This window comes from Bradyrhizobium australafricanum, assembly GCF_020329495.1.
In the GTDB taxonomy this organism is placed as follows: domain Bacteria; phylum Pseudomonadota; class Alphaproteobacteria; order Rhizobiales; family Xanthobacteraceae; genus Bradyrhizobium; species Bradyrhizobium australafricanum.
This window is the reverse complement of record NZ_JAGKJL010000018.1, coordinates 55,175-110,635: the sequence shown is the minus strand read 5'-3', so window position 1 is coordinate 110,635 and position 55,461 is coordinate 55,175. Positions and strand designations below refer to the sequence as shown.

Sequence of the window (55,461 nt, the reverse complement as noted above, 5' to 3'; positions counted from 1 at the left end):
TTCAGCGCGCCGCGCAGGTCGCCATTGCAGCTCGCCACGATCTGATCGATGGCCGCATCGCTAGGGTCGGAAATCATGGTACTCCTCCGATTACTTCCCGTTGAACTCGTCATGCGGACGCCGGTTCCTGTGGATACTGTGTACAAACCAGGAAGCGTTCCAGTGGCGTCCCGGTTTCGATGAAGCCTCGCGTCTGATGGCGAAATTGCCACCGCCAATCTATGAAATGACTAATGACGCAGGTATGAACCCGCTATCCACAGGCTGGGCGCATTGTGGACAACTCCGCGCCGGGCGCGAGCCGGATAATCGACAATTGGGTTTGCGAACAAGAGCATGCCCTGGCAGGGGGCACATCCGCGCGGAACCTGATTTCGGCTTCGTCGTAATTGTCAGGTGCCCAATCAGGTGCCTAAGACCTTTCGGATCCCCTCGATGTTGACCGCAATCATTGCGCTGGCGGCCGCAGGGCTGGCCTTGGCGCTGGTGACGCAAATCGGCGCCCGGCTGATCCAGCGCGCCTTCCCGCCTCAGGGGCGAATGATCGGTGTGGCCGGGGCGCGGCTGCATGTGGTCGAACTCGGCCCGCGCGACGCGGTCGGGCCGCCGGTCGTGATGCTGCATGGTGCAAGCTCCAATCTCCGCGCGATGCAGCCGCTCGGCGATTGTGTTGCCAAAGCGCGCCGGGTGATCCTGATCGACCGGCCGGGTCACGGCTGGAGCACCCGCGAGCGCGTCGCGGATTCGACGCCCGCGATCCAGGCCCGGATGATCGTGGAGGCGCTGACCAGGCTCGGCGTCGAGCGGGCGATCGTGGTGGCGCATTCCTGGGCCGGCGCGCTCGCCCTGCGCATTGCGCTGGATCATCCGGACCGCGTCGCCGGCCTCGTGCTGCTCGCGCCCGTCGCCCATCCGTGGCGCGGCGGCGCCGGACGCTACAATGATGCGATCTCGACGCCTTTGATCGGGCCATTGCTAGCGCACACGATCACGCTGCCGCTCGGTTTCCTCGTCGCCAATTCGGCTGCGCGCGGCGTGTTCGCGCCGCAGCCGGTGCCGGCTGATTTCGTCCGCGACAGCCAGTCGTTGCTCCTGCTGCGGCCGCGCGAGTTCATCGCCAATGCGCACGACCTCGTCACGCTGAAGGCGGCCGTTGTCGAACAGGCCCCGCGCTATGCCGAGATCAGGGCGCCGCTGTCGATCATTTCGGGCGACGTCGACAAGACGGTCTCGACCGGCATCCACTCGCGGCCGCTCGCCGTATCGGCGCCGAACGCGAAGCTGATCGTGCTGCCGGGCACAGGCCACATGGTGCAATACGTCGCGCCCGATCTCGTGGCGTCCGAGATCGAGACGATGGCCGGACTGATGGTGCCGGACGTGGTGACGGCGCAATAGCTGCCGCGCCTTTGCGCCGCGCGAATGTGATCCGGCAAGGCTTGCGCCGCCGCGTGGCGCCGAACATCATGCAGCCCACGCGGTTTCGGATTGCAGCAAAGGACACCTCTCATGCGGATCGACAACATTGCCGACCTCATCGCTGAAACCCTTGCCCAGGCCGGCGTCAAGCGCATCTACGGTGTCGTCGGCGACAGCCTCAACGGCCTGACCGAGGCGTTGCGCAAGCGCGGCACGATCGATTGGCTGCATGTGCGTCACGAGGAGGTGGCCGCGTTCGCCGCCGCCGCCGAATCCCAGATCACGGGCGCGCTCGCGGTGTGCGCGGGCTCCTGCGGCCCGGGCAATCTGCACCTCATCAACGGCCTGTTCGACGCGCATCGCAGCCGTACGCCGGTGCTGGCGATCGCGGCCCAGATCCCCTCCGCTGAAATCGGCGGCGGATATTTCCAGGAGACGCATCCGCAGGACCTGTTTCGCGAATGCAGCCATTATTGCGAACTGGTGTCGGATCCGGCGCAACTGCCCTACATGCTGGAGAACGCGATCCGCGCCGCGGTCGGCAAGCGCGGTGTCGCCGTATTGGTGCTGCCGGGCGACGTCGCGATGCGGACGGCGCCGAAACGCGACATCGCACCGAATGCCGGCCTGCTGCCGCCGGCGCCGGTGGTGCGTCCGGCCGATAACGAGTTGAACGCGCTGGCGGCGCTGCTCAACGGCGCGCGGCGCGTCACGCTGTTCTGCGGCCGCGGCTGCGCCGGCGCGCATGACGGCTTGATCAAGCTTGCCGAGACGCTGAAGAGCCCGATCGTGCACGCGCTCGGCGGCAAGGAATATGTCGAATACGACAACCCCTACGACGTCGGCATGACCGGCTTCATCGGCTTTTCCTCCGGCTATGCCGCCATGCACGGCTGCGACGTGCTGCTGATGCTGGGCACCGATTTTCCCTACAAGCAGTTCTTCCCGACCGGCATCAACATCGCGCAGGTCGATATCGCCCCGAAAATCTCGGCCGCCGCTGCAAGCTCGATCTCGGCATCGTCGGCGACGTCGGCGAGACCATCGCCGCGCTGCTGCCGAAGCTCCATGTGAAGACCGACCGCAAGCATCTCGATGCCAGCCTCGCGCATTACAAGGACGCCATCTCGCCCGCGGCAAGCCCGGCCAGAAGCCGATCCATCCGCAATATCTGGCGCGCCTGTTGAGCGAGCAGGCGAGCGAGGATGCGGTGTTCACCGCCGACGTCGGCACGCCGACGATCTGGGCCGCGCGTTATCTGAAAATGAATGGCCGCCGCCGTCTGGTCGGCTCCTGGGTCCATGGCTCGATGGCCAATGCGATGGCGCATGCGATCGGGGCGCAGGCGGCGCAGCCGGGACGGCAGGTGGTGTCGATGTCCGGCGACGGCGGCTTCGCCATGCTGATGGGCGATTTGATCACGCTGACCCAGGCCAAGCTGCCGGTGAAGGTCGTGATCTTCAACAACAGCGTGCTCGGCTTCGTCGCGCTGGAGATGAAGGCCGCCGGCTTCATCGAGACCGGGGTCGATCTGAAGAATCCCGATTTCGCGGCGATGGCCCGCGCCATGGGCATTCACGGGGTCAGGGTGGAGGATCCCGGCGAGCTCGAGGGCGCGATCCGCGACGTGCTCGCGCATGACGGCCCGGCGGTGCTCGACGTCGTGACCGCGACGCAGGAACTGTCGATGCCGCCGACCATTACGCTGGAGCAGGTGAAGGGATTCAGCCTCTGGGTGCTGCGCGCGGTGATGAGCGGCCGCGGCGACGAGGTGGTCGATCTCGCCAAGACCAATCTCCTGCCGCGCTGATCGCGGCGGCCGGGCATGATGCGGAAAAGTGCGTGGCGATTTTCCCTCGCGACAAACGCGGGACGCGTCTGCGCCGAGATCATGTTCAAATCAGAGAGTCAGAAGGGGATGGCGTTTCGAAGAAAGGCCATCCCCGTTCTAACGTCCGCCCCGGCATTGGCGCCGGGCGGACGGCGACCGATACCGCCGATTACTTCTGCTTGCCGTCCTTGTCGAACGAGGAGACGTAGGCCCAGAGGTTGTTGGCCTCGTTCTCGTTCTTGATGCCGGCGAATGCCATCTTGGTGCCGGGGATCTTGGCCTTCGGATCCTTGATGTATTCGAGGAAGGTTTCCTTGTTCCAGGTGATGCCGGAATTCTTGTTGGCATCGGAATAATTGTAGTCCGGCGCGGAGCCGGAATGGCGGCCGTCGAGGCCGTTGAGCTCGGGGCCGACCTTGTTCTTGGCGCCTTCGCCGATTGCGTGGCAGGCGAGGCATTTATTGAACGAGGTCTTGCCGGCGGCGGCATCCTGCGCCAGCGCGGAGGATGCGGAAGCCAGCGATGTGACGACCGCCAGCGCGCTCAAGGTCTTTAGGTTCATGGGGTTCTCTTCGTTTCGTCCCGGGAGGTAGTGATCGTTTGTGGCATGTCCGGCTTGAACAGGACAAGCCACGAAACTTTGACAGGTTTCGAGGCCGCCCGCTTGTCCGAGAGAGAACTCGCCATTGCGGGGTGGGGCAATCCGACCTTCGGCCGGTCCACTGAAACAGGTGCAGACGTGATTGATTTGTCGTAACAAATCGGCGAAGGGCAAAAGTCCACCCGAGGGAACAATGATGTCCATCATGATGCCGGCGGCCGACCAGGCCGTCCTCGCTCGCCGCGCCGAAATCGTGGCCGCCTTGCGCGCAATCGTCCCGGGCGAGGGCGTGATCGACGGTGCCGCCGAGATGCTGGCCTATGAATCCGACGGCCTGACCGCCTATCGGCAGCCACCGATGGTCGTGGTGCTGCCCGATACCACCGAGCAGGTGTCGAAGGTGCTCAAATATTGCCAGGGCCAAGGCATCAAGGTGGTGCCGCGCGGCTCCGGCACCTCGCTGTCCGGCGGCGCGCTGCCGCTTGCCGACGGCGTGCTGCTCGGGCTCGGCAAGTTCAAGCGGATTCGCGAGATCGACTTCGAGAACCGCGTCGTGGTCACCGAGCCCGGCGTCACCAACCTCGCGATCAGCCAGGCGGTCGCCCATGCCGGCTTCTACTACGCGCCCGATCCGTCGTCGCAGATCGCCTGCTCGATCGGCGGCAATGTCGCGGAAAATTCCGGCGGCGTGCACTGCCTGAAATACGGCATGACCACCAACAACGTGCTCGGCTGCGAGATCGTGCTGATGAGTGGCGAGATCCTGCGCATCGGCGGCAAGTCGGCCGAGAATGCCGGCTATGATTTGATGGGAATTATCACCGGCTCGGAAGGGCTGCTCGGCGTCATCACGGAGATCACGGTGCGCATCCTGCAGAAGCCGGAGACGGCGCGCGCGCTGATGGTCGGCTTCGCCGAGGTCGAGGCGGCCGGCGAATGCGTCGCCCGGATCATCGGCGCCGGCATCATCCCGGGCGGCATGGAGATGATGGACAAGCCCGCGATCCACGCCGCGGAGGCGTTCGTTCACGCCGGTTATCCGCTGGACGTCGAGGCGCTGTTGATCATCGAGCTCGACGGCCCCCAGGTCGAGGTCGACGAGCTGATCAAGCGGGTCGAGGCGATCGCGCAAGGCTGCGGCTCGACCTCCTGCCAGATCTCGACCTCGGAGGCCGAGCGCAATCTGTTCTGGGCCGGCCGCAAGGCGGCGTTCCCCGCGGTCGGGCGCATCTCGCCGGACTACCTCTGCATGGACGGCACCATCCCGCGCGGTGCCTTGCCGAAGGCCCTGGCGCGGATCCGCGACCTCTCGGAGAAATACGGCCTCGGCGTCGCCAATGTGTTCCACGCCGGCGACGGCAATCTGCACCCCTTGATCCTCTACGATGCCAACAAGCCGGGCGAGATCGAGAAGGCGGAGGCGTTCGGCGCCGACATCCTGCGCTGCTGCGTCGAGCTCGGCGGCGTGCTCACCGGCGAGCACGGCGTCGGCATCGAGAAGCGCGACCTGATGCCGGACATGTTCACCGAGATCGACCTCAACCAGCAGCAGCGGCTGAAATGCGCTTTCGATGCCGGGGGCCTGCTCAACCCCGGCAAGGTGTTTCCGACCCTGCACCGCTGCGCCGAGCTCGGCCGCGTGCATGTCCACGCCGGCAAGCTGGCGTTCCCGGATATCCCGCGGTTCTAGAGCATGATCCGGAAAAGTGCGAAGCGGTTTTCCGAAAAGATCATGGTCAAACAAAGAGCTAAAGCGCGATGACGATTCAACCCAATCTCATCGCGCTTCAGTACCGTCTGAGTAGCCCCGACGCCGCGCCGCTATCGCCATAGGCGGCGCAGGCCCCTTCCGGGTCTCTGATCAACGCCGCCCGGACTCGCTTGAAGGTCTTGCCGGCCGCTTCGGACACCTCGGGGCGGAATTTGCGCGGATCGTAGTCATTGCCGTCGTGAGCCTTGATCGCCGCGTCGAACGCATTGATCATGGCCATCGCGGCGTCGGGGCTGCCGAGAAGTCTGGCGCCCGTTTGAACGCCGCCGGCACCGTTGGCCTCATATCCGGTGCATCGTTGTTCGAGCACCGCGGCTGCGGTAGCGAGCTGGTCGAGGAACGTCGCCTCGGCGTCGGTGAGCATGGCGGCGCGCGCCTGTCCCGGCGCGATCATCGCGAGCAGCGCGATGGCTGTCGGTTTGATGTGCATCGTGATGGTTCTCCCGGCGGAGCCGCGATCGAATCAATGGTTGCCGAATGACGATAACAAGCCCTGCTTCCACGGCATCAGGAACCACGTCAGCTATTGGCCCCGAGGCCAACATGCGTGAGCGTGCGCCCAGAGCCACCAACGCGCGAGGGCCGGTCGGTACAATTCGACGGATTGCCCTAGCCATTCGATAACCTTAACCGATGCTTGCCGCGGTGGCCGCCGCCGCGCGTCGCTGCAATTACAGCGCCGACCCATTTACACGGCCTTAGACTGTTGCTCGGTATTTTCCGCAGATGCACGTCTTCGGGAGCACATCGATGCCCAGCCTGGCCGATCAGCTGGCGCTTTCGCGCAATCGGCCCGCGGGTTTCGACTACATGCGGATCGCGCTGGCGGCGTCGATCATTGGCCTGCACAGCACGAACGTGACGCTCGGGCTCGGCCGCGCGCTGGAAATCCAGAGCACGCTGCGCATCGGCGTCGCGATGATCCTCGCGCTGTTCTTTGCCCTGAGCGGCTTCCTGGTGACCGCAAGCCTGCTCCGGTGCAAGAGTCTGATTTCCTTCCTCGGCCTGCGCGTGCTGCGGATCGGACCGGCGCTCGCGGTCGAAACCACGCTATCGGCAATCATCATCGGCTCGGTCTTCACCGAGCTGCCGTTGGCGCAATATGTCGCCGATCCGAAATTCCACGCCTATTTTCTCAATATCGTCGGCGACATCCATTACGAGCTGCCGGGCGTATTCCTGCACAATCCGCTGCCGGATCTGGTGAACGCCCAGCTCTGGACCGTGCCGTACGAGCTGTGGTGCTACGTCATCCTGGCGCTGCTCGCCGTGCTCACGATCTGCTTCAACCGGGTGGCGTTCCTGGGGTTCATGGTGATCACCCAGATCGGGCTCATCGCCTACGACATCTACCGCTGGGACGAGGTACCGATCCAGCTTCACCCGCACCTTCTGGTGTTCTGCTTCCTTGCCGGCGTCGGCTTCTACCTCTGGCGCGACAAGGTGCCGTTCAACCGCACGGTGTGCCTGCTGGCGCTGGTGCTGTGCGCCGCCGGCATGGCGACCGGGCGCGGCGACGCGCTGGCTCCCGTGCCGGCCGCCTATGTCGCCTGCTATCTCGGCCTGATGAACCCGCGGCGGAGCTGGATCGTCTCGTCGGGCGATTACTCCTACGGGCTTTATCTCTACGGCTTCGTCATCCAGCAATGCGTCGCCACGTTCGGCCCGCCGGTCCAGCACTGGTATCTGAACCTCCTGATCAGCCTGCCGCTCGCCTTCGGCGTCGCCGTCGCGTCCTGGCATCTCGTCGAGAAACGCGCGCTTCGGCTCCGAACCCAGGTCGAGAGCCTCGAGGCGGCGGTGCTGTCGCGGATCTCGATCGTCGGCTTCTGGCGCAGGCCGCCCGAGCGGGCCGGCTTGCGCGCAACGCTCGGCAACAGCGGCGCGTCGATCTGACCCGCGCCGGCGGGAAGAACGAGCTTCGGTTCTGATCGAATCAGAACCGAAGCTCTCGCTTCTTGTCTTGACGCGTTTTCTTCACGCGAACCGGGTCCACTTCGCTCGAAAACGCTCTACCATCCTCCCCGCCGCGCTTTTCTTCACAGCAGCGCGTATTGCGACCGCTCGCGCTTGGCGAGCAGCGGCAGCGCTTGCTCCGCGATGTAGGTCTTGAACGCCGCGCTGTCCTGGTGTGCCTTGAACGCGGCTTCGTCCTGGAACAATTCGTAGAACAGGAATTGCGCCGGATTGTCCTTGCCGCGGCCGATCAGGAACAGCTTGGTGCCGGGGTCCTTCTGCGCCTCGGGCAGGAAGCCGTCGAGGATTTCCGCGACCTTGTCGGCCTGTCCCTCCTTGGCTTCCCATTGCGCCACAACCAGAAGGCCTGACGTGTTGATCGCGTCGCTGATGGTTCTCGTGCTCATCGCATAGTGCTTCATTGGCATTCCTCCGTTGCTGTGCTCCGATCGAGCTTGCGATCCGCCCCAGGGCGAGACGCCGGCGATCGCCATGATCGCGAACGAGCCGATGGCCGATCGTCGGGTGAGGATCATCGTCGTGGTCGAAACTTCCGAACGTTTCATGTTCGCCTCCAGATGATTCGCGCCAACCGTCCTGCCGGCCGAACCGCAACGCGAGAGATAGTGGATCGTTCGGCGAACCGAGTTCGGCGATGATCGAAATGTCGATGTCGTGAAAACAGTTCGGCAATGATCGAAGTGTTGCAGCAGAGACCGCACGACGGGATTTTCCCGATATCGGCGCTTGCCACGCTGCGACGCATGGAAGCATCGCGCTAACGGCGGCTTAAGTCGCCAGTCGTACAGTTCCGGCATGGTCAAGGTCACAGACATCGGAGGCCTCGAAGGGCGTATGTGCGGTCATCTGGCGGCCAGCCTCTGCGCATTCTTTGCCGGACCCGGCTGCGATGGTGCCGGCCAGAAAGGCGGCTTCATCGCGCGCACCTGCCCGAGCGACTGGGTGGCCGCCGAGCAGGCGCTGCTCGCCGTCGGCGTGATGCATGTCGAGCCGGTCGGAGCCGACGACGCCGTGACAAGGGCCGTGTTTTCGATGAATGCGACGGAGATGCCGGATTTCCTCGCTGCTTCGATTGGCGACGGCGACCCGCGTATCGCGCAAATCGTGCAGTCCTTTGTCGCCATCGCCTGCGGCGGCTACAGCCGGGACGTCCTGTCGGACCAGCGCGACTGGTTCGAACCTCCTCCCGGATACGCGACGGCGATGAAGTGGCTCGCACGCCACGGATACGCCGAACGGGAGCAGCACGCGTTCCGCTGGACCGACAGGATCGGGCCGGCGATGCGCGCCAGCCAGATATGGAACGATCAAGACCGATCCGTCGAGGCAAGCGAACGCATCGAGCGCGATGCCGAGTGTGAGCTGATCTGGTCGACCATGCCGGACACGCTCAAGCAGGGGGTCAAATCAGGCCGGGTCAGCTTCTTCGATTTGGTCAAGGCGCTGGCGCTCGGATGGAGGGACGGCCGGTGGCGCGCCCACAGAGGTGACGAGCCCTTCGAACTCTCGGGCCAAACTCTCCTGGCGCGGCGAATTTTTGAGCTGGCGGGACGTTCCGAGTAGGGCAGCCTGACCGCGGTTTCCATGCCTGCCGGATGGCGCCAAGCCCTGGCCGCCGGGCCGTTCCGTCGGGATTACGAGGTCGGCTTGCCGCATTCAGACGTTCGTTCGGTGCGCATTTGATTTCGGCGCGAAATTTCGTTACCGCCTAGCGTGTGGATACGCTCAAGGTCAGAGACGCAAAAGACGTCGAGGAAGTGGTGCGCGCGGCGGTCGCCAGCGAGCAGCCGCTTGAGGTCATTGGACATGGATCGAAGCGCGCCATCGGCCATCCGATGGCGACCAATGCGCTGCTCGACGTCTCGGCGCTGAATGCGGTCACCTCCTATGAGCCGAACGAACTGATCATCACCGTGCAGGCCGGCGCGCCGCTCGCCGACGTGCAATCCCTGATCGACGCCAAGAACCAGCAATTCGCCTTCGAGCCGATGGACACGTCCGTGCTGCTCGGCACCGCGGGCGCCGGCACGATCGGCGGCATGATCGGCGCCGGACTGGCCGGTCCCCGCCGCATCAAGGCCGGTGGTATCAGGGATCATCTGCTCGGGGCGCACGCGGTGTCCGGGTTTGGCGACAGCTTCAAGACCGGCGGGCGGGTGGTGAAGAACGTCACCGGCTACGATCTCTGCAAGCTGCTGACCGGTTCCTGGGGCACGCTCGCGGTCATGACCGAGGTCACGCTCAAGGTTATGCCGAAGCCGGAAGCCGAGCGGACGCTGCTGCTGCGCGGGCTCGACGACGTCACCGCCAACAAGGCGATGACGGCGGCGCTGGGTTCGCCCTTCGACGTCTCCGGCGCCGCGCATCTTCCGGGTTCGGCATTGCGGACCGGGGGCGGCGCGCTCGCCGGCCTCGCAGCCTCAGGCCAGCCGGTCACGCTGGTGCGGCTGGAGGGGATTTCGGCGTCGGCGGCACATCGGGCGGCCTCGCTCAGCCAGACGCTCTCGTCCTATGGCACGGTCGACAGCCTCGTCGACGATGCGTCGGCCGCAATCTGGAGCGCGCTGCGCGACGTGGTGCCGTTCGCGGCGAACGGCGCGCTCGCAGCCTGGCCGGTGTGGCGTATCGTTTGCCCGCCGGCCTCTGGCGGCGCGCTGGGCCAGGCGTTGTCGCGCGCCACCGGCGGCGACGTGATCTACGACTGGGGCGGGGGGCTGATCTGGGCCGCGCTGCCGCCGGGCGCCGACGCCCAGGCCGCGCTGGTCCGCGGCCAGGTCGAGGCGATCGGCGGACACGCCACCCTGATCCGCGCCGCCGAGGATGTACGACGGGCGGTCGATGTGTTCCAGCCGCAGGCGGCCGGGCTTGCCGCGCTCGGTGAACGGGTCCGGGCGAGCTTCGATCCGAGGTCCGTCCTCAACCGCGGCCGGATGATGCGAGGCGGGGCTGCATGAAGACCGAGTTTTCCCTGGCGCAGCTCGCCGATCCCGACATCAAGGAAGCCGACAAGATCCTGCGCGCCTGCGTGCATTGCGGCTTCTGCACCGCGACCTGCCCGACCTATGTGCTGCTCGGCGACGAGCTCGATAGCCCGCGCGGCCGCATCTACCTGATCAAGGAGATGCTGGAGAAGGACAAGCCGCCGACGGCCGACGTGGTCAAGCATATCGACCGCTGCCTGTCGTGCCTCGCCTGCATGACGACCTGTCCGTCGGGCGTGAACTATATGCACCTCGTCGACCAGGCCCGGGTCCGGATCGAGCGGGATTACCAGAGACCGCTGACCGAGCGGCTGCTGCGGTGGGTACTCGCCCTCGTGCTGCCGCGGCCGGGCCTGTTCCGGATCAGCATGATCCTGGCCGGGCTCGCTCGTCCGTTCGCCGCATTGTTGCCGACGCCATCGGTCGGTGCGTCGAGCCCGGGTCTGCTGCGGCGGATCAAGGCGATGCTGGCGCTTGCGCCGCGCGGCCTGCCGCAACCGGGGCCGGCTGCGGGAACCGTGTTTGCGCCGATCGGCCGGCGGCGCGGCCGGGTCGCGCTGCTGCAGGGCTGCGCCCAGCAGGTGCTGGCGCCACGCATCAATCAGGCCGCGATCAATGTCCTGACCAGGCACGGCGTCGAGGTGGTGCTGGTCAAGGACGAGCAATGCTGCGGCGCGTTGACCCATCACATGGGACAGGACGGCGACGCGCTGGCGCGCGCGCGGGCCAACATCACAGTGTGGCAAAGGGAAGCGGACCAGAACGGGCTCGACGCCATCCTGGTGACGACCTCGGGCTGTGGGACAGTTGTCAAAGACTACGGCTACCTGCTGCGCGAGGACAAAACATTCGCGGAGCCGGCCAAGCGAATCTCGGCGCTGGCAAAGGATATCACCGAGTATCTCGCTGGCCTCGAGCTCGCGCCTTCAACACAGAAAGGCGACGTCACCGTCGCCTATCACTCCGCTTGTTCGTTGCAGCATGGACAGAAAATCACTCAACTTCCGAAAGAATTGCTTTCCAAGAATGGATTCGTGGTGAAAGATGTGCCCGAGAGCCATTTGTGTTGCGGTTCGGCGGGGACCTACAACATTCTCCAGCCCGACATTGCGAGCAGATTGCGCGATCGCAAGGTCGCCAATATTGCGCTTGTCAAACCGGACATGATCGCTGCGGGCAATATTGGCTGCATGGTTCAGATTGCCGGCGGTACGTCAGTTCCTGTGGTGCACACGATTGAGCTTCTCGATTGGGCGACAGGAGGTCCCCGGCCAGGATTGAATTGATCGACTGCCACTCGAGCATGATCCGGACCTCAGCCTTGCCCTGACGCAACGTGAAGGACCGGCGCTTCCTTGCCACAGACGCGAAGCGATCGCGCGGCCATCATGCCCGACAAGCGAAGTGGAGGGTGCCTCTCTTCGAGGTGCAGCCAACGTCCGGCAAGCGATCACTTCAATGCGCCCGGTGGACTCAGATAGCGGCAACAGGAGGACCACGATGGCGAAGTCGAAGAAGGCGAAGAAAAGCAAGAAGGCCAAAAAGGCCAAGAAGGTGGTAGCGGCGAAGAAGAGGTCCGCGAAGAAGTCGGCCAAGAAGGCTGCGAAGAAATCCGCCAGGAAGGCTGCAAAGAAATCGGCGAAGAAGTCGGCCAAGAAAGCTGCAAAGAAAACGGCAAAGAAAGCCGCCAAGAAGGCTGCGCCGAAGAAGGCTGCGAAGAAAGCCGCTGCCAAGAAGAGCGCGCCGAAGAAGGCCGCTGCTCCGAAGAAGGCTGCCGCGCCGAAGCCGGCCGCTCCGGTCGCAGCACCCCCGGCGCCCGAGCCGCAGCCGGCGCCGAGCTGGGCCACACCGAGCCACGAACCGGCGCCGGGCTGGATTGCGGGGTCGGCCGACGGCGGCGAGCACCACTAAGCCGCTGCCACATTGCCGAGGTTCAACTGATCGAAGCCGCAGCGCGCAACGCTGCGGCTTCTTCCGTAGGTGCGACGACAATCCGTGCTTTTACGGGCACGGCGATTCGCACCGAACGCTCTCGCGCCGAGCCGACTGTTGCCGTTTCCCTGTCCGAATGACCCGTTCAACCGGTGCGGGAGCAGCAGTCTTGTGGTGCAAATGCAACACCCGCAAGTCAACATGCGGCAAGATGGCTAGAACGCCTAAAAAGGCGGCACATGCATGTCTTTTTGGCTTCACGGTACCGTGCACGGGCCTCAGATTGATCCACGCGATTTAGTTGCAGTCCGTTAGCGCGCGCCCTGGGGGCCACCGGAGCTGGGCTGTCTGGAAAAGTTAGATGGGGATCGTCATGAAGAAACTGGCTTTGTTAGCAACGGCGCTAGCAATGATTTCGAGCTCGGCAATGGCAGCTGACATGGCGGTGAAGGCCGTCAAGGCGCCGCCGCCGGCTCCGTTCGACCCGTGGGACATCGCCTTTGGCGCTGGCATCATGAGCGACTACATCTTCCGCGGCGTCACCCAGTCCAACCACAATCCGTCGGTCACTGCCTATTTCGAGCCGCGCTACAACGTCAGCAAGGATCTGCAGCTCTACGTCGGTACGTCGACCGAAAGCATCTCCTTCGCTAACCGCGCCGCGGCTGAAGTCGACGTCTACGGCGGTATCCGCCCGACCTTCGGCGCCTTCGCCTTCGACATCGGTGTCTGGGGTTACCTGTATCCGGGCGGGACCTGCTACTACGGCGGCGGTGCCGTGGCCGACTTCGCAGGCAATCCGCTGAGCGCCGATTGCCAGGCCAACACCCTCACCAACCTCGCCGTCATGAAGAAGGACGTGTCGTTCTTCGAAGTCTATGGCAAGGCGACCTGGACCATCAACGACAACTGGGCGTTCACCATCAACGAATACTACTCGCCGAACTTCCTCAACACCGGCGCCTGGGGCAACTACTCCTCGATCATCGGCAAGTACACTGCGCCGAGCACCGTGTTCGGCAGCAGCGGCGTCGGCATGTATGTGTCGGGTGAGTTCGGCCGGCAGTGGCTCGGCACCTCCGACAGCTTCTACGGCGTCCCGGCGTTTCCGAACGGCATCAAGTACGCCGACTACAACACCTGGAACATCGGCATCGGCTTCACCTACAAGGTGTTCACGCTCGATCTGCGCTACTCCGACACCGACATGTCGAAGGGTGATTGCAGCGCCTTCACCAGCGACTTCACCGCGGGCGGAACCACTGCCGTCACCCCGATCAATCCGGGTGGCACGAGCTCCAACTGGTGCGGCGCGGCCGGCATCGCCAAGCTCTCGGTTGACCTGACCGCGATGTCCAACCTGAAGTAATCACTCCTTCGGGAGATCGAGGGGTGGCAGAGCAATCTGCCGCCCCTTTTTGTTTTGGCCGGCCAGGTCTGATCGGCACAGGGCGGACAATAACGAAGGCGCTCGCAAGACCTGTGGGCTGCCGCTGGGGTAAGCCGCAATCCGTGGCCGCGGCTGACCCATGATGCCGCTACGACGCGGCGACCTTGACCGCGTCGCGCAGGGTGAAGCGGTCGCCGTCGCGGACCAGCGTGACATTGCGCTGATGGAAGGTGTCGAGCGTCGAGCGGTGGCCGATCGAAACCACCGTGGTGCCGGGAAGCTTCTCGGCAATCAGCCTATACAGCGCGGCTTCCGACGGCTCGTCGAGCGAGGCCGTCGCCTCGTCCAGGAACAGGAACTGCGGCGCATGCAGCAGCGCCCGCGCGATGCCGAGCCGCTGCTGCTCGCCGAGCGACAGCATCCGGTTCCAATGCGCCTGTTCCTCGAGCCGCGATGCAAGCTGCGGCAGTCCGACGGCGGTGAGAACCTCGCGGACCCGTCCCGCATCGAATTGCCTGGCCTCGCCCGGATAGACGACGGCGTCATGCAGCGAGCCGATCGGCAGATAGGGACGTTGCGGCAGCATCATCAGGCTGGCATTGGCCGGGATCTCGACCGCGCCGTCGCCGAACGGCCAGATCCCGGCGATCGCGCGGAACAGTGTCGACTTGCCGGCGCCGGAGGGGCCGGTCATGAGCGTGCGCTCGCCCTTGCGGAAGCCGAACCGGTCCGCGTTCAGCAGCGGCGTTCCGTCGGGCAGCCGCAGCACCAGGTCCTGCAGGCTGACGGCGCCGCCGCCGGGCGTCGCCGTGACATGAATTCGCTCGTCGCGCTTGGCGAGCTTGGATGCCGCCGCGATCCCTGCCTCGAATCCATCGAGCCGGTTCACCACGGCCTGCCATTCGGCCAGTTGACGATAGATGGTGACGAAGTACGAGAACGCGCCCTGGACGTTCGAAAACGCCGATGCGGTCTGCATCATGCCGCCGAGCTGGATCTTTTGCGCAAAGTAGGCCGGCGCCACCAGCACATAGGGGAAGATCACCGAGGCCTGATTATAGCTCGCCGTGAACGCCGTGATCTTCTTGGTCCGGTTCATCAGGGCGATCCAGTTCTCCACCACGCGTCCGAAGCGAACGCGCAGGCGCTCGCGCTCGGCCGGTTCGCCCTGCAGCAGCGCGATCTGCTCGGAGTTTTCCCGCACGCGCACCAGGTTGAAGCGGAAATCGGCTTCATATTGCTGCTGCTTGAAATCGATGCCGACCAGCGGCCAGCCGATCAGATGGGTCAGCACGGTGCCGAGCACCGAGTAGATCAGCGCGCACCAGACAAGGTAGCCGGGAATTGAATACTCCGTACCGAACAAATGCAGCGGCGCCTCATTGGAAAGGCCCCACAGCAGGGTGAGAAAGGACGCCAGCGTGACGACCGAGCTCAACAGGCCGAGGCCGAGCGTGAGCGTGCGATCGACGAACAGCTTGACGTCGTCGGTCATGCGCTGGTCGGGGTTGTCGGCAGCGTCGCCCTGGAGCTGCATCCGGTAGTGATTGGCCTGATGCAGCCAGTCCCCGAGATAGTGTGTGGTCATCCATTGCCGCCAGCGGATCTGCAGCCATTGATTGAGGTAGAGCTGGTAGACCGCCAGCAGGATGAAGAACGCGACGACGACGCAGAAATAGATGATCTCGCTGACGAAGGAATCCCAATTGCGTTCCTGCAGCGCGTTGTAGAAGCGGTTGTTCCACTGCGTGATCAGAACGTTGATGCCCACGATCGCCAGTTCGATCGCGATGACCGCCGCAAGCAGCCCCCGGCCGGCCCATTTGTCCTCGGAGTTGAAATAAGGCGAGGCGATGCGCCACACCGTCGCGAGCGTCGAGCGAATGTTGTTCACAGATTATCGTCTCCGGGGAAGGGGCCGCAAAGGCCTGAAGAATCGGGACAATCGGGGTGGTCCTCGACTAAAGTCGTAGTTCTGGCATGCAAGCGTTGGCTTGTCCCGGCAATCGAGTCAATCCTAGCATGACGACAACGGCGAGGGGCGGGGGACCTTCGATTTTTCGCGAGGATGTGAGCGATCCTTACCGATCGTTCATTCGCGAGCCGGGGCTGCAGCTTTTCCGACGGACTCCCGCAATCGCACCAGTCGCGCCTGCCCGCATGCAGGCCGGCGCGCTGCATAAAAATGTGGGAAGGATCCCGAGATGAACACCTGGAATCAAATCTACAACCCGCTGGGCAATGCGGCGCTGTCAACGGTCGCGGCCGCCATTCCCGTGGTCACGCTGCTGGTGCTGATCGCCAGCGGCAAGGTGAAGGCGCACATTGCGGCCATCATCGCCGTGATCGTGACCAACCTGATCACGATCTTCGTCTTCACCATGCCGGCCAACATGTCGATTCGCGCCACCCTGCTCGGCGTGATCACCGGGTTCTTCCCGATCGGCTGGATCGTGCTCAACGTCATCTTCCTCTACCAGGTCACGGTGAGGTGCGGGAAGTTCGAGCTGCTCAAGCGCGCGGTCGGCGGCGTCACCGAGGACCGGCGGTTGCAGCTGCTGTTGATCGCGTTCTCGTTCGGCGCCTTCTTCGAGGGCGCCTCCGGGTTTGGCACGCCGGTCGCGATCACCGGCGCGGTGCTGATCGGGCTCGGCTTCTCGCCGCTCGCCGCGTCCGGCCTGTCGCTGATCGCCAACACGGCACCCGTTGCCTACGGTGCGCTCGGCACGCCGATCCAGGGCCTCGCCTCGGTCACCGGGCTCGACCCGTATATCCTCGGCGCGATGGTCGGCCGGCAGCTGCCGCTGTTCTCGCTGATCGTGCCGTTCTGGGTGGTGTGGGCGTTTGCCGGCTGGCGCGGCATGAAGGAGGTATGGCCGGCAATCCTGGTCACCGGCGTGTCGTTTGCGGTCCCGCAATTCGTGATCTCGAACTACATCAACCCCTGGATCGTCGACATCGGCGCCTCGCTGATCTCGATGGGAGCCCTGATCCTGTTCCTGAAGGTCTGGCAGCCGCGGCAGCTCTGGCTGTCGCCGGCGCTGCGCGGCCGCGATGAATCGGCGGCGACGATGGCCGCCGCACCGCCGCTCGACAAGACGCCGCTGACCCAGGGCGAAATGTGGAGCGCGCTGCTGCCGTGGATCATCGTCTGCATCCTGATGCTGATCTGGGGCAACGGTGCCTTCAAGGCCTGGGCGAACGCCAACTTCGTCTGGAACTATCCGGTCCCCGAGCTCGACAAGCTGATCTTCAAGGTGCCGCCGGTGGCTGCCAAGCCGACTCCGGAAGGCGCCGTGTTCGGCTTCACCTATCTGTCGTTCACCGGCACCGGCATGCTGATCGCCGCGATCATCTCGGGTCTGTTGATGGGCTTCTCGCCGCTCAAGCTGATCGCCGAGTATGGCCGCACCATCCGCATCTGCGCGATCTCGCTGATCACGATCTCGGCGATGCTGGCGATCGGCACGCTGACCCGGCTGTCCGGCGTCGACGCCACGCTCGGCCTCGCCTTCGCGGCGACCGGCGTGCTCTATCCCTTCTTCGGCACCTTGCTCGGCTGGCTGGGCGTGGCGCTGACCGGATCGGATACCGCATCGAACGTGCTGTTCGGCAATCTGCAGAAGATCACCTCCGAGCAGCTCGGCCTGTCGCCGATCCTGATGGCGGCGGCGAACTCCTCGGGCGGCGTGATGGGCAAGATGATCGACGCACAATCGATCGTGGTCGCCTCGACCGCGACCAACTGGTACGGCCACGAGGGCTCGATCCTGCGCTACGTGTTCCTGCACTCGATCGTGCTGGCGTGTCTGGTCGGTTTGTTCGTGACCCTGCAGGCCTATGTCTATCCGTTCACGATGCTGGTGCTGAAATAGCGCCACGACGCATTTGGCGAACCAGGAATCCCCGCGAGCGGACAGCTCGCGGGGATTTGCTTTTCAAGCACATCTTCCGGCAATGCCAATCTGGTCAATCGCGCTCTGCTCCCATAGAAGGGGCCGCAGTTGCGCGTCGCATTTCGAGGATTGGCATGGTTTCGATGAGGCGAGGTTTGAACGGCGGCATCGCCGCGTTGGCGCTGGTTGCCGCGGCTCTCGGCGCGGGGCCGGCGCGGGCCGAGGAGGAGTTCCCGTTCGGCTTCGTGATGACGCTCGACGCCGCGCGCATGCCGGGCTCCAAGCGGATTCCCTCGATCGAGGTCGGCGACAATGGCGAGGTGATCCTCGAGCTGTGGTGCGACGGCGGCAAGGGCCAGTTTTCGGTGGCCGGCAACACCATCGTCTTCGTTCCCGGCGCGATGGAGAACCGCACCTGCACGCCGGAGCGGGCGCAGGCGGACAAGGATCTGCTGGCGGCGCTCGGCGACATGACGGGCTGGCGGCGGCACGGTGACGAGGTGACCTTCACCGGCAGCAAGTCGCTGCGTTTCGTGATCAACAGCAACTAAAAGCGTTAAGCGAAGCGGACGGCGGTTCGCGTCAAGGAAACGCGTCAAGACAAAACGCTCAGGGCGTTGCGATCAGTCCGCTTGCGGTGGCGACGATCCAGCGGTTGCCCCAGCGCACGATGGAATCGACCCGTCCGAGGCCGGGCACGACGTCGCCGCGCGCGGCCATCTTGACGCCTTCGGGCCCCTCGAGCACGGCGGTGCCGTCGCGGACTTCGACCACCGACCAGCCCGGGATAGTGCTCGGCCGCGTCTCCGGCGCCGCCGCCTGCTTCGGCCCCAATGCGGCGGCCTGTGCATTCAAGGTCGTCGGCGCGGCGCCCAAGGCGAGCGGACGCGGGCTTGCCGGCGCGGTCCTCGGAAGGCTGCCGGTGACGACGGGGTCGGCGTTGGATGCGGCCCGGCGCGGGCCCTCGTTCTTTCGGGTCGGCGCCACCTCCGCAACGTGCGGGGCCGGCGCTTCCTTCTGGGCTACCGGGACCGGGGCGGGAGCTGCAAGGTCGTGCCAGTTGGCTCCGCCGGTCCATCCCAGCACGAAGCTTGCGGCGAGCGCGGTGGCTGCCAAGAGCGCGGTGCCGATGCGGTCGGCAAACGGCTCCCGCAGCAGCAGGGCGGCGTCGTGGTTCTCGCCGGTGACATCCCAGAGGTCCGCCGTCTGTGCCGGCGAATGACCCTCCGTCACATCTGTCGGCCAGATGCTCGCAGCGTTGATCGGCTCGCGGTCTTGCATGGCGTGACCTGTGTTCGATGGCGCGAAGCATGATCCTCGAAACTAAATCGAGCCTTAATTTTCGGTGACCGAACTGCGGCGGCACGAAGTCTTTTGGTCGCAGGCCCCCGTAGATGCCCGGGTATTTTCCGCACCAGCGGTCGTTTCCGGACGTCGTCCCCGCAAAGCGGGTCGTCGCGGCGCGCGGGCGGGGCTATAGCGGTCGCATGCTCGATTTCGCCGCACAATATGCAGCCTTTCAGCGCCGCGACCCGGCCTGGGACGGCGTCGTGTTCGTCGCGGTCAAGACCACCGGTGTGTATTGCCGCCCGGTCTGCCGGGCACGCACGCCGCTCGCGCGCAATGTGCGGTTCTATGGCAGCGCGGCGTCGGCCGAGCGTGCTGGCTTCAGGCCCTGCCTGCGCTGCCGTCCCGAGGCGGCGCCGTTCTGCCCGGCCTGGAAAGGCACCAGGACCACCGTCGAGCGCGCCCTGGCGCTGATCGAGGAAGGCGCGCTCGACCGCGGCAATGTCGAAGCGTTGGCGGTGCGGCTCGGCGTCGGCGCGCGGCATCTGTCGCGTCTGTTCGCCGAGCATCTCGATGCCTCGCCGCTCCAGGTCGCGCTGTCGCTGCGCGTGCAGCGCGCAAAGCGCCTGATCGACGGCAGCGAGCTGCCGCTTGCGTTGGTGGCGCAGCATGCCGGCTTTTCCAGCGCGCGGCGCATGAATGCCGCATTCGCAAAACTCTACGGCCGCTCCGCCGCGTCGCTGCGGCGCAAGCGGCCAACCGTCGCGATACAATAAACCCCGATGGAGATCGGCAATGGCCAAGAGCTACGGCACCGTCAGTGCGGAACAGAAGCTTAAGATGAGCGGCCTCGCATTCGTTCAGGGTCTCGCCAGCGGCGCATTGCCGCTCAACACCATCGCGCGGACACTCGGCTATGACGTCGCCGAGGCCGAGCGCGGCCGCGTCGTCGTCACGCTGGTGCCGACCGACGCGCATCTCAATCCGGCGGGCACCGTGCATGGCGGCCTCACCGCGACGCTGCTCGACAGCTGCATGGGGCTTGCGGTGCAGTCGACGCTCGATGCCGGCACCAGCCAGACCACACTCGAGTTCAAGATCTCACTGGTGCGTCCGATCACGCCCGACACCGGCCCGATCAGAGCGGAAGGCAATGTGCTCAATTGCGGCCGTCGCATCGGCACCGCCGAAGGCAGGGTCACCGACGAGCAGGGCCGGTTGCTCGCCCACGGCACGACGACGTGCCTGATCTTCCCGTCTTGACGAAAATTGCGACGGCGAGACCGCGCCGGCACTGCATCGGAAGATGCGATGCCGGCGCAGCAAATATTGGAATGCTTCCAGCAAGCCTGCGGCTTAGAGACCTTCAAGTTCACCGCGCCGATCGATTGCGTTACCCGAACGCGCATCAAGCGCGTTCGGGTAGTCATGATGCGATCGTCGATGGAGCCATGCTCCGGCCGTGCTCAGCGCGGCCCCTCCGGATATCCCGGCATGTTGTTCCAGCCGTCGGGCAGCTCGCCGCCCGGCCGCGACGCGGCTCCGTCGCTTTCGGGCAAACGAATGAGGCCGAGCTGCAGCATGGCGGTGATCGCATCTTCCTGTCCGAGCTCTTCGGCGATCCGTCCGTCCTGCACGCGCAGCACGGTGGTGCCGGCGAACGTCATCTTGCGGCCGGAGGCTGCGGGAAGCGAGCCGAGGCGGAAGTCGCTGAACGCAGGTCCTGTGTGCGTGCCGCCGCCTTCCCAGCGGCCGACGACGAGATCGCCTTCCGCGACGAGATCGCCGATGCCCCAGAAATTCAGATCCGGAAAGGCTTCGCGAAATTCGGTCATGAACTGCGTGACCGCGGCGCGGCCCTTCTTCGGTTCGTGCATCGGGTAGTGCACGACAATGTCCGCTGTAGCGAGCTCGTTGATGATGCGCGGATTCCAGGGGTTGCCCCAGAACTCCTTGAACCACCGGCCGACGACGTTTTTGTTTTCCTCTGACATCTCTTCGTCTCCATTTGCGCGTTGCCGGTATCGCGACCGGCGCTCTCTCGATGCGCGCAGTGAACATTTGGAGGCGTGTCTCGCACCACCCGATTTCAGATCGGGCGAGCGATCGAGTTTCAGACGAGATTCCGCTGTGTCGATATGGCGCTTAGCACGGCTTCTCGAGCGTCGTCGCGGAATCGGGAAGCGGGTGGCTCGCGAAAGACGAATGCGAGAATCTGATTGCGATCACGCAGGAGAACATCATGCGCAACTTCGATGCGATCGCCGCGCTGCGCGGCGACGGACTTCGTCCCGAGCTGCGGGCGCTGCTCGATCGCGCCGCGATCGAGCCTCGTTCTGAATTGTTCGTCAGAAGCGACGGGATGCTTCAGTCCGGTCCGGACGCCACCCCGAAGACGCGCGACAACGTCGTGCCGCTGAAGACGCAGGCGGCTTAACTCAGGACAGCGGCGGCCTTACCGCCACACCGACTTGTCGGCGTCCCAGCGCTGGCCCTTGAACTCCTTGAGCAGCGCGTCGATCGCGCCGTTGTCGTCCCTGGTCTCGCTGCCTTCCTCGTCGCTGCTGGAATCGTCGGACAGATTGAGCTTGGAGCCGGCGCTGTCGTCCGATGTCGAAACGGTGGGGCTCGAGACCCACAGCATCAGCCGGTCAGAGCTTCCGGGCTTGTCGGGTGAGACCAGGGCAGTGATCTCGTAATTCTGGGTGAGGCCGAGTGCCGGGTAAACCGTGCTGGGCCGCTTCAGCACCAGCTTGAGCTTGCCGGTGTTCGCGTTCCACGTCGCCGAGGCGGGCTTTGCGGCAAGCGTCTTCGCCAGCACGCCCGCGATCGCGCTTGCCAGCTTTTCACGGTTGAGCTTGTCGCCGTCGCGCCAGTCGGCGGCGGCAAAACGGATGGTGCGGTCCATCTCGACCACGCCGCTGGTCCAGCCGGCCGCGGTCACGCCGGGCGCCGATTTTGTCTTGGCGAGCAGTGCGCTCGCGTGCTCGGGATCGACGGTGAGGTTGATGGTCTGCTCGCCGGAGCGCATCGCATCGCAGGTCACCGCGAGGCTGGAGGTGCCGATCTCGACCGCCTCGCCCTTCAGGCTCTTGAGGAAATCCGCCGCCGCATCGAGCTTCACCCGCACACCGATCGATTCCGGCGAAACGTCGGTGAAATCCTTCGGCTGCGGCGTGATGCCGTCCTCGGTGGCCTGGTTGTCCTGGAATTCCTTCTCGCTGAGATCGGAATTGTCCGTCGAGGCGACCTCGGTCACGGTCTGGCCGATCGTGATCTGGCCGCGGAACTCAAAACCGTCGCCGGTTTGCTTGCGGTTCAGTTTGACGGTGACCGGCTGCTTGTCGGCGACGCTCTGGGCGGTGCCGGAAAGCGTCTGGCCGCTGACGGTCAGGTTGGCGACGAAGCGGTCCTTGCGGTCGGAGCTCTTGTCGGCGGGATAGCAGACGTCGAGCACGGCCGCGGTCACGGTCTTGCCCTGGCGGGTTTCCTTCAGGACGACGTCGGCATTGCCGTCCATCAGGCCGTCGATCGAGGTGAAATAGCGCGTCTCGGGGCCATTGGCGGGAGCCGCCTTCGATTGCAGCTTCATCTGGGCGAGGGCAGGCGCCGAGGTGACGGCAAGACCGAGCAGCAGGAGCGGGAGCGCGCGCATACGATAAGTCCTCGAAGGGCAGAATCGGTTCCGTCGTAACTAGCAAACCTCCATGTCATTGGCCAAAAAAGAAGGCCGCCTAACGGCGGCCTCGCGCCGCGATCGCGGTCATGTGCGTTCGTCAGGTTCCTCGCCGCTCTCCAGTCGGCCGCGCAGCACCATCACGACCCGGCTCACGGTTTCGAGGTCCTTCATCGACAGCCCGTCGGCGAGGCCGTTCACCCAGGGCAGCTGCAGGCGCATGGCCGCGTCGAAGCTTTGCCGCCCCTTGGCGGTCAGCACGACGAGCTGGGCGCGGCGGTGATGCGGGTTGGTCTCGAAGGCGACGAGCCCGTCCCGTTCGAGGTCGTTGACGATCCGCTGCACGTTCTGTCTGGCAGCGCCGAGGTCGCGCGCCAGCCAGGCGACCGGTTGCGGGCGCTCTGTGGCGACGATGGCACCGAGGATCTGCCAGCGCGCGCTGGTCAGCCCGAGCCCGGCTACCAGCCGGTCGCCTGATGTGAACAGCAGGCTGTTGAGCCTGAACAGGTCGGGAATCAGGGTGCTCAGGGCTTCGCCCGCCGGCGTTCGCTTTGCATTCGGCATTTGTCACCATATGAACGTATTGACATCATAATGTCAATTTCTATATGTATCCATCAGTACGGAATGACATCATAACACCATATCGAACGGAGCCTACCATGCCGCAGATGCGCCCCCTGGACCCCGCTTTCCCGATCGACCGCCAGCTCGCGGTCGAGGCCAGCAACGTCGTGCTCGTCAACCTCTTCACGCTCGATGCGGCCGACGAGGACACGTTTCTCAAGGCCTGGCAGGACGACGCCGCCATCATGAAGCGGCAGCCGGGCTTCATCTCGACCCAGCTGCACCGCGCGCTCGGTGAGAGCCCGGCCTATCTGAACTACGCGGTCTGGGAATCGACCGCCGCCTTCCGCGCCGCCTTCATGAACCCCGAGTTCAGGGCCAAGCTCTCGGCCTATCCGGCCTCGGCGGTAGCCTCGCCGCACCTGTTCCAGAAGGTGGCGGTGTCCGACATCTGCGTCGCGTAACGGACTGTCAGGCCGTCGCGTCAAGGATCGCTCAGCTGTGCACGAGGATGCCAACCCCAAGCGTGGAAGCAGCGGCCAGAAACGAGATGTCCAGAAATCGCAACGGCGCTTTTGGACGATGACCGGCAGAACCCGAAATGACGTAATAGACGCCATAACCCGCGCCGAGGACGACAAACGTCAGCGTTTGCCTGAGCCAGAACGTCAAGACGACCGCAAGATCATCGATGCTGTCCAGGGCATAGGCGCCGAGCGCAAGCAGCGCGCCGATCGCGTAGAACAGCACGAGCGTTGACGTCAGTGATTTGGCGTCGCGGGACATCACATGATCCTTGCCCCCCGATCGTAATCAAACTGCAAAAAAGAAGGCCGCCCGGAGGCGGCCTTCGATCTCGATAGGGATGTGGGAGGCTTAGAAGCCGCCCATGCCGCCCATTCCACCCATGCCGCCGCCGCCCGGCATTGCCGGCGCCGCGTCCTTCGGCAGTTCGGCGACCATTGCCTCGGTGGTCACGAGCAGACCGGCCACGGAGGAGGCGTCCTGCAAGGCGGTGCGCACCACCTTGGCGGGGTCGATGATGCCCTTGTCGACCATGTCGACATAGTCCTCGGTCTGGGCGTCGAAGCCGAAGGTCTCCGACTTGTTCTCGAGGATCTTGCCGACCACGATCGAGCCCTCGACACCGGCGTTCTCCGAGATCTGGCGGACCGGAGCTTCGAGCGCCTTGAGCACGATGTTGATGCCGGCCTGGACGTCGGCATTCGGGTTGGTGAGCCGGCCGACCGCCTTCTTGGCGCGCAGCAGCGCGACGCCGCCGCCCGGCACGATGCCTTCCTGCACCGCGGCGCGGGTCGCGTTCAGCGCGTCCTCGACACGATCCTTCTTCTCCTTGACCTCGACCTCGGTCGCACCGCCGACCTTGATGACGGCAACGCCGCCGGCGAGCTTGGCGAGGCGCTCCTGCAGCTTCTCACGGTCGTAGTCCGAGGTGGTCTCCTCGATCTGCGCCTTGATCTGGCCAACGCGGGCGTCGATGTCCTTCTTCTTGCCGGCGCCCTTGACGATCGTGGTGTTCTCCTTGTCGATCACGATCTTGCCGGCGCGGCCGAGCATGTTGATCGTGACGCTCTCGAGCTTCATGCCGAGGTCGTCGGAGATCAGCTGACCGCCGGTCAGGATCGCGATGTCCTCCAGCATCGCCTTGCGGCGATCGCCGAAGCCTGGCGCCTTGACGGCGGCGACTTTGAGCCCGCCGCGCAGGCGGTTGACGACCAGGGTCGCCAGCGCCTCGCCCTCGACGTCCTCGGCGAGGATCAAGAGCGGACGGCCCGACTGCACCACGGCTTCCAGCACCGGCAGCATGGACTGCAGGCCGGACAGCTTCTTCTCGTGCAGCAGGATGTAGGCATCCTCGAGCTCGGCGGTCATCTTCTCGGCGTTGGTGATGAAGTAGGGGCTGAGGTAGCCGCGGTCGAACTTCATGCCCTCGACGATATCGACCTCGGTCTCGAGCGACTTGTTCTCCTCGACGGTGATCACGCCCTCGTTGCCGACCTTCTGCATCGCCTGCGCGATCATCTTGCCGATCGCGGCATCGCCATTGGCCGAGATGGTGCCGACCTGGGCGACTTCGGACGAGGAGGCGACCGGCTTGGCGCGCTTTTCGATGTCCTTGATCACGGCCGCGACCGCGGTGTCGATGCCGCGCTTGAGGTCCATCGGGTTCATGCCGGCGGCGACCGACTTGGCGCCCTCGCGGACGATGGCCTGCGCCAGCACGGTCGCGGTGGTGGTGCCGTCACCGGCGGTGTCGTTGGTCTTGGAAGCGACCTCGCGCAGCATCTGCGCACCCATGTTCTCGAACTTGTCGTCGAGCTCGATCTCCTTGGCGACGGTGACGCCGTCCTTGGTGATGCGGGGAGCGCCGAAGCTCTTCTCGATGACGACGTTGCGGCCCTTCGGGCCGAGCGTCACCTTCACGGCGTTGGCGAGCACGTCGACACCGCGCAGCATGCGGTCGCGGGCCTCTCCGGCGAATTTTACGTCCTTGGCAGCCATTGATTTGAACTCCTGGAATGATTGGATGCGGTCGCCCGGCATCTGCGCTCGTCATTGCCGGGCAAAAGCACGAAGTGCGTCTTCGTGCCAGATGACCCGGCAATCCATCGTCCTTGCGAGAATCTTGCGAAGATTGATGGATGCCCGGATCAGGTCCGGGAATGACGGCGGAGAGAGTGGGCGCTCTCGAATTGGTCGTGGCGCTTACGCCAGCACGCCCATGATGTCGGACTCCTTCATGATCAGGAGTTCCTGGTTGTCGAGCTTGACCTCGGTGCCCGACCATTTGCCGAACAGCACGCGGTCGCCGACCTTGAGGTCGATCGGGATCAGCTTGCCGGCCTCGTCGCGGCCACCCGGGCCGACGGCGACGATCTCGCCCTGGGACGGCTTCTCCTTGGCCGAGTCGGGAATGATGATGCCGCCCTTGGATTTCTCCTCGGCATCGATACGCTTGACCACGACGCGGTCGTGCAGGGGGCGGAAGGTGGATTTAGCCATGACGTTCCCTCTTGGAGGCTCGGTTTCAGGTCCGGTTCATCGGGACCGGCGTTGGATGCCGGCCCGGTCGGCGCTGGGCAGGACGCCCGGCGCTCTTAGCAATCGTGGTGCGAGAGTGCTAATTGTGGGCCGGGAAATATGGCTTGGCGCAGTTTCTGTCAAGCAAACGGGTTAAGGCCTTGGTGAGGCCAATATAGGATGGTGGACCAGAAACCAAATCGTAGCGATGACGTAATTTTGTCAGACGTCATTGCTCCGTCTTAAGTTTTACGCTTGGCTGCGGGACGGGTGCGGCCGGGACATAGTCGGGGGATGCATATGATCAGGTCATTCAACGCGCGATTGGTCGCACGGTTCGCGGCTGTTTCGGCGCTGACGACACTCTTGGGGGCGTGCGGCAGCATGAGCCTGCCGTCGTTGTCGTCGAACCCTGAGCCGGCGCCAGCCGAGCCGGGGGTCGCCCCCGAAATGCCCGCAAGCATCCGCGCCGACGAGATCGTCGGCCGCTGGGGTCTCGCCTCGTTCCAGAATCCCGCCGATCGCGCCCGCACCGAGGCCGCTGCGCGCGGCCAGTGCAAGCAGCCTTACGTGATCGGCGCCGGCCAGAACGGCGGCGTCATCATGCATCTGGCCGACCAGGCCACCCCGCAGGAACTGCGGCTGAAGGGTTCCCCGAGCGGCAAGAACTATATCGGCCCGCCAGGACCGACGCCCGGCGAGCAGGACCGCGAGATCGTCTCGTTCGACGGCCGCGTCATGATCACCCGCTTCGTCGACAAGGACGCCGGGGTCCGCTACGGCAACATGGTCTATGTCCGCTGCGCGCCAAGGGCGTAACGGCGAACTACTTCAGCATGAGATAGCGCCGCATCGGGGTGCACCTCTCCCCTTGTGGGAGAGGTCGGATCGCATCGTCAGATGCGATCCGGGTGAGGGGTCTCCTCCGCGAGTGACCCTTTCGAGATTTGAGTAGGCGGCGACAACCCCTCATCCGGCGCGGATTGCATCCGCGCCACCTTCTCCCACAAGGGGAGAAGGGAAGGAGACCCGAAAACGCGGCCTTATCGCCGCACGCCAACCCGATTGACGCCGCCATTCAGGTTGCCGCCCGCATTGTGACGGACCGCAGCGCGCGCCACCGGACGAGGCCTGAGCACAACGCCCGCCCGCGCCACGCAACCCTGCGGATAACCGACATACGTGCAGTAGACCACGGCCTTGGCCGGTGCTGGAGTGAGCGCGACACCGGCAATCCCCAACATGAGGCTCGCGGCTATTCCCGCAACCGTCACTGACTTGGCTGGAACAATGTTCGTCCGACGCATGGTGATCCTCCTCATCGCGGGCGGGCCAAAAGATGGTGCGCCGCTTCAGGCGCGGCCCAACATATGAGCGGCAAGGGACGGATCGCGTTGACGTAGATCAACGCCCGCGCGCGGCCGTACGTCTGTGCGTGAAGTCGGCGCAACGACAGCACGAGCATGGCGCTGTGTCTGGTGACCTCTACTGAGTGGGCTCGCGCAAACAAGAACGCCGGCCCGAGGGCCGGCGTTTTTCGTTTTGATCCGACAAACTTCAGTTGAACATCGCGTCGATGTCGTCCTGCGAGGCGTGGCCGGCGTCGCCGTCGAGCTTCGGGCCGTTGAGCAGGCGGGCATCGCCCTCGCGGGTGTCGACGATCGCAGGGACGTGGGTCTTGATCGCGTCGACGCCGCCCCAGATGTTCATCATCTCGTTGATGTGCTGTTCGATGAACTTCATCGTCTGCATCACCTTGCTGATGCGCTGGCCGGTGAGGTCCTGGAAGTTGCAGGCCTCGAAGATCGAGACCACGCGCTCCTGAATATCTTCGCTGAGCCGCTTCTGCTGGTCGGGCGTGACGTTGTTCGCGAGCGCGCTCGCGGCCTGGTCGATCGCCTCCACCGCCTCGAGGATCTGCTGGGTGGCCTGTTCGGTGCCGCCGACCACGGCGCCGAGCTCGCCATTGACCTTGGCCATCTCCTCGCCGTTGAAGCTCTTGCCGTGCAGCACGGCGATCTCGCGCTTGGTGCGGCTGATCGCGTCGTGGATCAGGTCGAGCTCGACCTTGAGCTTCTCGCACTGTTCGACCTGCGCGCGGTAGGTCTCGAGCAGCGCGTGGGTCTCGGCGACTTCGCGGGCGACCGTGGCATCGACGCTGTCGCCGGTGCGCTGTGCCGGTGCTGCGGCCATCTGGGCGCGGATCGAGCGAAGCTCGGCCATGATCTCGCGATGCATCGGACCGAGATCTGCGCCGCCGGAAACATCCGGCTCCGGCATCACCACCTCGCCCATCGCCTGCTCGACACGAAAACGCTTGCGCTTCACTGACATGATTTTCATTCCCGCCCCTTCACTGAAGTCCGTTCTAGACAGAGCGGATTTAACGTCAGGTTCACGCCGGAACTGTTTGCGCTCATAGCGCGCAAGCGCGGCGATACCGGCGATTAACCATGTCGCTTCGCCGTTCACGCAAAATAAACGCTGTCAGGGAAAACCGCGCTCCACTGCCGACGTGGTGAATCGAAACGGCCGATCCGTTTACCAAACCGATGCGGTTTTCATTGCCTATTGACCACGTGCAACGGCGCAGAGTCGGCGCCCTCGCGCATCACGTCACGACGAAACCAGTACAGAGTACGTCGATGTTCAGGAAAACCACGCTTGCGCTGCTCGCCGGCGCGTCTTCTCTTGTTGCCGTTCCCCATCACGCCATGGCGATCGACGCGGCAGCGCCCGCCGAGCCCGCCGTCATCTATGCCAATCAGGGCGCTCCGCAGCCGCCGATGCGCACGGCCTATGTGCAGCCGCAGCGCTCCAACATGGGCGGTGGGTTCATCGAATTCCTGTTCGGCGATGCGCCGTCGTCGCAGGGGTATTCGCCGCAGCCGATGTATCAGCAGCAGCCCGGCTATTACGGCAACCGTCAGCTGCCGCCGATGGATCCGCAGCAGCAGATGCTCCGGCAGCAGCAAGAGGCCGCGGGCGATCCGGCGCAGCGTCCGTTCGATCCAAGATACGAAAAGCAGCTGGTCGACTATTCCGGCATGGAAGGCGCCGGCACCATCGTCGTCGATACGCCGAACAAGTTTCTCTATCTGGTGCAGGGCGACGGCCGCGCGCTGCGCTACGGCATCGGCGTCGGCCGGCCCGGCTTCACCTGGGCCGGTGTGAAGACGATCTCGGCGAAGAAGGAGTGGCCGGCCTGGACGCCGCCGCCGGAAATGCTGGCGCGCCGTCCCGACCTGCCGCGCCACATGGAAGGTGGCCCGGAAAATCCGCTCGGCGCCCGCGCGATGTATCTCGGCTCCTCGCTCTACCGCATCCACGGCTCCAACGAGCCCTGGACGATCGGCACCAACGTCTCGTCCGGCTGCATCCGGATGCGCAACGAGGACGTCATCGACCTCTACGGCCGCGTCAATGTCGGGGCCAAGGTCGTCGTGATGTGAGGTTGGTTTTGAAGCAGCTGCCCCAAAGATGGTGTCGTCCCGGCGAAAGCCGGGATCCATAACCACAGGCGGTTGTTACTGAGAGAAGCTGTAGCCCCAGCCGTGTCAAATCCCGCACGGTTGTGGTTATGGGTCCCGGCTTTCGCCGGGACGACGGAATCAAAACGGCCGCTCGATTGGAGCGGCCGTTGTCGTTTCAGCGATCGCGTTTACGCGTAGTTGCTGTCGTCACCGTCGCCGCCGCCATCGAAGCCGTCGTCGTCATTGTCGAAGTCGTCGGCGTCTTGATCATCGTCACTGTCCCGGTCGGCCTGCGCCTGGTCGAACGCGCCGGCGCGCGAGCCGCTGTCGCGGTTGGAGCCGACATCGTTGATCCCGGCGTCACGCGCCAAGTCGCTCGACGACTGGTCGCCGCCCCAGGGGCGCGACCCGCCACCGAGGCCGCCGGCATCGGCCAGCGACTGGTGGCTGCCGCCACCCATCATGCCACGGATGCTGGAGAGCAACAGTCCGCCGCCGACCACGCCGGCCGCGGCCGCCGCCGCTGTGCCGAGGAACGAGCCGCCACCGCCACCCGGCGCGCCGCCAAGTGCCGGCGGCTGCGGGCCGCCATAGCCCTGGCCGTAGGGTTGCGCGGGCTGGCCGTAAGGCTGGCCATAGCCGCCGCCGGCCTGCTGCATCGCCTGGCCCGAGTTCCAGACCGGGCGGCTGCCCGGATCGCGGCCGCCCATGTCGGGCGCCCGCACCGGCGGCACCGAACCATGTTGCTGGCCCTGTCCGCCGAAGATCGCATCGCGCATCGAATCAAGGAAACCGCCGCCCTGCTGCTGGGCTCCCTGCTGCTGGCCGACCGCGGCCTCGAGTTCCTGGATCCGGTCGTGGGCGCGCTTCAGCGCCTCGTCCTGCACCAGCGCGGTCTGCACCAGCGCGTAGACCGCATTCGGCGCGCTGCGCAGGCCCTGCATGATCGCGGACATGGCCTCGCCGTCGCGCGGGGCATTCTCCAGCTTGGCGAGCCGGTCGAAGAGATCGTCGATCAGTTGGCGTTCTTGCGGTGTCATGGCGTTCTCCATCGCGTCGATCGAATCGGCGCGTCCGAGATGTAGGACGGGGTTTGTGGCGCAAGGAGTGGGGGCCAGAATTAAATTTATGTATGCGACAATACGACCGGCCGCTTTTCGTGAACCCTATCAGGCCAGTGTAACTTTATTCAGGGCCAGCAGCGCGGGGAAATCGTCGCCTGCCAGATAGGCATGCTCGGTCTCGCGCTGCGTCGTCAGCGGGTCGAGGCTCTTCAGCGTTTCGTCGACGAAACCGGGATGGCACATCACGAGCCCGTCCTCGGGCATGCCGTCGAGGAAGCCCTGCATCAGCGCCGCGAAATCATTGCCGCGCGTAAAGTCATAGGCGCCGGCGAAGGCCGGATTGAACCGCAGGCCGGCTCGCTGCGCCTTGATCCGGAATTGCGTGCTGAGCACGTTCAGCACCAGCGCCTTCGGCGCCGCCAGCTGGCGCGCCAGCGGGCCTTCGCGGCCGCACTGCCGCACCCAGGCATTGGGCGCGCGCTCCTTCACGGCGCGCAGGAAGCCGTCGCGCACCTGCGGGAACAGCTGCGCGTGCTGGTGACCGTCGACGAAGTCGGGTGCGCGGCCGAACAGATCATGGAAGGCGTCGAGCTGCGCCAGCACCTCGGCATGGACCAGTTCGGCGTCGAGCCGATGCATCAGCCCGGCGCGCAGCAGCCGCGGGAAGGGCAGGAACATGTCGCTGTCGAGCGGGCGGAAATGCATCGTCAGCGGCCGGAACGGCGCGGTCAGCGTCACATGCAGCCCGATCGCGCAGCGCGGGCTGTTCGCCACCGACGCCGTGAGTGCGCTGGCCGCATCGCGGCCGATCGCCGGCGTCACCGTCATCACCGACGTCGCATTGAGGCGGCCGCGCTCGATCAGGTCGCGGATCGCGCGGTTGACGCCGTTGCTCAAGCCATAATCGTCAGCACACAGCCAGATCCGACGCGGCGTATCGGTGTTCATTCCGCGGCGGTCCGCTCGGAGGCATTTTGCGCCGCGCCGCCGTCGGCGTGCTTCTCGGTGTGCTCGGCGACGAAGTAGATCGGCCGTGCCTTCAGCTCGGAGAGGATCTTGCCGATATATTCGCCGACGATGCCGATCATGATCAGCTGCACGCCGCCGATCGTCATCATGCCGATCATCAGCGACGGATAGCCGGGGACCTGCTTGCCGGTGGTCAGCACTTCCCACAGGATCGAGAGGCCGAACAGGAACGCCACGCCGGCGAGCAGCGCGCCGAGCAGGCTGGCGAAGCGCAGCGGCGCCACCGAGAACGAGGTCAGGCCCTCGATCGACAGACCGATCAGCCGGCCGGCATTGAAGGTGGTGACGCCATGCGCGCGCGGTGCCGGCTCGTAATCGACGCGGATCTGCCGGAAGCCGATCCAGCTGGCGAGGCCCTTGAAGAAGCGGTTGCGCTCCGGCAATTGCCGCAGCGCCGCGGCCGCGCGCGGCGACAGCAGGCGGAAGTCGCCGGCATCCTCCGGGATCTGCTGCCGGGCGCCCCAATTGATCAGCGCGTAGAAGCCGCGCACGGCCAGCCGCCGCGCGGCCGATTCGTTGTCGCGATGCGCCTTCGCCGTGTAGACCACGTCGTAGCCGTCATCGATCCAGTGTGCGACCAGTTGCTCCACCAGCGTCGGCGGATGCTGACCGTCGCCGTCCATGAACAGCACCGCGCCGCGGCGGGCGTGGTCGAGGCCGGCCATCAGCGCCGCCTCCTTGCCGAAATTGCGCGACAGCGACACCACCTGCAGGTCGAGCCCGTCGGCGGGCAGGCCGCGCGCGATCGTCAGCGTGTTGTCCGCGCTGCCGTCATCGACATAGATCACCTCGCAGGCGAGGCCGTAGCGGGCGCGCAGCGTCTTGGCGAGGTTGATCAGCCGCTCATGCAACGCAGCAAGCCCGGCCGCCTCGTTGTAGACGGGCACGACGATCGACAGACCCTGCCCGGCGGCGGTCTTGGCGGTCGTGGTCAGGCTGGAGACGTCAGAGCCCAGCATCATCGATCAGGTTCCAGAACTAGAGGGTGTTCGAGCGAAATGGCCTTCCGCCTCGCACGAAGAAACCGCGTCAAAACGAGAGATCCCTCGAACACAATATGGTACCGCAGGGTAGCTGTCGCCAACATGAACGGCGTGGCCGCCTCATTGTCGCAGGAACGCCTCGAGCCTGGCGAACAGCGGGTTCTCGCGGTCGAACACATAGTCCAGCGACACCACCGACACGGTTTCGGCGCCGTGCTCGCGCAGGAAGCTGCCGAGCGCGTAGAGCTTGCCCGGTGGGCAGTGCAGCGTAAGCATGCCCGACGAGGTCGGGCCGCCGAACGGGGCGACCACGCCGAAACGGTTATGCGCCTCGGAGAGCAGCGCATCGTTGCAGCCGGCGAAGCGGGTGCGGACCTCGCGATACTTGCTGGCGCGGGCGCGCGCCGCGATATGGTCGAGGATCACGCGCGCGGTCTCGCGGGCGCCCTTCGACCAGTCGGCATCCTTGGACGCCACCAGATTGGCCTGGCTGCGCAGCATGACGCCGTCGTCGAGCACCTTGAGCCCGTTGGCGGCAAGCGTCGCCCCGGTGGTCGTGATATCGACGATCAGTTCGGCGGTTCCGGCGGCGGGCGCGCCCTCAGTGGCGCCGGCGCTTTCGACGATGCGGTAGTCGCCGACGCCGTGTTTGGCAAAGAAGCCGCGCGTCAGATTGATGTATTTGGTCGCCACCCGCATGCGGTGATTGTGCTGCTCGCGGAAGCCGCTTGCGACGTCGTCGAGATCGGCCATGGTGCGGACGTCGATCCAGGCCTGCGGCACCGCGACCACGACATTGGCAAAGCCGAAGCCGAGGCCTTCGATCATCAGCACGCGCTTGTCGGCATCGGGAATGCTCTCGCGCACCAGGTCCTCGCCGGTGACACCGAGATGCACTGAGCCGCGAGCCAGATTGGCCGCGATCTCGCTCGCCGAGAGATAGGCGATCTCGACATTGTCGACGCCGGCTATGGTGCCGCGATAGTCGCGGGCGCCGCCGGCCTTCGACAAGGTCAGCCCGGCGCGGGCGAAGAAGCTTTCGGCGTTTTCCTGCAGCCGCCCCTTGGAGGGCACGGCGACGACGAAGGGCGTGCTCATTGGGCGGCTCCGAAGGAGGTGGCCTGGCCATGCCGGGTCATCGCCTCGATCCAGACCGAGAAGCCGACCGCGGGGATCGGAGCCGCCGAGCCGAGCTGCGTCATCAGCCCGTCATAGCGCCCGCCGGCGACCAGCGGCTCGGCGCCGTTGCCCTTGGCGTGCAGCTCGAACTCGAAGCCGGTGTAATAGTCGAGGCCGCGGCCGAAGGCGGTGGAGAACCGGGTCTTTCGGATGTCGATGCCGCGCGCGGCCATGAAGCCGATCCGGCTCTCGAGCTGGTCGATCGCGGCGGCAAGGTCCAGCTTGGCCTCGCCAGCCAGCGCGCGCAATTGCGCGACCGCGTCGTCGGGATCGCCCGCGATTGCCAGGAAGCGCTTGATGGTCGCGACCGCATCGCGCGGCAGCGCGCCGCCCTTCAGCGTCGATTGCTCGAGGAAACGGTCGGCGATCTCGGCCACCGTGCGGCCGCCGACATTGGTGGTGCCGGCGATCGACATCAGATCGGTGACCAGCGCCAGCGCCGCCTTGCGGTCGGAGCCGGCCAGCGCGGCGAGCACGCCCTCATATTCGTTGCGGCCCGGCGCGGTCTTGAGCGTCAGCTGCTCGATGTCGTCGGTCAGCGAGACCTTGCGGTTGAAGTCCTTGATCAGCCGGCGCCGCCACACCGGATAGAGGTCGAGCGCATCGATCAGCGCGTTGAACAGCGCGACGTCGCCGGTGCGGATCTCGACGTCCTTCAACCCGAACGCCGTGGTCGCCTCCAGCGCCAGCGCCAGCATCTCGGCGTCGGCCGCGGCGCGATCCTGCCGCCCGAACGATTCGATGCCGGCCTGCAGGAACTGGCTCGGCGCACCGCCGCGATAGCGGAACACGGGGCCGAGATAGCTGAAGCCGGCGGGCTGGCCGGCGCGGGCAGAGCCGAGGTAGTCGCGCGCCACCGGGATCGTGAGGTCCGGGCGCAGGCAGAGCTCCTCGCCGCTCAGGTCGGTCGTCAGGTACAGGCTCTTGCGGATGTCCTCGCCGGAGAGATCGAGGAACGGCTCGGCCGGCTGCAGGATCGCGGGCTCGGACCTCTGATAGCCGGCCTGCGCGAACGAGGCCAGCAGCGCATCCGCCCAGACGGCGGATCCGGCGGCGGATCGTGGTGCGGCAGCTTCGGTCATCTCGACGTCCAATAGCTCCGGACCAGGTTCCGGTGCGGGTTCCAAGGGTGGTTCGGGGCAGCCCTTACCATGGCCGGATCGGGGTTTCGACAGCGATCGGCCAAGGGGCTTAATGATTGCGTGCGTTAACGATTTTACGACGGTTTGGCTAGGGGCAGATGTTCCCCACAATCGGTGGCGTAGCCCGGATGAAGCGCAGCGAAATCCGGGGCATCTCGCGCCGTTGAAAAGGTTTCCCCGGATTGCGCTGCGCTTCATCCGGGCTACGCCCGCCAATCCCCCAGTGCGGCCTGCACCAGCGCCAGCGCGGCGACGGCGGCGGTGTCGGCGCGCAGGATGCGCGGGCCGAGGGCGAGGCGGAGGATGGCGGGCTGGCGCAGCAGCAGCGTGCGCTCCTCCTCGGCAAAGCCGCCTTCCGGGCCGATCAGGACATCGATCCCGGCATTCGCAGCCGTTGCCGCCGCCAGCGCCTGCACCGGGCTTTCGACCTCGGCCGCCTCGTCGCAGAACACCAGCAGCCGCGCCGGATCGCGCCCCGCCAGGAAACGTTCGAGGGGCAGGGGATCGGCGACTTCGGCGAGCGAGATGATCCCGCATTGCTCGGCGGCCTCGACCGCATTGGCGCGCATCCGCTCGCCGTTGACCCGCGACACCTGGGTGAAGCGTGTCAGCACCGGCACCAGCCGCGCGGCGCCCATCTCGACCGCCTTCTGCACCATGTAGTCGAGCCGCGCATGCTTCAGCGGCGCGAACACATAGGTGACGTCGGGCAGGCGATCCTGTGGGCGGGTCTGTGCCGCGACCGTCAGCGTGTCGGGGCGCTTGCGGCCGGAAATCTCGGCGCGCCATTCGCCGTCACGCCCGTTGAACACCAGCACGCTGTCGCCGGCGCCGAGCCGCAGCACGTTGCCGAGATAGTTGCTCTGATCGCGTTCGAGCGGAACGGTTGCGCCGGCGCCAAGCGGGGCGTCGACAAACAGGCGGGGGCTGCGGAAATCGAGTTCAGGCATATCCGAGGCGGCTTCAGTGCGGTGTGGCCAGTTTACCAAACTGCGCGACACCGTAATCCCGCGGACTCCTCAGGAACTCGCCAGCCAGGTAATATTGAGCGTCGATATATTGCTTCTGTCACCAAGTCATTTCTTTAGTCCGAGGGGCCGCTTGCACGCGGTCCCTTTTGTTGTTCGGTCGCCCGCGGCGTCGGCCCATAAATCCAAACCGGGGCCTTGCCGAAAATCCTGTTCAGGCAAATTTGATGGTCCATTTTACCGCCGTTCGTAGCCTAAAGGCTTAGAATCGGGGCACAATTTAATGTGGCCGGTGTGGCCCTACGCCGCGCTGTCGCCCAAATCCACGGGTTGTTAAGGCCTCACAGGAATCGTAAAACGCCCCCAAAATTCGTTGCTTCGTTTTTGTTGCGCTGGGGTTGCCTGGACCTTTTGCCGGAGAAACACCCTCGATGATCCGCCGTCTGATCGTGCTGACCGTTGCCGCGACCGCCCTGTCCGTGGGGCAAGCCGCCGCGCAGAGCGCCTTTCCGGCCCCGTTGCCCAATCAGGCCGGTAAGGCCGGCACCGCGTCCGACCCCGCGTTTCCGCCGGTCAATGGCATGCGTCCAAGCCAGGCCGGAACCGCCTCGGATTCCGCATTCCCGCCGGTCAACGGCGCGCCGGCGGCCAGGGTCGGTGCCACGCCGTCGGCATTTCCGAGCAGTGGCGCGGCCCCCATCGCCGGCGGCGGGCTGTCGTCGCCGCCTCCGCCGGGTGCGGGTGGTGGTGGTGCCGCCGACGCCTGCATGAAGAATTTCACGCCGCTGCGCGAGGATGCGGAGAAGCGCGGCAAGGCGATCAAGGCGGCGAGCGATCGCCACGCCAGCCCCCAGGAGGCCTGCAAGCTGATCGGCAATTACAGCCAGGCCGAGATCAAGATGATCAAATATGTCGACACCAACGCGCAGAAGTGCGGAATTCCGCCGCAGATCGCCGACCAGCTCAAGGCCGGGCACAAGAATACCGAAGCGTTGCTGAAGAAGGTCTGCAATGTCGCGGAGCAGGCGGCGGCGCAGCCGCGTGGGCCTGCGGGGCCGAGCTTGAGCGACGTGCTCGGTTCGTCCGCCTCGCTGCCGGAAGCGACGCCGACCAAGAAGGGCGGCAGCACCTTCGATACGCTGAACGGCAACGTCCTCACCCGTTGATGGATCACCCATGAGCGATGTCTCCACCCGCGTTGCCGACTCCACAGGCAACTGGGTGGATACCCATGCGCCGGTCTGGACGCGGCCTTATCTGCGGCTTGCGCGCTACGACCGGCCGATCGGCTCCTGGCTGTTGTTGATGCCGTGCTGGTGGTCGGCGGCGCTTGCCGCCGGCGTCGCGCATGATGTGCGCTCGCTGCCGCTCGTGGTCCTGCTGTTCTTCATCGGCGCCTTTGTGATGCGCGGCGCCGGCTGCACCTGGAACGACATCACCGATCGCGATCTCGACGCCAAGGTCGAACGCACACGATCGCGGCCGATCCCCGCCGGGCAGGTCACGGTGATGCAGGCGGTGGTCTTCATGGTCCTGCAGGCGCTGATCGGGCTTCTCGTGCTGCTGCAGTTCAACCGCTTCGCGGTGATGACCGGCATCGCCTCGCTTCTGATCGTCGCGATCTACCCGTTCATGAAGCGGATTACCTGGTGGCCGCAGGTCGTGCTCGGCCTTGCCTTCTCCTACGGCGCGCTGATGGGATTTGCGGTGACGCTCGAGCGCATCGATCTGGCCGCGATTGCGCTCTACGCCGGATCGATCGCCTGGGTGATCGCCTACGACACCATCTACGCCCATCAGGACGCCGAGGATGATGCGCTGATCGGCGTCAAATCCACCGCGCGCCTGTTCGGTGCACGCACCCATCGTGCGCTCGTGATCTTCTATGGTCTCGCCGTGCTTTTGATCGGCGTGGCGTTCGCACTCGCGGGGGCGCGCTGGCCGGCCTGGATCGGCCTTGCGGCGTTTGCGATGCATCTTGCCTGGCAGATCCGGCGGCTCGACATCAGCGATGGCGCGCTCTGCCTGCGCATCTTCAAGTCCAACCGCGACGCCGGCTTGATCCTGTTCGCGAGCCTCGTCGTCGACGCGGTGCTGCGCGCGGCGTGATGACTTCGAAGGATGGATGGAGCGAAGCGATATCCAGCATTCTCGCCGCAGCACAAGAGTTGATGGGTTTCGCTTCGCTCTACCCATCCTACGCAGCTCGAAATGACGGCGAGAGGTGCGACAAATCACGCATGCGCGGGAGATGACACCGCGTGGTGTGAGACGATGAATCGAAACCCATCCTCATCGAACTCAATCCCGCGCGATGATCTCGCGTTCGCCGCGATGTACGCTGGTGCCGTTGAGGCTGACACCGGCGCGGCGGCGGACCAGGAATTTCGGCCTCCGCGCACGGATCGCGTTGCGGCGACGGCGGCGCGGGGAGGGTGTCCGCGGCACCGGCTCGGTCAGTTGCGGGAGACGGAAGATGTCGCTCCACATCTGCCAGGCGGAGCTGATCTCCTCGGCGTCAGAACTGGAGCCGAGCGGAACGCTGAGCGCGGGATCGCGGTGAACCAGCACCAGCATCTGCGCGTCGTCGATGCCGCGCACCGCGACGCCGAGAAAGTCGCTGACGCGAACATTGACCGCCATCCGCATGCCGAGAACGGCGCGGCGCAGCACGACGTGTTCGCGATGAAGTTCGACCTGCCGCATGCCGCCATCCGCGCGCGCGTCCTGCGCGTGGAAGCTGAGCGGAAGGGAAAGAGGGTCGAGCCGCAACGCGCAGCTCGACCCGGCGGAATTGATTCCGCTTGTTGGTGTTTGACGCCTCAAAGCTCTGTCTCCCCGCCGGGATTTTGTTCCCGGTCGTTGTGTGAGAGCCTAGCCGAGCGATGTCCGTTCCCCCTTAAAAAGCCTGGTTAACCTCTCCTCACCTCGTGCCATGATTGACAAGAGGTTGGCCCGCATGATTGACGAAGCCTTGCCCCGATCACTCAAATCTTTGTTGCCTGCCGGTGCAAAGTGCTTGAAATCCCTGTGAAACCGGCACATCTGGTGGGTCTGTCGACCTCGTTCCGGGCCCCCCTCAATCCGCAGGAATTCGTTCGTGAACTCTTCACCATCTGCATCGCGACACGGCGATACCTCCGATCTGTTCGACCAATCGGGCCTGAGCGACCTTGCGCAGCGCCTGGTCGATGCCGCCAAGCGCGCGGGCGCCGATGCGGCCGATGCCATCGCGGTGCGCGGCGTCTCGCAGGGCGTCGAGGTGCGCGACGGCCGCGTCGAGGAAACCGAGCGCTCCGAAGGCGATGACGTCGGCCTGCGGGTGTTCGTCGGCCAGCGCCAAGCGGTGGTGTCGACCAATGACGTCAGCGGCGACGGGGTCGCCAAGCTTGCCGAGCGTGCGGTCGCGATGGCGCGCGTAGCGCCGGACGACAAATATGTCGGTCTCGCCGATCCGGCGCTCCACGCACACGATTTCCCCGATCTCGATCTGCTCGATCGCAAGGTTCCGAGCACGGCCGAACTCGAGCAGCGCGCGATCGAAGCGGAGGCTGCGGCGCTCGCGGTCAAGGGTGTCACCAAGTCCGGCGGCGCGTCGGCCTCGACCGGGATCGGCGGCATGGTGCTGGTGACGTCGACCGGCTTCCACGGTTCTTATCTGCGCTCCAGCCACGGCATCTCGACGACGGCGATTTCCGGTGAGGGCACCGGCATGGAGCGCGACTACGATTTCACCAGCGCGCCGCATGCCTCCGATCTCGATTCACCTGCTTCCGTTGGCCGCAAGGCCGGCGAGCGCGCGGTGGCGCGGGGCAATCCGCGCAAGGTCGAGACCTGCAAGGTGCCGGTGGTGTTCGATCCGCGGGTCGCCGGCTCGATCGTCGGCCATCTCGTCGGCGCCATCAACGGCGCTTCGATCGCGCGCAAGACCAGCTTCCTGAAGGACAAGCTCGGCGAGCAGCTGTTCTCCAGGGACATCCGCATCATCGACGATCCGTTGCGCGTGCGCGGCCTGCGCTCGCAGACCTTCGATGCCGAGGGCGTCAGGGTGAAGAAGACGGCGCTGATCGATGCGGGCGTGCTCACCACCTGGGTGCTGGATTCGGCGACCGCGCGCGAGCTAGGCCTCGTGACGACCGGTCATGCGCATCGCGGCGTGTCGTCCTCGCCGTCTCCCGGAACGTATAATCTGCATCTCGAGCCGGGTGCGGTGACGCCGAAGGAGCTGATCTCGGACATCAAGCAGGGCTTCTATGTCACCGACCTGATCGGTTCCGGCGTCAACGGCGTGACCGGCGATTACAGCCGCGGCGCGTCCGGCTTCTGGATCGAGAACGGCGAGATCACCTATCCGGTCAGCGAAGTGACCATCGCCGGCCATCTGCTGCCGATGTTCAAGTCGCTGGTCGCCGCCAACGATCTGGAATTCCGCTACGGCGTCAATTCGCCGACGCTGCGCATCGAGGGCCTGACGCTTGGCGGACGCTGATACGGACGACTGGACCAAGGCGCGCGATGCCGCCTTGCTGACCAGATCGGTGCAGGAAGCGGGCCGGCTCGCATCGTCACTGTTCCGCACCGAATTGAAGAACTGGATCAAGGGCGCGTCCTCGCCGGTCTCCGAGGCCGACATCGCGGTCAACGACCTGCTGGAGCAGCAGCTGCGTTCGGCAACGCCCGGCTATGGCTGGCTGTCGGAAGAGAGCGCCGACAACGACACCCGCCTCGGCAGGCGCTTCACCTGGATCGTCGATCCGATCGACGGCACCCGCGCCTATCTCGCCGGCCGCGAGGACTGGTGCGTCAGTGTGGCGCTGGTTGAAAATGCATCGCCGGTGCTCGCGGCGGTGTATGCGCCGGTCAGCGAGGAATTCTTCTTCGCCGCCCGCGGACAGGGCGCCACCCTGAACGACGGCGCAGTGCATGCAACCACAGGCACCGATTTCAACTTTCCGCGGATGGCGGGACCGAAGCCGCTGGTGCAGCGGCTCAGCCCGACGCCGGACGAGATCACGCTCTATCCGCGGATCGGATCGCTGGCGCTGCGGTTGTGCCGTGTAGCACAAGGTCGACTTGACGCGGCCTTTGCGGGCGGGCAAAGCCGCGACTGGGATCTTGCCGCCGCGAATTTGATCGTGCAGGAAGCGGGTGGTAAGATGACCGCGCTCTCGGGGGACGCGATTGAGTACAATCGCCGGGAGGTGACGCATGGGGTGCTGGTGGCAGCAGGACGCGAACGTCATGCACGCATTGTCGAGCATTTTCGCAGCCGTCCTTTGCCGTGAGGCCTCGCCGATCCGCGCCGCGTTTCCGATTGTGACGACCAGACCTGTTGCGACAGCCTTGTGACGACCAGACCTGTGACGACTACGACTTCATTTGTTTGCCGGGCATCTCGTTAGGAAAAGCACCATCATGTCAGACAATGCCCAGCCCCAGCTGCTTCACCTCGTGATCGGCGGCGAGTTGACCGATCTCGAGCACAACACCTTCAAGAATCTGGACGAAGTCGAGATCGTCGGCGTCTACCCGAACTATGCGACCGCCTATGCAGCCTGGAAGGCGAAGGCGCAGCAGACCGTGGACAACGCCCAGATGCGCTACTTCGTCGTTCACCTCCACCGGTTGCTCGATCCTGAGCAGGACACAAAGCATTCCCATTGAAACGACTTTTTCGCGATCTGCTGCGCAGCGGCTTCGTGCAGCGCGCGCTGGGTGTGCTTGCGGCCGAGTATCTGCGGCTGGTGTGGTACACCAACCGCTTCAGCTACCAGCCGCATGACGTGTACGGGATCGTCGAGCCCCTGATGCCGGCGATCTTCGTGTTCTGGCACGGCCAGCACTTCATGACGCCGTTCATCAAGACCAAGGAGAGCTACCGCGCCAAAGTGCTGATCTCCCGCCACCGCGACGGCGAGTTCAACGCCCTCGCGGTGGAGCGGCTCGGCATCGGCACCATCAGAGGTTCCGGCGATCATTCCGGCGCGTTCCATCGCAAGGGCGGCGTCGGCGCCTTCCTGGAGATGGTTCGGGCGCTGGAAGACGGCTGCAACATGGCCACCACCGCCGACGTGCCGAAGCGGGCGCGGGTGGCGGGCCTCGGGGCTATCATGCTGGCGCGGGAGACCGGCCGGCCGATCATCCCCTTTGCGATGGTCACCAGCCGATTCATCCGGTTGAAAAACTGGGATTCGACCACCATCAATTTGCCATTCGGGCGCGGCGCAGTGGTAGGTATTGAGCCGGTCTATGTGCCGCCCGACGCCGACGCCGCGACGATGGAGAAGCTTCGGCAGCACGTGGAGGAACTTCTCAACGAAGCGACCCGACGTGCCTATGCAGCAGTCGGGCGGCCGGAGGCAGCGCTTGGCTAGCTCGCTACCGATGACGTTGCGTGTGTACCGCAAGCTGTCGTCCGCGATGGTGCCGCTCGCGCCTGCCCTGATCAAGCGGCGGCTCAAGCTCGGCAAGGAAGATCCCGAACGCGTCGGCGAGCGGCGCGGCGTGAGCGCCGATACCAGGCCGCAGGGCCCGCTGGTATGGATTCACGGCGCCAGCGTCGGCGAGGTGCTGGCAGCGGCCGGGCTGATCGAGCGGTTGCGCGCGCTCAATTTGCGCATCCTGCTCACCTCGGGCACGGTGACCTCGGCCGCGATCGTTGCCAAGCGCTTCCCGCCCGACGTCATCCATCAATACGTGCCGTACGACTCGCCGCGTTATGTGACGCGCTTCCTCGATCACTGGCATCCGTCGCTGGCGCTGTTCATCGAATCCGATTTGTGGCCGAACCTGATCCTGTCGAGCGCCGCGCGGCGGCTGCCGATGGTGCTGATCAACGGGCGGATGTCGCAGCGCTCGTTCCCGCGCTGGCGCCGGGTCTCCAACACCATCGGCGCGTTGCTCGGCCGGTTCGACATCTGCCTCGCGCAGTCGAATACCGACGCCGAACGCTTTGCCGCGCTCGGCAGCCACAACGTCGTCGTCACCGGCAACCTCAAGCTAGACGTCGCGGCGCCGCCGGCCGATCCGGCCAAGCTGGAGCGGCTGATGTCGGTGACGCGCGGCCGCGCCATCGTGGTTGCGGCGTCGACCCATCCCGGCGAGGAAGAGATCCTGATCGAGGCGCACAAGTCGCTCGCGGGATTCTTCCCCGGCCTGCTGACGGTGATCGTGCCGCGGCATGCCGCGCGCGGCGAGGCGGTGGCGCGGCTGGTGACGGAGGCCGGCCTGCGCCCCGGCCTGCGCTCGCATGAGGATCTGCCGGTCGCGACAACAGATATCTATGTCGCCGATACGATGGGCGAACTCGGCCTGTTCTATCGCCTCGCGCCGATCGTGTTCATGGGCGGCTCGCTGGTTGCGCATGGTGGCCAGAATCCGATCGAGGCGATCAAGCTTGGCGCGGCGATCGTGCACGGCCCGCACGTGTTCAACTTCACCGATGTCTATGAGGCGCTCGATCGCGCCGGCGGCGCGCGGCGCGCCGATGATCGGGAAGCGCTGGTCAAGCAGCTCGGCCAGTTCCTTGCTGATTCCGCGGCACGCGACAATTCGCTGGCGGCCTCCGAGCGCGTCGTCGAACAGCTCGGTGGCGCGCTGGAGCGCACGGTGACCGCTCTCGAGCCCTATCTGTTGCAGTTGCGGCTCGAGATGGGAGCCGCCAATGCGTGAGCCGGCCTTTTGGCACCGGCCGTCGTCTTGGACATCGCAACTGCTCCAACCGCTCGCCGCGCTTTACGGCGCGGTCGCCGCACGGCGGATGCGGCAATCCGGCGTCGACGCCGGCATTCCCGTGATCTGCGTCGGCAACTACCATGTCGGCGGCGCCGGGAAGACTCCGACGGTGCTGGCGCTGGCAAAATTGCTGCGCGAAATTGACGAGCGGCCGGCGGTGCTCAGCCGCGGCTATGGCGGCAGGCTCGCTGGCCCGGTCAAGGTCGATCGCGACAGCCACACGGCGGCCGATGTCGGCGACGAGCCGCTGATGATGGCGGCGAGCTTGCCGGTCGTGGTGTCGCGCGACCGTGCCGCGGGCCTGGCGCTGGCGCGCGCGCAGGACGCCAGCGTGATCCTGATGGATGACGGCTTCCAGAACCCCTCGGTGGCGAAGGATGCCTGCCTGATCGTGATCGACGGCACGCGCGGCGTCGGCAATGGCCGCGTGATTCCTGCGGGACCGTTGCGCGCGCCGCTGGTGGGGCAGCTGGAACGAACTGACGCGCTGATCGTGGTCGGCGAGGGGAGCGCGGCGCAAGGGATTGCGGCCGATCTCGCGTCCCGCGGCAAGCCGGTGCTGCCGGCGCATCTGAAGCCGGACCAGGCTTCGCTGGCGGCGCTGAACGGAACACGTGCGCTCGCCTTTGCCGGCATCGGCGATCCCGCGCGCTTCTTCAGCACGTTGCGCTCAAGCGGCGTCGACGTCGTGCGCAGCAAGGCTTTCGCCGATCATCATGCCTTCACGAAGGAGGAGATCGAAGCGCTCGTTGCTGACGCGCGTGGCGACGCCCTGACGCTGGTGACGACGGAAAAGGATCTCGCGCGGTTGCGTGGTCCGGACGGGATGCCGGCCTGGGCACAGGCGATCGTGCCGTTTGCGGTGACGCTGCAATTCGATGATGGCGACGCGCTGCGGCGCCTGGTGGCCGATCAACTGTTCAGGGCGCGGGACAGGAGGCTCTCCAAATGAACCCGGCGTTGAGCCTAGGCCTGCGGCTTGAGGACGCCGGGATGGTGGCGCTGCAGCACGGCGGTCGGGGTGGCGTAGGCTTCCTGCAGATCGACGCTCCAGTACTTCAGTTCGTCGAGCGGAATCCGGACGTCGGTGATGGCACAACGCACAAAGGTGCCGGGCGAGATCACGCGGAAATCGCCGTCGAGATATTGCACCTGCGCTTCGCCATGGCCCGAGGGACCGAACTTGTTCAGCACGATTGAGCTCTCCGCCTTGCCTCCAATGAGGCCATCTGGATGTCGATGAAACCGTCTATCACAGATAGGGTGTCATGTCCGCCCGTTAAACCACCGACTTGTGATGATTTGGCGGCGGAGGCGCATGGTAGCCTTGCGGCCGTGGTCCGCTGTGTTTGCAGCGCCATAACGAGCCGGCCGGATCGGATGCGCCTCAAGTCAGTTTTCCTGTGCCTCGCCATGCTTGCCGTGCCGGCCGTGGCCGCGGCGCCACTCCCGGCCCCGCATCAGGTCGAGATCCCCGAAGGCAACGTCACGCTGCACGCGCAGCTCTACCGGCCCGATGGCGACGGCCCGTTCCCGACCGTGATCGCGCTGCATGGCTGCGGCGGTCTCGTCGGCCGGTCCGAGCCGGTGCTGCCGCGCTATCGCGACTGGGCCGAGCAATTGCTGACGACCGGCCATGCGGTGCTGCTGCCGGACAGCTACGGCTCGCGCGAGCTCGGTCCGCAGTGCCGCATCAGGGAGCATCAGGTCCAGACCCGCCGTGCGCGGGTCGCCGACATCAACGCGGCGCGGCAGTGGCTGGTGCAGCAGAAATGGGTGGCGAAGCGCCGCATCAGCCTGATCGGCTGGGGCAACGGCGCCGCCGCCCTGCTGTGGGCGGTGCGGCCGCAGATGTGGTCGCGCAACGTCGAGCCGGATTTTCGCTCGGCGGTTGCGTTCTATCCGGATTGCCGCGCTTCGTTCGGCCTCGGCTGGAGCGCGCGGGTGCCGACACTGGTGCTGATCGGCGCGCGCGACGACGTCACATCGTCGTCGGCCTGCCACCAGATGGTCGACGGCGCCCGCGGCCGCAGCGCGCTGGCGCGGATCGTGGTCTATCCCGAGGCCTATCACGACTTCGACAGGCCCAACCTGCCGCTGCACGCGGTCGCGGCCTCCGATGCCGAGATCGCGGAGCGCGGTCACGTCGGCACCGATACCGGCGCGCGCCAGGATGCGCAGAAGCAAGTCGCCGAGTGGCTGTCGCGCTAAGACAGTTGTTGCCGGGCTAGAACAAGCTGCCCTGGTCGACCGGCTTGGTGACGCGCTTCGGCGCCGCAGGCTTTGCCTCGCGCGGCTGAGGCTTCGGCTGGCTCTCGGGCGCTACCGTTGCCGGAGGCTGATCGGCGTTCGCGGTGGCGGCAACGAGGCCATCGGCGAATTCGATCGACAGGCCGGCGTTCGGCCCGACCGCCGCGGCGGAGTGCAGGGCGTGGCCGTGCGCGTCGCGCACCAGCGCAAAGCCGCGCGCCAGCACGCCGCGATAGGACAGCGCCGACAACAGCTGGCCGCTATGGTCAACGCGTGCCTCGAGCCGCTGCATCGTCGTCACCAGCGCGCGGCGGGCGCGTTCGGCGAGGCGGTGGGTGCGCTCGAGATCGCGGGCGATGGAGTTGCGCTGGGCCTTGGCGTTGGCGAGCTTCGAAGCCTTGAGCCGGATCTCGAGCCCGCTGAAGCGCTCGCGGCGGCGATGCAGCAGCGCGCGCGCCGACAGCGTGATGCGCTCGCCAGATGCGGTGAGCCGTTGCCGCGCATGCGCGATCTGGCCGCGCAGCACACCGATGGTGAGGCGCGAACTGCTGGCGGCAAAGCGGCGGAAATGCGCGTGCGTGTTGGCCTTCAGCCCGCGCGGCAGCCCTGCTGCGAGATGATCGAGCCGCTGCCGCGGGATCGCCAGCAGTTCGTGCGCCGCCGGCAGCGCCCGCGCCGCGGCGCGCAGCTCGGTGCGGCGGGCCTCCTGGGCGCGCTGCCAGCACACCATGGTGCGGCGGGCGAGCGCTGCGATCTCGACGAACAGCTCGCTGCGCACCGGTACCGCCATTTCGGCGGCGGCGGTCGGCGTCGGCGCGCGCTTGTCGGCGACGAAGTCGATCAGCGTGATGTCGGTCTCATGGCCGACCGCCGAGATCAGCGGGATATGGCTCTCGGCCGCGGCACGGACCACGATCTCCTCGTTGAACGACCAGAGGTCCTCCAGCGAGCCGCCGCCGCGCGCGACGATCAAGAGGTCAGGCCGTGGAATCCGGCCGCCCTCCGGCAGCGCGTTGAAGCCGCGGATCGCGGCCGCCACCTGTTCGGCCGAGCCGTCGCCCTGCACCTTGACCGGCCAGACCAGCACCCGGCGGGGGAAGCGGTCCTCCAGCCGGTGCAGGATGTCGCGGATCACGGCGCCGGTCGGCGAGGTGACGACGCCGATCACCTCGGGCAGCCAGGGCAAGAGCTGCTTGCGGGCCTCGTCGAACAGGCCCTCGGCGGCGAGCTTCTTCTTGCGCTCCTCCATCAGCGCCATCAGCGCGCCGACGCCGGCCGGCTCCAGCGAATCGATGACGATCTGGTACTTCGAGGAGTTCGGATAGGTGGTCAGCTTGCCGGTGGCGATGACCTCAAGGCCCTCCTGCGGCTTGAAGCGCATCCGGGCATGGGCGAACTTCCAGATCACGGCCTCGATCTTGGCGCTCTCGTCCTTCAGCGCGAAATAGCAGTGGCCGGAGGAATGCGGGCCGCGAAAGCCCGAAATCTCGCCGCGGACACGGACATGGCCGAAGCGGTCCTCCACCGTCCGCTTCAGGGCGGAAGAGAGTTCCGAGACGGTGAATTCAGGCGCGTTGACGAGATTCGGAGCAGCGGTCATCTGATCTATAGAATCGGGGTTTTCGACCCCGTGTGCAAGGTCCGGACGCCTCGTTTCAGGCGTCGAATCACATATTCCACATCTGATCGAACCGCGTGTTGCCGCGGTTCGGGAGCGTGCTAAACCGGACGAAATGGCGTTACAACCCCTCTGATCGGCGACACAGATGAACATCCTCCTGCTCGGTTCCGGTGGCCGCGAACATGCGCTGGCGTGGAAGATCGCGGCATCCCCGCTGGTGACCAAACTGTGGTGCGCGCCGGGCAATGCCGGGATCGCGCGCGAGGCCGAATGCGTCGCGCTCGACGTCGCCGACCATGCCGCGGTGATCGAGTTCTGCCGGCGCAATGCGGTCGATCTGGTGGTGGTCGGTCCGGAGACGCCGCTCGCCGCCGGGATCGTCGACGATCTCGCCGCGGTCGACATCAAGGCGTTCGGGCCCACCAAACAGGCCGCCCAGCTCGAGGGCTCGAAGGGTTTCACAAAGGACCTCTGCAGCGAGTTCGACATTCCGACCGGTGCCTATCGCCGCTTCGACAATGCGAAGGACGCGGTGGCCTATGTCCGCGCCCAGGGCGCGCCGATCGTGGTCAAGGCCGACGGGCTTGCGGCCGGCAAGGGCGTCGTGGTGGCACAGACGCTGTCCGAGGCCGAGGCCGCGATCGCGATGATGTTCGAGGGCGCGTTCGGCTCGGCCGGCGCCGAGGTCGTGATCGAGGAATTTTTGTCGGGCCGCGAGATCAGCTTCTTCGCGCTGTGCGACGGCGAGACCGCGATTCCGCTGGCCTCGGCGCAGGACCACAAGCGGGTGTTCGATCACGACAAGGGGCCGAACACCGGCGGCATGGGCGCCTATTCGCCGACGCCGTTCGTGACGCCTGAGGTGCACGACCAGATCATGGCGCGGATCATCCTGCCGACGGTTGCCGGGATGAAGAGCCGCGGCACGCCGTTCAAGGGCGTGCTCTATGCCGGCGTGATGCTGACCGCGCAGGGCCCAAAGCTGTTCGAATACAATGTCCGCTTCGGCGATCCCGAGTGCCAGGTCCTGATGCTGCGGATGATGTCGGACATCGTGCCGGCGCTGCTCGCCTCCATCGACGGGCAATTGAAGAACTTCGATCTGCGCTGGTATCCGGACCCGGCGCTGACGGTGGTGATGGCGGCCAAGGGCTATCCCGGCGATTACATCAAGGGCACGCGGATCGATGGCCTCGACGACGCCGCCAAGGTCGAGGGCGTCGAGATCTTCCACGCCGGCACGGTAGCGAAGGATGGCGCAACCATCGCCAATGGCGGCCGGGTGCTGAACGTGTGCGCGATGGGCAAGACGGTCACCGAGGCGCGCGACCGCGCCTATCAGGCTGTCGATCGCATCAAATGGCCGGACGGATTCTGTCGTCGCGACATCGCCTGGCAGGCGGTGGAGGCGGAGAAGGGTTGATCGATCCGGCCTCAGCGGCGACAATGGCGCGCCCCGGGGCCTTCGAATGACCGATTTCAGACTGCCCGAGACCCACTACGCGCAAAGCGCCGACGCGAGCATCGCCTATCAGGTGATGGGCGATGGTCCTGTCGACATCATCCTTGTCCCCGGCCTGTTCTCGCACATCGAGTTCATGCACGAGATGCCCGGCTACACCGCCGTGCTGCGCCGCCTGTCGCGCTTCGCCCGGGTCGTGACCTTCGACAAACGCGGACAGGCATTGTCGGATCGGATGACCGGCGCGCCCTCCCTCGAGCAGCGCATGGACGACGTCCGGGCCATCATGGATGCCATAGGCTCCGCGAAGGCGGTGTTGTTCGGCTTCTCCGAGGGCTGTCCGATGAGCGTGCTGTTTGCAGCGACCTATCCGGACCGCGTTTCGCATCTTGTTCTGCTCGGCAGTTTTGCCCGCTCGAAGGATCGCCTGCCGGACGACGTGTGGCAGCTGCGCTGCGACGAGATCGTGCAGAGCTGGGGTTCTGGCGACACGGTCAAGACTGTCGCGCCGAGCCAGGCAACGAATGCAGAAGTGATCGCGCAGATCGCGAAATTCGAGCGGCTGTCGAGCAGTCCGGGAGCGTTGCGGACGCTGCTCGTTCTCAATCGCGCGATCGACGTCACGACGATCCTGCCGATGCTCCAGACTCCGACGCTTGTCCTGCATCGGACCGGCGATGCCCGCGTTCCCGTGGCGCTCGGCCGTGCCGTCGCGCGCTCGATCCCCGCCGCGAAATACGTCGAATATCCCGGCTGCGATCACTACTATTGGGTTGGCGAGACCGAGGCGATGCTCGGCGATATCGAGGAATTCGTCACCGGCCATCGCGATGGTGGTGATGCCGAGCTCGACCGTGTGCTTGCGACCGTGCTGTTCACCGATATCGTCGATTCGACCCGCAGCGCCGCGACGATGGGAGATCATCGTTGGCGACGTCTGCTCGACGATCACGATCAACTCGCGCAGCAGGTGGTCGGCCGCCATCGCGGCCATCTGGTGAAGAGCACCGGCGACGGCATTCTGGCGACCTTCGACGGTCCGGGCCGCGCCGTACGCTGTGCGCTGGCGTTCGGCTCGGCCGCGCGGCAGATCGGCCTGCCGGTGCGAGCAGGCCTGCACACCGGCGAGATCGAGGTGAGGGGGGCGGATATCGGCGGCATAGCGGTCCACGCCGCGGCGCGCGTGATGTCGCAGTGCGGCTCGAACGAGGTGCTGGTGTCACGCGTGGTGACCGATCTGGTCGCGGGCGCCGGGTTGAAATTCGCCGAGCGCGGCGCGTTCGAGCTGAAGGGACTGCCCGGGACATGGGAACTGTTTGCGGCGAGCGGCTAGGTTCGGCCGCTGATCTCCGCTTGTCATGCGCGGACTTGACCCGCGCATCCATCACCTTCGAGAGAATTTCTTTGCGCGATGGATTGCCGGGTCAAGCCCGGCAATGACCAAGTTGTGGGCGCTGGTTACAGCAGATCCCCGCCCGATGGATTCTGCCGCTGCGACATCGCCTGGCAGGGGTTGAGGCGGAAACAGCGAAGGGTTAGCGCGGCTCGTCATTGCGAGGAGCGAAGCGACGAAGCAATCCATCTGTCCCCGCGTGGAGAAGTGGATTGCTTCGCTTCGCTCGCAATGACGATGGGTCAGAGCAGATCCCCGCCTGCCGCTGACGCCGTGGTGCCGTGCTCGCGGAACGCCTTGATGACGTTCTTGCCGATCTTCCACTTGTGCACCTCGTCGGGGCCGTCGACCAGCCGCTGCGAGCGCACCTGGGTGTACCATTTCGCCAGCGGGGTATCCTGGCTGAAGCCGAGCGCGCCGTGCAGCTGGATCGCGGTGTCGATCACCTTGTGCACCATGTGGGCGTGGAAGATCTTGGCGATCGAGTTCTCCTGGCGGATGTCGAGGCCCTTCTCGGCCTTGTAGGCGATGTGCAGCAGCATCAGCCGGCCGATATAGAGTTCGCTGGCACAGTCGGCGAGCATGAACTGCACCGCCTGCCGGTCCGCCAGTAATTGCCCGAAGGTCGAGCGCTTGGTGACATGGGCGGCCGCCATGTCGAGCGCGCGCTGCGCCTTGGCGACGTTGTGCATGCCGTGGCGCAGCCGGCCGTAGGCGAGGCGGTGCTGGCCCATGTTGAAGCCGTTGCCCTCGCCGCCGAGCAGATTGTCGGCGGGCACCTTCAGATCCTTGATCTCGATCTCGGAGTGGCCGCCGTGGATCACGTCGTCATGCGGCCCCTCGATCGCCATGTTGGCGACGTTGCGCTTGATGCGGTAGCCGGGGTTGGGCAGCTCGACGATGAAGGTCGAGTACTGCTTGTGGCGCGGCGCGTTCGGATCGGTCTTCGCCATGACCAGCGCGAGGTCGGCGACGCTCGCCGACGAGGAGAACCATTTCTCGCCGTTGAGGATGTAGTTCTCGTTGCCGTCCTTCACCGCCGTGGTCTGCATGCCGGTGGCGTCGGCGCCGGCGGCCTTTTCCGTCATCGAGAAGCAGATGCGCTTTTCGCCGTTCAACAGGGGCTTGAGGAATTTTTCCTTCTGGTACTCGGTGCCGTGCGCCAGGATCGTCATCATCGAGGCGTCGTCCGGTCCCTGCGTGTTCATCGAGAGCGCGCCGAGCATGCTTTCGCCGAGCTCCATCTGCACCAGCGCGTTGGCGAGCGGGCCGAGGCCCATACCGCCGTACTCCTTCGGCACGAACGGGCACCACAGGCCCTGCGCGCGGGCTTTCTTCCGCAGCGGTCCCAGCACCTCGGCGAGCGGCTTGGTGTCGAGTTCCTTTTCCGCCGGAATGCATTCGTCGTGGACGAATTTGCGAACCTTCTCGCGGATCGCCTTGGCCTCGGCGGGGATTTCGAAGTCGATCGACATGGCACTTCCTCGTTTCATGTTGTTGTTGGCAGGACTTGAGGATGGCATAAACCTCGCCAAAGCCAGCGGCAACGCCGAACAAAGTTTGAAGCAGCGCCCGCGACAGGGAAGGAGCTACCGATGCCTGATCTCGCTGATCTTTTTCCCGGCTATGAATCAAAATGGATCGACACCTCGCAGGGCCGCATCTTCGCCCGCGTCGGCGGCAAGGGCCCGCCATTGCTGTTGCTGCACGGCTTCTCCTCGACGCATGTGATGTGGCACACGGTTGCACCGAAACTCGACGACAGGTTCACGCTGATCATCGCCGACCTGCCGGGCTATGGCTGGTCCGATATGCCGGACAGCGACAAGGACCATACGCCCTACACCAAGCGGGCCTGGGCCAAGACCATGGTCGAGGTGATGGAGCAGCTCGGGCATGTGCATTTCGCGCTCGCCGGCCACGATCGCGGCGGCCGGGTGTCGTACCGGCTCGCACTCGATCATCCCGGCCGGCTGTCGAAGCTCGCGGTGCTCGATATCGCGCCGACCTATGATTACTGGCAGAAGCTCAATCGCCTGTCGGCGTTGAAGATCTACCACTGGGCGTTCCTGGCGCAGCCCTATCCGTTGCCGGAGACGCTGATCTCCAACAATGGCGAATTCTTCCTCAAGGAGAAGATGGCGAGCCAGACCAGGACCAAGACGCTGGAGGCGATCGATCCGCGCGCGCTCGCGCACTACCTGGCGCCATTCCGCGATCCCGCGCGCGTCCATGCGATGTGCGAGGACTATCGCGCCGGCGCCTATGCCGATTACGAGATCGACAAGGCCGATGTCGATGCCGGCAAGAAGATCACGATCCCGATGCTGGCGCTGTGGGGCGATGCCGGCGTTGCCAGCGCGGCAACGACACCGCTCGACACCTGGAAGACCTGGGCCACCAATGTCAGCGGCGCGCCGGTGGCGTCGGGGCACTTCCTGCCCGAGGAGAATCCGGAGGCGACGGCGAAGCTGCTGCGGGAGTTTTTCCTGGCGGGGTGACCCCGCTCCATCACCGTCATCCGAAGAGACCGTGAATGTATGACTCTCGATGACGCAACACACTCGATGTCGTCCCGGCGAAAGCCGGGACCCATAACCACCGAAGGTCATTGTGGTACGACGCTGGGGCCACGGCTTTCTAACGACTCAACCCTGTGGTTATGGGTCCCGGCTTTCGCCGGGACGACGAGGGGAGAGATTGCGCTGCATCCCCGCCGCCCTGAGGAGCGCGGAAAGCGCCTCCCGTTGGCTTCGTCCGCGCTACGGATTCGTCAGCGTCGCTCCCTGAAGAACTCGCGCAGCAGGCGCGCGGACTCGGTCTCGCCGACCGCGCCATAGACCTCCGGCACATGGTGGCAGGTCGGCTGCGCGAAGAACCGGACGCCGGACTCGACCGCGCCGCCCTTGGGGTCGGCGGCGCCGTAATAGAGCCGGCGGATGCGGGCAAAGGAGATCGCGCCGGCACACATGGTGCAGGGCTCCAGCGTCACGTAGAGGTCGCAATCGACCAGCCGCTCGGTGCCGATGGCCTCGGCGGCCTGCCGGATCGCAAGGATTTCCGCATGGGCCGTCGGATCGTGGTCGGTCAGGGTGCGGTTGCCGGCGGTGGCGATCACCTCGTAGCCCCGCACGATCACGCATCCGATCGGAACCTCGCCAGCTTTTCCGGCACTTTCGGCGGTTTTTAGCGCCAAATCCATGAAAGAAGGGGCAGACATGCCTCGTATCATCGGAAGAAACCTGCTAGTAGCGTCGCCTTCAGCAGAAGTGGATGCCGGTTTTGCGCCAGTCGCGCCCAGATGGCGCGCGTATCGCCGGTTGCCCTGCGCCCCAATTGAACCTCCAGGCGAGAACATTCATGCCCCGCGACAGCGACAAAAACAACGATTCCCGCGGCCGGCGGGACCGGGGGGCGCCCGGGAAGGGGCGACCCAGTGGCTCCCGCGGATCGGACAAGCCGTTCGGCAAGCGCAGCTTCGGCGGCAAAGGTGGTGATCGCGACAAGCGCTCGTTCGGCGACAAGGGCGAAGGCCGCTCGTTCCGCCGCCGCGAGGACGGCGATGCGCCGCGCCGCGATTACGGCGACCGGCCGCGCTTCAAGCGCGACGACCGCGGCGGCGAGGGGGGCGGAAAGCGCCCGTTCAAACCGCGCGGCGAGCGCCGGGACTTTGATGCGGGCGATCGTCCTCAGCGCGGCGGCGCGCGCTCGGAGGGCCGGTCGTCCGACCGCAAGTTCGGCGAGAAACGGTCCTATGGCGATCGCGAGAAGCGCCCCTACACGCCGCGTGGCGAGCGCGACGGCGAGAAGCGGACCTTTGCGCCGCGCGGCGAGCGCGCCGAGCGCAAATTCGACGACAGGAAGTTTTCGCGCGGCGATCGCGACAAGTCCTCGTTCCGCGACAAGGGCGAAGGCCGCCCGTTCCGCCGCCGCGAGGACGGCGACGCACCGCGCCGGGATTTCGGCGATCGGCCGCGCTTCAAGCGCGACCGCGACTTCGAAGGCCGCGACCGCAGCGACGAGAAGCCCTGGCAAAAGCGGGATCGCACGCCGCGCGACGGCTACAAGCCGCGCGACGACCGCGGCGGCGATGAGCGTCCGCGCTTTTCGCGGTCGCGCGAGGATCGCGGTGGCGGCGAACGTCCGCGGTTCTCCAGGTCCCGCGACGACCGCGAGCAAGGTGATCGTCCGAAGTTCGGCCGGCCGCGCTGGAATCGCGACGAAGACGCCGGCGATCGCCGCGACAATCGCCGGCGTGAGCGGCCCGAAGGCCGCACCGACTGGCAGGAGCACCCGCGCAGCGAGGGTCGCTTCTCCGACCGGCCGCGCCGCGACAACGAGGACGACAGCAGGATCTTTGCGAAGCGCCCGGCCTTCGGCGGCCGCGGCGCCTATCGCGAGCGCGCCACCGACGATCGCCGCGAGCGTCCCGAGCCGAAGCCGAAGAAGACAGGCGAGCGCATCGCCAAGGTCTTGGCGCGCGCCGGTCTTGCCTCGCGCCGCGATGCCGAGGAGATCGTCACGCAAGGGCGCGTCACCGTCAACGGACGCGTGATCAACTCGCCGGCGCTCGATATCACCGACAACGATGTCGTGGCGGTCGACGGCAAGCCGTTGCCGCCGCGCGAGCGGACCCGGCTGTTCATGTATCACAAGCCGCGCGGGCTGATGACGACGCATGCCGATCCTGAGGGGCGGCCGACCGTGTTCGACAATCTGCCCGAGGGCTTGCCGCGGCTGATCTCGATCGGCCGGCTCGATTTCAACACCGAGGGCCTGTTGCTGCTGACCAA

At 65.7% G+C, this 55,461-nt stretch carries 54 protein-coding genes and 1 pseudogene (2 of these 55 only partly in view); 30 read left to right on the top strand and 25 right to left on the bottom strand.

All coding sequences use genetic code 11. The annotated features are described in order from the left end of the window. Positions 1–77, bottom strand: the 5' portion of a protein-coding gene (locus J6525_RS18150) for a hypothetical protein (protein WP_018269760.1). It extends 100 nt beyond the left edge of the window; 77 of the gene's 177 nt are visible here — the first part of the coding sequence; it begins with the start codon at positions 75–77; its stop codon lies off the left edge, out of view. A 358-nt stretch (positions 78–435) separates the two neighbouring features. Between J6525_RS18150 and J6525_RS18145 the strand changes: the two genes are divergently transcribed. Together J6525_RS18145 and poxB are read left to right on the top strand one after the other, a co-directional pair. Further along, the gene (locus J6525_RS18145; protein WP_225645658.1) at positions 436–1,398 is read left to right on the top strand and encodes an alpha/beta fold hydrolase; all 963 of its coding nucleotides are present in this window, start codon (positions 436–438) and stop codon (positions 1,396–1,398) included. Positions 1,399–1,509: 111 nt separating this feature from the next. Then, positions 1,510–3,229 (top strand): annotated as a pseudogene (gene poxB, locus J6525_RS18140) (ubiquinone-dependent pyruvate dehydrogenase). Positions 3,230–3,419: 190 nt separating this feature from the next. Here poxB and cycA read toward each other — a convergent pair. Then, positions 3,420–3,812: a cytochrome c-550 CycA gene (gene cycA / locus J6525_RS18135; RefSeq protein WP_018269764.1), complete on the bottom strand. Its 393-nt coding sequence runs from the start codon at positions 3,810–3,812 to the stop codon at positions 3,420–3,422. A gap of 235 nt (positions 3,813–4,047) precedes the next feature. On the opposite strand from cycA, the gene J6525_RS18130 reads away from it, so the two are divergent. Next, a complete protein-coding gene (locus tag J6525_RS18130; protein ID WP_225645657.1) occupies positions 4,048–5,541 on the top strand; it encodes an FAD-linked oxidase C-terminal domain-containing protein in 1,494 nt (497 codons plus the stop codon). Between the two features lie 97 nt (positions 5,542–5,638). Here J6525_RS18130 and J6525_RS18125 read toward each other — a convergent pair whose 3' ends face one another. Beyond that, entirely contained in the window at positions 5,639–6,052 is a 414-nt protein-coding gene (locus J6525_RS18125) for a hypothetical protein (protein ID WP_225645656.1), read from the bottom strand. 320 nt (positions 6,053–6,372) lie between these two features. On the opposite strand from J6525_RS18125, the gene J6525_RS18120 reads away from it, so the two are divergent. Continuing rightward, positions 6,373–7,518 carry an acyltransferase family protein gene (locus J6525_RS18120; protein ID WP_225645655.1) on the top strand — a complete coding sequence of 382 codons (1,146 nt, stop codon included), beginning with the start codon at positions 6,373–6,375 and terminating at the stop codon, positions 7,516–7,518. 143 nt (positions 7,519–7,661) lie between these two features. Here J6525_RS18120 and J6525_RS18115 read toward each other — a convergent pair whose 3' ends face one another. Further along, positions 7,662–8,144: a putative quinol monooxygenase gene (locus J6525_RS18115; RefSeq protein ID WP_225645654.1), complete on the bottom strand. Its 483-nt coding sequence runs from the start codon at positions 8,142–8,144 to the stop codon at positions 7,662–7,664. 397 nt (positions 8,145–8,541) lie between these two features. On the opposite strand from J6525_RS18115, the gene J6525_RS18110 reads away from it, so the two are divergent. The 5 genes from J6525_RS18110 (at position 8,542) to J6525_RS18090 (ending at position 13,881) form a co-directional block, all read left to right on the top strand. After that, positions 8,542–9,162, top strand: coding sequence for a hypothetical protein (locus tag J6525_RS18110; protein WP_225645653.1), 621 nt, complete (start codon positions 8,542–8,544; stop codon positions 9,160–9,162). Positions 9,163–9,314: 152 nt separating this feature from the next. Then, entirely contained in the window at positions 9,315–10,553 is a 1,239-nt protein-coding gene (locus J6525_RS18105) for an FAD-binding protein (protein WP_225645652.1), read from the top strand. Then, positions 10,550–11,866, top strand: coding sequence for a glycolate oxidase subunit GlcF (gene glcF, locus J6525_RS18100; RefSeq protein WP_225162244.1), 1,317 nt, complete (start codon positions 10,550–10,552; stop codon positions 11,864–11,866). The genes J6525_RS18105 and glcF overlap by 4 nt, the downstream gene beginning before the upstream one ends. 214 nt (positions 11,867–12,080) lie before the next feature. Next, entirely contained in the window at positions 12,081–12,491 is a 411-nt protein-coding gene (locus J6525_RS18095; RefSeq protein WP_225645651.1) for a histone, read from the top strand. Positions 12,492–12,885: 394 nt separating this feature from the next. Further along, positions 12,886–13,881 carry a TorF family putative porin gene (locus tag J6525_RS18090; protein ID WP_057018099.1) on the top strand — a complete coding sequence of 332 codons (996 nt, stop codon included), beginning with the start codon at positions 12,886–12,888 and terminating at the stop codon, positions 13,879–13,881. Between the two features lie 169 nt (positions 13,882–14,050). On the opposite strand, the gene J6525_RS18085 is transcribed toward J6525_RS18090, so the two are convergent. Next, positions 14,051–15,796 carry an ABC transporter ATP-binding protein/permease gene (locus J6525_RS18085; RefSeq protein WP_225645650.1) on the bottom strand — a complete coding sequence of 582 codons (1,746 nt, stop codon included), beginning with the start codon at positions 15,794–15,796 and terminating at the stop codon, positions 14,051–14,053. A gap of 310 nt (positions 15,797–16,106) precedes the next feature. On the opposite strand from J6525_RS18085, the gene J6525_RS18080 reads away from it, so the two are divergent. Together J6525_RS18080 and J6525_RS18075 are read left to right on the top strand one after the other, a co-directional pair. Continuing rightward, a complete protein-coding gene (locus J6525_RS18080; RefSeq protein ID WP_038380167.1) occupies positions 16,107–17,777 on the top strand; it encodes an L-lactate permease in 1,671 nt (556 codons plus the stop codon). A gap of 155 nt (positions 17,778–17,932) precedes the next feature. Continuing rightward, positions 17,933–18,349 (top strand): META domain-containing protein, encoded by a 417-nt coding sequence (locus J6525_RS18075; protein WP_076827544.1) that lies wholly within the window; start codon positions 17,933–17,935, stop codon positions 18,347–18,349. Positions 18,350–18,407: 58 nt separating this feature from the next. On the opposite strand, the gene J6525_RS18070 is transcribed toward J6525_RS18075, so the two are convergent. After that, positions 18,408–19,079: a hypothetical protein gene (locus J6525_RS18070; RefSeq protein WP_225645649.1), complete on the bottom strand. Its 672-nt coding sequence runs from the start codon at positions 19,077–19,079 to the stop codon at positions 18,408–18,410. A 206-nt stretch (positions 19,080–19,285) separates the two neighbouring features. Here J6525_RS18070 and J6525_RS18065 point away from each other — a divergent pair, with 206 nt between their 5' ends. Continuing rightward, positions 19,286–19,861 carry a bifunctional transcriptional activator/DNA repair enzyme AdaA gene (locus J6525_RS18065; RefSeq protein WP_225645690.1) on the top strand — a complete coding sequence of 192 codons (576 nt, stop codon included), beginning with the start codon at positions 19,286–19,288 and terminating at the stop codon, positions 19,859–19,861. A 19-nt stretch (positions 19,862–19,880) separates the two neighbouring features. Continuing rightward, positions 19,881–20,348, top strand: coding sequence for a PaaI family thioesterase (locus J6525_RS18060; RefSeq protein ID WP_057018094.1), 468 nt, complete (start codon positions 19,881–19,883; stop codon positions 20,346–20,348). Positions 20,349–20,551: 203 nt separating this feature from the next. On the opposite strand, the gene J6525_RS18055 is transcribed toward J6525_RS18060, so the two are convergent. Then, entirely contained in the window at positions 20,552–21,079 is a 528-nt protein-coding gene (locus J6525_RS18055) for an ester cyclase (RefSeq protein ID WP_312009804.1), read from the bottom strand. 248 nt (positions 21,080–21,327) lie between these two features. On the opposite strand from J6525_RS18055, the gene J6525_RS18050 reads away from it, so the two are divergent. Beyond that, positions 21,328–21,522 (top strand): hypothetical protein, encoded by a 195-nt coding sequence (locus J6525_RS18050; RefSeq protein ID WP_092086830.1) that lies wholly within the window; start codon positions 21,328–21,330, stop codon positions 21,520–21,522. Positions 21,523–21,540: 18 nt separating this feature from the next. On the opposite strand, the gene J6525_RS18045 is transcribed toward J6525_RS18050, so the two are convergent. Beyond that, on the bottom strand, positions 21,541–22,740 hold the full coding sequence (locus J6525_RS18045) for a hypothetical protein (protein ID WP_225645648.1): 1,200 nt from the start codon (positions 22,738–22,740) through the stop codon (positions 21,541–21,543). A 108-nt stretch (positions 22,741–22,848) separates the two neighbouring features. Beyond that, complete coding sequence (locus tag J6525_RS18040; RefSeq protein WP_225645647.1) at positions 22,849–23,325, bottom strand: MarR family winged helix-turn-helix transcriptional regulator; 477 nt, start codon at positions 23,323–23,325, stop codon at positions 22,849–22,851. A gap of 98 nt (positions 23,326–23,423) precedes the next feature. Between J6525_RS18040 and J6525_RS18035 the strand changes: the two genes are divergently transcribed. Continuing rightward, positions 23,424–23,792, top strand: coding sequence for an antibiotic biosynthesis monooxygenase family protein (locus tag J6525_RS18035; protein ID WP_225645646.1), 369 nt, complete (start codon positions 23,424–23,426; stop codon positions 23,790–23,792). 31 nt (positions 23,793–23,823) lie between these two features. Here the strand turns inward: J6525_RS18035 and J6525_RS18030 are convergent, their stop codons facing one another. The 3 genes from J6525_RS18030 to J6525_RS18020 form a co-directional block, all read right to left on the bottom strand. Then, positions 23,824–24,114, bottom strand: coding sequence for a hypothetical protein (locus J6525_RS18030; RefSeq protein WP_092086841.1), 291 nt, complete (start codon positions 24,112–24,114; stop codon positions 23,824–23,826). A 90-nt stretch (positions 24,115–24,204) separates the two neighbouring features. Further along, the gene (groL, locus tag J6525_RS18025) at positions 24,205–25,851 is read right to left on the bottom strand and encodes a chaperonin GroEL (protein ID WP_038388056.1); all 1,647 of its coding nucleotides are present in this window, start codon (positions 25,849–25,851) and stop codon (positions 24,205–24,207) included. A 204-nt stretch (positions 25,852–26,055) separates the two neighbouring features. Beyond that, complete coding sequence (locus tag J6525_RS18020; RefSeq protein WP_018269780.1) at positions 26,056–26,352, bottom strand: co-chaperone GroES; 297 nt, start codon at positions 26,350–26,352, stop codon at positions 26,056–26,058. Positions 26,353–26,670: 318 nt separating this feature from the next. Between J6525_RS18020 and J6525_RS18015 the strand changes: the two genes are divergently transcribed. Next, positions 26,671–27,189 (top strand): hypothetical protein, encoded by a 519-nt coding sequence (locus J6525_RS18015; RefSeq protein WP_026192247.1) that lies wholly within the window; start codon positions 26,671–26,673, stop codon positions 27,187–27,189. A gap of 224 nt (positions 27,190–27,413) precedes the next feature. Here the strand turns inward: J6525_RS18015 and J6525_RS18010 are convergent, their stop codons facing one another. Both J6525_RS18010 and J6525_RS18005 read right to left on the bottom strand, forming a co-directional pair. Next, positions 27,414–27,692, bottom strand: coding sequence for a hypothetical protein (locus J6525_RS18010; protein ID WP_092086845.1), 279 nt, complete (start codon positions 27,690–27,692; stop codon positions 27,414–27,416). Positions 27,693–27,927: 235 nt separating this feature from the next. Then, positions 27,928–28,704, bottom strand: coding sequence for a protein phosphatase CheZ (locus tag J6525_RS18005; RefSeq protein WP_225645689.1), 777 nt, complete (start codon positions 28,702–28,704; stop codon positions 27,928–27,930). 311 nt (positions 28,705–29,015) lie between these two features. Here J6525_RS18005 and J6525_RS18000 point away from each other — a divergent pair, with 311 nt between their 5' ends. Then, entirely contained in the window at positions 29,016–29,822 is an 807-nt protein-coding gene (locus tag J6525_RS18000; RefSeq protein ID WP_225645644.1) for a L,D-transpeptidase, read from the top strand. A gap of 209 nt (positions 29,823–30,031) precedes the next feature. On the opposite strand, the gene J6525_RS17995 is transcribed toward J6525_RS18000, so the two are convergent. From J6525_RS17995 to J6525_RS17970, 6 genes are all read right to left on the bottom strand, one after another. Then, complete coding sequence (locus J6525_RS17995) at positions 30,032–30,883, bottom strand: DUF2076 domain-containing protein (RefSeq protein ID WP_225645643.1); 852 nt, start codon at positions 30,881–30,883, stop codon at positions 30,032–30,034. 129 nt (positions 30,884–31,012) lie between these two features. Further along, complete coding sequence (locus tag J6525_RS17990; RefSeq protein WP_225645642.1) at positions 31,013–31,855, bottom strand: ChbG/HpnK family deacetylase; 843 nt, start codon at positions 31,853–31,855, stop codon at positions 31,013–31,015. Beyond that, a complete protein-coding gene (locus tag J6525_RS17985) occupies positions 31,852–32,898 on the bottom strand; it encodes a glycosyltransferase family 2 protein (protein WP_225645641.1) in 1,047 nt (348 codons plus the stop codon). The genes J6525_RS17990 and J6525_RS17985 overlap by 4 nt, the downstream gene beginning before the upstream one ends. Positions 32,899–33,039: 141 nt before the next feature. Then, the gene (gene hisG, locus J6525_RS17980; protein ID WP_092086859.1) at positions 33,040–34,017 is read right to left on the bottom strand and encodes an ATP phosphoribosyltransferase; all 978 of its coding nucleotides are present in this window, start codon (positions 34,015–34,017) and stop codon (positions 33,040–33,042) included. After that, positions 34,014–35,180, bottom strand: coding sequence for an ATP phosphoribosyltransferase regulatory subunit (locus J6525_RS17975; RefSeq protein ID WP_225645640.1), 1,167 nt, complete (start codon positions 35,178–35,180; stop codon positions 34,014–34,016). The genes hisG and J6525_RS17975 overlap by 4 nt, the downstream gene beginning before the upstream one ends. Positions 35,181–35,443: 263 nt before the next feature. Further along, complete coding sequence (locus J6525_RS17970; RefSeq protein WP_225645639.1) at positions 35,444–36,190, bottom strand: 16S rRNA (uracil(1498)-N(3))-methyltransferase; 747 nt, start codon at positions 36,188–36,190, stop codon at positions 35,444–35,446. A gap of 449 nt (positions 36,191–36,639) precedes the next feature. Here J6525_RS17970 and J6525_RS17965 point away from each other — a divergent pair, with 449 nt between their 5' ends. Beyond that, complete coding sequence (locus J6525_RS17965; RefSeq protein WP_092086865.1) at positions 36,640–37,374, top strand: hypothetical protein; 735 nt, start codon at positions 36,640–36,642, stop codon at positions 37,372–37,374. Positions 37,375–37,384: 10 nt separating this feature from the next. After that, on the top strand, positions 37,385–38,317 hold the full coding sequence (gene ubiA / locus J6525_RS17960; protein ID WP_225645638.1) for a 4-hydroxybenzoate octaprenyltransferase: 933 nt from the start codon (positions 37,385–37,387) through the stop codon (positions 38,315–38,317). A gap of 192 nt (positions 38,318–38,509) precedes the next feature. On the opposite strand, the gene J6525_RS17955 is transcribed toward ubiA, so the two are convergent. Beyond that, a complete protein-coding gene (locus J6525_RS17955) occupies positions 38,510–39,034 on the bottom strand; it encodes a DUF6101 family protein (RefSeq protein ID WP_225645637.1) in 525 nt (174 codons plus the stop codon). A 274-nt stretch (positions 39,035–39,308) separates the two neighbouring features. Between J6525_RS17955 and J6525_RS17950 the strand changes: the two genes are divergently transcribed. The 6 genes from J6525_RS17950 to lpxK all read left to right on the top strand — a co-directional run bounded on the left by J6525_RS17950 (position 39,309) and on the right by lpxK (position 44,894). Further along, on the top strand, positions 39,309–40,697 hold the full coding sequence (locus tag J6525_RS17950; protein WP_225645636.1) for a TldD/PmbA family protein: 1,389 nt from the start codon (positions 39,309–39,311) through the stop codon (positions 40,695–40,697). Further along, positions 40,684–41,493 carry a 3'(2'),5'-bisphosphate nucleotidase CysQ gene (locus J6525_RS17945; protein ID WP_225645635.1) on the top strand — a complete coding sequence of 270 codons (810 nt, stop codon included), beginning with the start codon at positions 40,684–40,686 and terminating at the stop codon, positions 41,491–41,493. The genes J6525_RS17950 and J6525_RS17945 overlap by 14 nt, the downstream gene beginning before the upstream one ends. Before the next feature lie 130 nt (positions 41,494–41,623). Then, positions 41,624–41,872, top strand: coding sequence for a DUF4170 domain-containing protein (locus J6525_RS17940; RefSeq protein ID WP_016848023.1), 249 nt, complete (start codon positions 41,624–41,626; stop codon positions 41,870–41,872). Further along, positions 41,869–42,582 carry a lysophospholipid acyltransferase family protein gene (locus J6525_RS17935; RefSeq protein WP_050384219.1) on the top strand — a complete coding sequence of 238 codons (714 nt, stop codon included), beginning with the start codon at positions 41,869–41,871 and terminating at the stop codon, positions 42,580–42,582. Before J6525_RS17940 ends, J6525_RS17935 begins: the two co-directional genes overlap by 4 nt. Beyond that, on the top strand, positions 42,545–43,879 hold the full coding sequence (locus tag J6525_RS17930; RefSeq protein WP_225645688.1) for a 3-deoxy-D-manno-octulosonic acid transferase: 1,335 nt from the start codon (positions 42,545–42,547) through the stop codon (positions 43,877–43,879). Before J6525_RS17935 ends, J6525_RS17930 begins: the two co-directional genes overlap by 38 nt. Beyond that, positions 43,872–44,894, top strand: a complete 1,023-nt coding sequence (lpxK, locus tag J6525_RS17925; RefSeq protein WP_225645634.1) for a tetraacyldisaccharide 4'-kinase — start codon at positions 43,872–43,874, stop codon at positions 44,892–44,894. The genes J6525_RS17930 and lpxK overlap by 8 nt, the downstream gene beginning before the upstream one ends. Positions 44,895–44,908: 14 nt before the next feature. On the opposite strand, the gene J6525_RS17920 is transcribed toward lpxK, so the two are convergent. Continuing rightward, positions 44,909–45,136 (bottom strand): DUF2093 domain-containing protein, encoded by a 228-nt coding sequence (locus J6525_RS17920; RefSeq protein ID WP_016848019.1) that lies wholly within the window; start codon positions 45,134–45,136, stop codon positions 44,909–44,911. 186 nt (positions 45,137–45,322) lie between these two features. Between J6525_RS17920 and J6525_RS17915 the strand changes: the two genes are divergently transcribed. Then, positions 45,323–46,153 carry a dienelactone hydrolase family protein gene (locus tag J6525_RS17915; protein WP_225645633.1) on the top strand — a complete coding sequence of 277 codons (831 nt, stop codon included), beginning with the start codon at positions 45,323–45,325 and terminating at the stop codon, positions 46,151–46,153. Positions 46,154–46,169: 16 nt separating this feature from the next. Here the strand turns inward: J6525_RS17915 and xseA are convergent, their stop codons facing one another. Next, on the bottom strand, positions 46,170–47,792 hold the full coding sequence (xseA, locus tag J6525_RS17910; RefSeq protein ID WP_225645632.1) for an exodeoxyribonuclease VII large subunit: 1,623 nt from the start codon (positions 47,790–47,792) through the stop codon (positions 46,170–46,172). A gap of 166 nt (positions 47,793–47,958) precedes the next feature. Between xseA and purD the strand changes: the two genes are divergently transcribed. Further along, positions 47,959–49,236 (top strand): phosphoribosylamine--glycine ligase, encoded by a 1,278-nt coding sequence (purD, locus tag J6525_RS17905; RefSeq protein WP_225645631.1) that lies wholly within the window; start codon positions 47,959–47,961, stop codon positions 49,234–49,236. Positions 49,237–49,282: 46 nt separating this feature from the next. After that, positions 49,283–50,608 (top strand): adenylate/guanylate cyclase domain-containing protein, encoded by a 1,326-nt coding sequence (locus J6525_RS17900; protein ID WP_225645630.1) that lies wholly within the window; start codon positions 49,283–49,285, stop codon positions 50,606–50,608. 302 nt (positions 50,609–50,910) lie between these two features. On the opposite strand, the gene J6525_RS17895 is transcribed toward J6525_RS17900, so the two are convergent. Next, complete coding sequence (locus J6525_RS17895; protein WP_038388024.1) at positions 50,911–52,143, bottom strand: acyl-CoA dehydrogenase family protein; 1,233 nt, start codon at positions 52,141–52,143, stop codon at positions 50,911–50,913. Positions 52,144–52,263: 120 nt separating this feature from the next. Between J6525_RS17895 and J6525_RS17890 the strand changes: the two genes are divergently transcribed. Next, positions 52,264–53,169, top strand: coding sequence for an alpha/beta fold hydrolase (locus tag J6525_RS17890; RefSeq protein WP_225645629.1), 906 nt, complete (start codon positions 52,264–52,266; stop codon positions 53,167–53,169). Between the two features lie 272 nt (positions 53,170–53,441). Here the strand turns inward: J6525_RS17890 and J6525_RS17885 are convergent, their stop codons facing one another. Next, positions 53,442–53,888 (bottom strand): nucleoside deaminase, encoded by a 447-nt coding sequence (locus J6525_RS17885; RefSeq protein ID WP_225163883.1) that lies wholly within the window; start codon positions 53,886–53,888, stop codon positions 53,442–53,444. A 140-nt stretch (positions 53,889–54,028) separates the two neighbouring features. Here J6525_RS17885 and J6525_RS17880 point away from each other — a divergent pair, with 140 nt between their 5' ends. Beyond that, a protein-coding gene (locus tag J6525_RS17880) for a pseudouridine synthase (RefSeq protein ID WP_225645628.1) crosses the window boundary here: on the top strand, positions 54,029–55,461 show its 5' portion. It continues 628 nt past the right edge of the window; the window shows 1,433 of its 2,061 coding nt (coding positions 1–1,433); the start codon lies at positions 54,029–54,031; the stop codon falls past the right edge of the window.

Coding starts and splice junctions, on each gene's coding strand:
- J6525_RS17995 (WP_225645643.1), bottom strand. CDS start 30,883: ATGACACCGCAAGAACGCCAACTGATCGACGATCTCTTCGACCGGCTC.
- J6525_RS18130 (WP_225645657.1), top strand. CDS start 4,048: ATGTCCATCATGATGCCGGCGGCCGACCAGGCCGTCCTCGCTCGCCGC.
- J6525_RS18125 (WP_225645656.1), bottom strand. CDS start 6,052: ATGCACATCAAACCGACAGCCATCGCGCTGCTCGCGATGATCGCGCCG.
- J6525_RS18060 (WP_057018094.1), top strand. CDS start 19,881: ATGGCCAAGAGCTACGGCACCGTCAGTGCGGAACAGAAGCTTAAGATG.
- J6525_RS17975 (WP_225645640.1), bottom strand. CDS start 35,180: ATGACCGAAGCTGCCGCACCACGATCCGCCGCCGGATCCGCCGTCTGG.
- J6525_RS17900 (WP_225645630.1), top strand. CDS start 49,283: ATGACCGATTTCAGACTGCCCGAGACCCACTACGCGCAAAGCGCCGAC.
- J6525_RS17930 (WP_225645688.1), top strand. CDS start 42,545: ATGCAGCAGTCGGGCGGCCGGAGGCAGCGCTTGGCTAGCTCGCTACCG.
- glcF (WP_225162244.1), top strand. CDS start 10,550: ATGAAGACCGAGTTTTCCCTGGCGCAGCTCGCCGATCCCGACATCAAG.
- cycA (WP_018269764.1), bottom strand. CDS start 3,812: ATGAACCTAAAGACCTTGAGCGCGCTGGCGGTCGTCACATCGCTGGCT.
- purD (WP_225645631.1), top strand. CDS start 47,959: ATGAACATCCTCCTGCTCGGTTCCGGTGGCCGCGAACATGCGCTGGCG.
- J6525_RS18090 (WP_057018099.1), top strand. CDS start 12,886: ATGAAGAAACTGGCTTTGTTAGCAACGGCGCTAGCAATGATTTCGAGC.
- J6525_RS18000 (WP_225645644.1), top strand. CDS start 29,016: ATGTTCAGGAAAACCACGCTTGCGCTGCTCGCCGGCGCGTCTTCTCTT.
- hisG (WP_092086859.1), bottom strand. CDS start 34,017: ATGAGCACGCCCTTCGTCGTCGCCGTGCCCTCCAAGGGGCGGCTGCAG.
- J6525_RS18005 (WP_225645689.1), bottom strand. CDS start 28,704: ATGTCAGTGAAGCGCAAGCGTTTTCGTGTCGAGCAGGCGATGGGCGAG.
- ubiA (WP_225645638.1), top strand. CDS start 37,385: ATGAGCGATGTCTCCACCCGCGTTGCCGACTCCACAGGCAACTGGGTG.
- J6525_RS18035 (WP_225645646.1), top strand. CDS start 23,424: ATGCCGCAGATGCGCCCCCTGGACCCCGCTTTCCCGATCGACCGCCAG.
- J6525_RS18120 (WP_225645655.1), top strand. CDS start 6,373: ATGCCCAGCCTGGCCGATCAGCTGGCGCTTTCGCGCAATCGGCCCGCG.
- J6525_RS18065 (WP_225645690.1), top strand. CDS start 19,286: ATGCTCGATTTCGCCGCACAATATGCAGCCTTTCAGCGCCGCGACCCG.
- J6525_RS17895 (WP_038388024.1), bottom strand. CDS start 52,143: ATGTCGATCGACTTCGAAATCCCCGCCGAGGCCAAGGCGATCCGCGAG.
- J6525_RS18145 (WP_225645658.1), top strand. CDS start 436: ATGTTGACCGCAATCATTGCGCTGGCGGCCGCAGGGCTGGCCTTGGCG.
- J6525_RS18015 (WP_026192247.1), top strand. CDS start 26,671: ATGATCAGGTCATTCAACGCGCGATTGGTCGCACGGTTCGCGGCTGTT.
- J6525_RS17885 (WP_225163883.1), bottom strand. CDS start 53,888: ATGTCTGCCCCTTCTTTCATGGATTTGGCGCTAAAAACCGCCGAAAGT.
- J6525_RS18010 (WP_092086845.1), bottom strand. CDS start 27,692: ATGAGGAGGATCACCATGCGTCGGACGAACATTGTTCCAGCCAAGTCA.
- J6525_RS17990 (WP_225645642.1), bottom strand. CDS start 31,855: ATGAACACCGATACGCCGCGTCGGATCTGGCTGTGTGCTGACGATTAT.
- J6525_RS18030 (WP_092086841.1), bottom strand. CDS start 24,114: ATGTCCCGCGACGCCAAATCACTGACGTCAACGCTCGTGCTGTTCTAC.
- xseA (WP_225645632.1), bottom strand. CDS start 47,792: ATGACCGCTGCTCCGAATCTCGTCAACGCGCCTGAATTCACCGTCTCG.
- J6525_RS18075 (WP_076827544.1), top strand. CDS start 17,933: ATGGTTTCGATGAGGCGAGGTTTGAACGGCGGCATCGCCGCGTTGGCG.
- J6525_RS18115 (WP_225645654.1), bottom strand. CDS start 8,144: ATGAAACGTTCGGAAGTTTCGACCACGACGATGATCCTCACCCGACGA.
- J6525_RS17965 (WP_092086865.1), top strand. CDS start 36,640: ATGATCCGCCGTCTGATCGTGCTGACCGTTGCCGCGACCGCCCTGTCC.
- J6525_RS18020 (WP_018269780.1), bottom strand. CDS start 26,352: ATGGCTAAATCCACCTTCCGCCCCCTGCACGACCGCGTCGTGGTCAAG.
- J6525_RS17940 (WP_016848023.1), top strand. CDS start 41,624: ATGTCAGACAATGCCCAGCCCCAGCTGCTTCACCTCGTGATCGGCGGC.
- J6525_RS17890 (WP_225645629.1), top strand. CDS start 52,264: ATGCCTGATCTCGCTGATCTTTTTCCCGGCTATGAATCAAAATGGATC.
- J6525_RS17970 (WP_225645639.1), bottom strand. CDS start 36,190: ATGCCTGAACTCGATTTCCGCAGCCCCCGCCTGTTTGTCGACGCCCCG.
- J6525_RS18050 (WP_092086830.1), top strand. CDS start 21,328: ATGCGCAACTTCGATGCGATCGCCGCGCTGCGCGGCGACGGACTTCGT.
- J6525_RS18070 (WP_225645649.1), bottom strand. CDS start 19,079: ATGCAAGACCGCGAGCCGATCAACGCTGCGAGCATCTGGCCGACAGAT.
- J6525_RS18080 (WP_038380167.1), top strand. CDS start 16,107: ATGAACACCTGGAATCAAATCTACAACCCGCTGGGCAATGCGGCGCTG.
- groL (WP_038388056.1), bottom strand. CDS start 25,851: ATGGCTGCCAAGGACGTAAAATTCGCCGGAGAGGCCCGCGACCGCATG.
- J6525_RS18045 (WP_225645648.1), bottom strand. CDS start 22,740: ATGCGCGCGCTCCCGCTCCTGCTGCTCGGTCTTGCCGTCACCTCGGCG.
- J6525_RS18040 (WP_225645647.1), bottom strand. CDS start 23,325: ATGCCGAATGCAAAGCGAACGCCGGCGGGCGAAGCCCTGAGCACCCTG.
- J6525_RS18055 (WP_312009804.1), bottom strand. CDS start 21,079: ATGTCAGAGGAAAACAAAAACGTCGTCGGCCGGTGGTTCAAGGAGTTC.
- J6525_RS17915 (WP_225645633.1), top strand. CDS start 45,323: ATGCGCCTCAAGTCAGTTTTCCTGTGCCTCGCCATGCTTGCCGTGCCG.
- lpxK (WP_225645634.1), top strand. CDS start 43,872: ATGCGTGAGCCGGCCTTTTGGCACCGGCCGTCGTCTTGGACATCGCAA.
- J6525_RS17985 (WP_225645641.1), bottom strand. CDS start 32,898: ATGATGCTGGGCTCTGACGTCTCCAGCCTGACCACGACCGCCAAGACC.
- J6525_RS18095 (WP_225645651.1), top strand. CDS start 12,081: ATGGCGAAGTCGAAGAAGGCGAAGAAAAGCAAGAAGGCCAAAAAGGCC.